This is a genomic window from Neobacillus niacini (assembly GCF_023715415.1).
Lineage (GTDB): Bacteria > Bacillota > Bacilli > Bacillales > Cytobacillaceae > Neobacillus > Neobacillus niacini_C.
This window is the reverse complement of record NZ_JAMBOB010000001.1, coordinates 461,105-518,448: the sequence shown is the minus strand read 5'-3', so window position 1 is coordinate 518,448 and position 57,344 is coordinate 461,105. Positions and strand designations below refer to the sequence as shown.

Below are 57,344 nucleotides of genomic sequence, written 5' to 3'. Positions count from 1 at the left end.
AACAGCGGCGGCAGCCACGGATGCAGAAGTGGGAATATTTTTTACTTTTGAGGGATTAAACCTTATTCATAAAGAAGCACATAAAAATTTGCCTATGCCTGCAGGTACAGAACATTTTCAAGAAGGGTTTAAAAAGGCTAATGTGCCTCCTGTGGAAGAATTAGTGGGTATGGCAAGTGAAATGGGTGTCAAAATGATTGCCTGTCAAATGACTATGGATGTTATGAGCTTAGAAAAAGAACATTTTATCGAAGGAATAGATGTTGGAGGAGCTGTTACATTTTTAACATTTGCTAAAGAAGCAGACGTAACCTTAACCTTTTAACAACTAAAGACTTTTTCAACAAAGGAGGGAAAAGGCTTGGAGACAGCAATAGCTATTAAAACCATAACGGTTAAGGAATTGGCTAGGAAGGTTCTAAATCATGAAGATCTCTTCATCCTTGATGCTCGAAATACGGACGATTTTGACGATTGGAAAATCGAAGGGAAAAATATTCAAATCATTAATACACCATACTTTGATTTATTAGAAGGAGTAGACTCGATTTTAGAAAGGTTGCCAAAGAATAAAGAAATCTATGTAATATGTGCAAAAGGTGGTTCCTCAGAGTTCGTTGCTCAACAAATTGCTGAAGAAGGATTTACAGATGTTTATTCCGTTGAAGGTGGTATGAAGGCTTGGAGTGAACATTTAGAGCCTATAAAGATTGGTGTATTGAAAAATGGGGGAGCTATTTACCAATTTGTCCGTATTGGGAAAGGCTGTCTATCCTACCTCATAGAATCCAATGGCGAAGGTGCCATGATTGATACCAATCGTATGCTCGAACCTTACGAAACACTTATTAAAGAGAAAAATATTAAATTAACGCATGTACTGGATACTCATTTACATGCGGACCACATCTCCGGTGGAAGAGTATTGGCGGAAAAATTGGGGGCATCTTATTTCCTTCCTCCAAGAGATGCTGCTGAAGTAACCTTTAGTTATCAACAAATACATGATGGTGACGAATATAAAGTAGGCAAAACAACCATTAAAGCAGTCTATTCACCTGGGCACACAATCGGAAGTACCTCATTTGTAATTGATGAACAATATTTGTTAACAGGAGATATCCTATTTATTGATTCCATTGGTCGCCCAGACTTGGCAGGAAAGGCAGAAGATTGGGTAGGGGATTTAAGATACACATTATATAACCGTTACAAAGAATTAGCAGATGATTTATTGGTACTGCCAGCTCATTATATGGGGATTAATGAAATGAATGAAGATGGAAGTATTTCTGATAAGCTTGGTGAGCTATATCAAAAAAATCATGGATTAAATATCCAGGATGAAAATGAATTTAGAAGAACGGTTACTGAAAACTTACCACCACAACCAAATTCCTATCAAGAAATACGGGAAACAAATATGGGGAAAATCACTCCTGATGAGGAACAGCAACGGGAAATGGAAATTGGCCCAAATCGCTGCGCTGTCAGATAGATGGATTAAATATGGCTTAACAATTGTGAGAGGTAGCTGTCACAGTTACCTTTCCTTTTGAATAGTAAGCTAATTCTATATATAGAAGGGAAGAATAAAATGTTGTTCGATTATACTGTTATAACTAATAAAACTATTGATGAAGCCATACATAATCTAGAAGAAAGTTTAAAACAAGAAAAGTTTGGAGTTTTATGGATGTTTGATATCAAAGAAAAATTGCAAGAAAAAGGGCTAGAGTTTTCAAAGGAATTTAAAGTGCTTGAAGTTTGTAATCCTGATGAGGCCCAAAGGGTATTGAATCAGAATGAAATGGCAGGATATTTCTTACCCTGTAAAATCGTGGTATATGAACATGAAGGAAAAACGAAAATAGGAATGTCAAAACCAACTGCGCTATTTAGCTTACTAAACGATGAGAAAATGAAATTATTTGCTAAAGATATTGAAGATAGGCTGATTAATGTATTAAACAATAGTATATGAAGGTTAAATACATTGGTATTTATTATGGTTGTTATATTAATGAATCTTTGTATTACTTATTGGCCGCTGGTAACAGCGGTCTTTTATTCGAAAAACTTTTTTATTAACAGTTGACATTATACCTATAGGGGTATAATATAGAACATGTCATTGAAATTTGTTTCTTTGTGGGAGGCTAAAATGATATATTTAATATTAGCATCAATAGTAATACTAGTTATAATATATAACAGATATTTCCCAGTTCTGGGTGTAAAATATTATCAATTAGGAGAACTTGATTTGTCTAAAGTGAAAATTCTTGATATAAGAGACTATAATGATTCTTACAAGAATCCAATAGAAGGTTCTATGAATATTCCTTTAGGTTATCTTAAAAGGAATATCAATGAGATTCCACATATAGATTTACATTTAGTTGTATCAAGTTTACTTGAAAAAAATGTTGGAGCCCGTGTTTTAAGACAGAAGGGATATCGAGTTGTTGGATATTCATTTGTAGGTAATAAATTAGAGGAAAGCCATTTAGAAGTAAAAGTTCACTGTTAGGAGGTAAAAGTTATGGACTATAATGATCAAATAAAAAATAGGGTGAAACGTATCGAAGGGCAGCTTAGAGGAATCCTTCGTTTAATGGAAGAAGATAAGGATTGTAAAGATGTTATTACTCAGTTATCAGCTGCTAGAACAGCAATTGATCGAACAATAGGGGTAATTGTAAGTTCGAATTTAGTTGAGTGTGTTAAAAAAGCAGAGGAAACGCAAGAAAGAAGTGCAGAAGAATTAATTAAAGAAGCAGTAGACCTATTAGTTAAAAGTAGATAAAAAAGGGTTGACACCCTCTTTTATTTTTATTATCATTATACCCATAGGGGTAAAGGTAAAAAAGATTATTTTTTTGTTGAAATAAATACCCATATAGGTAATTATTATATAGGAGGTTATAAAAAATGACTGAAACGAAAAAAACAACGATCGTCTTATTGAGCGGTGATTATGATAAAGCAATGGCAGCTTATATTATTGCAAATGGTGCAGCAGCCTATGATCATGAAGTAACAATCTTTCACACTTTCTGGGGTCTAAATGCGTTACGAAAAGATGAAACTATTGCTGTTGAAAAAGGGTTTTTGGAGAAAATGTTTGCAAAAATGATGCCAAGAGGCGCTGATAACATGGGTCTATCAAGAATGAACTTTGCAGGTTTTGGACCTAAGTTAATAAAGAAGGTAATGAAGAAACACAATGCACTTCCTCTTCCTCAACTAATCGAGATGGCTCAAGAGCAGGATGTAAAATTAATCGCATGTACCATGACGATGGATTTACTAGGTCTTCAAAAAGAAGAGCTTTTAGATAATATTGAATATGCAGGAGTTGCAGCATATTTAGCAGAAGCTGAAGATGGTAATGTTAATCTGTTCATTTAATTAATATTGGGGGAATATTATCCCCCAAACTATAGGAGGGAATAAACTTGGAATATATAAATTACCTATTAATTGCACTCTTTATATTATTTATTGGTTATCGATTCATGCCTACTAAAGGTGTACGAAATATATCAACCGCGGAGTTAAAAAATGAACTCAAGGATAAAAATAAATTATTTATAGATGTAAGAACGCCTGGAGAATATAAAGGAAAACACATTAAAGAATTTAAGAATATTCCACTTAATTTACTTGCACAAAAAGCGGAGAAAGAACTTTCAAAAGACAAAGAAGTAATTGTTATTTGTCAAAGCGGTATGAGAAGCGGTCAGGCAAGTAAGCTATTAAAAAAATTAGGCTATACAAAAATAACCAACGTTAAGGGCGGCATGAACGCTTGGTCTTAATAAAAGCGAAAAGAGGAGGATATTAATATGAAAACAATCACAACTAAGGAAGTTGAACAATTATTAAATGAAGGAAAAAAATTAGATATCATTGATGTTCGTGAAGTAGATGAGGTAGCGGGAGGAAAGATACCTGGTGCTATAAACATTCGGTTAGGATTATTGGAGTTCCGTATGCATGAATTAGATAAATCAAAAGAATATATTATGGTTTGCCGTTCAGGTGGCAGAAGTGCTCAAGCAACGCAATTTCTTGAGTATCAAGGGTTTAATGTAATTAATATGACAGGTGGAATGATGTCCTGGGAAGGTAAAGTAGAATAAATTTTTTTGATAGTTTAAATACCCGTATGGGTATAAAAGAGGAGGATATTAAATGAATAGCATGAAAGCAAACGTAATTTTAGACGCAAAGGGATTAGCATGTCCAATGCCAATTGTCAAAACCAAGAAGGCAATGGTTGGAATTGAGGCTGGTCAAGTATTGGAAGTGCAAGCAACAGATAAAGGGTCTAAAGCTGACTTAAAAGCATGGTCTGACAGTACAGGTCATCAATATTTGGGCACGTTAGAGGAAGGCGATGTATTAAAGCATTATATAAGGAAGTCATCTGGTGATGAATCCATTGAAAGAAAACATCCCAATGTTATGAATAATGACGAACTCGAAAAGAAACTGGAAGCAAGAGAAAATATTGTGGTTCTTGATGTTAGGGAAACAGCAGAATATGCGTTTAATCACATAACTAATTCTATTTCTATTCCTTTAGGAGAACTAGAGCAACGATTAGGCGAATTAGATAAAGAAAAAGAAATTTATGTTGTTTGCCGAACAGGAAACCGTAGTGACCTTGCAGCACAAAAGCTAGCAGAAAAGGGATTTACTAAAGTAATTAACATTCTGCCTGGAATGAGTAAGTGGTCCGGAAAAACTACAAGTCTAAATAATTAGGGGGAATTCTGATGAATAAGAAAGTAGCAATTATCGCAAGTAATGGTGGACTATTTGATGCATATAAAGTGTTTAATATTGCAACTGCAGCTGCTGCAACTGACCAAGAAGTAGCGATATTCTTTACATTTGAAGGTTTAAATTTAATTCATAAAAATGCAAACAAACAACTTCCAATGCCGGAAGGGAAAGAACATTTTGCCGAAGGTTTTGCAAACGCAAATGTTCCAACCATTCCAGAATTAGCTGAAATGGCGCTAGAAATGGGTGTTAAATTCATAGGCTGCCAAATGACAATGGATGTTATGGGACTTGAAAAAGAAGCATTTGTTGATGGAATAGAAGTAGGCGGCGCAGTTACTTTTTTAGATTTTGCTAAAGATGCTGATATTACTTTGACATTTTAGTTAATCAAATTTTTTTAATTGAAAATATACCATAGGGGGTAAATAAATGACTGTAAATGTAATGACTTCAAAAGATGTAACGAAGAAAGTATTTGATAAGGAAGAATTGTTTATTCTGGATGTTCGAAATGAAAGTGATTTTCAGGATTGGAAAATTGAAGGAGAAAACTTCGATTATTTTAACATCCCTTATTTTGAATTGCTAGATGGTGTTGAAGGTATTATGGATAAGATTCCTTCTGATAAGGAAGTTTTGGTGGTATGTGCGAAGGAAGGATCATCTATTATGGTGGCAGAAATGCTTTCTGATGAAGGGCTTACTGTTTCTTACCTTAAGGGTGGTATGAAAGCTTGGAGTGAGCATTTAGAGCCTGTAAAAGTCGGTGATTTGAAAGATGGTGGCGAAATTTATCAATTTGTACGTATTGGTAAAGGATGTTTATCTTACATGGTTGTTTCGAACGGAGATGCAGCTGTTATTGATGCCACTCGTATGACAGACATTTATCTTGAATTTGCTGATAGTATTGGTGCAAAAATTACTCATGTCTTTGACACACACTTACATGCGGACCACATTTCAGGTGGAAGAAACATTGCAGAAAAAACAGGCGCAACTTATTGGCTGCCTCCAAAGGATGCAACAGAAGTAACTTTTTCTTATCAGCCATTAGAGGACGGTAATGACGTAGAAATCGGTAACGTGAAAATCAATATTCATGCCCTATATTCTCCAGGTCATACAATTGGGTCTACTTCATTTATTGTGGATGAAAGGTTTTTACTATCTGGAGATATCTTGTTTATTGATTCAATCGGTAGACCTGATTTAGCCGGCTTGGCCCAGGATTGGGTAGGGGATTTGAGAGAAAGTCTTTATAAACGCTATAGAGAATTATCAGAGGATTTAATCGTCCTTCCTGCTCACTTTATGATCATTGAAGAATTGAATGAAGATGGAAGTGTATCGGAAAAATTAGGAACACTGTATGCTAAGAACCACGGCTTGAACATTGAAGACGAAAATGAGTTTAGAAAATTGGTGACGGAAAATTTACCACCACAACCAAATGCGTATCAAGAAATTCGTGAAACGAATATGGGAAAACTAAATCCTGATGAAGAAAAGCAACGTGAAATGGAAATTGGACCAAATCGCTGTGCAGTTCGATAAAAACAACAATAACTAGGAGGTAAAAGAAATGGAAGCAAATAAGATTTTAGATGCGAAAGGTTTGGCATGTCCGATGCCGATTGTAAAGACAAAAAAGGCAATGAATGAATTAGAAAGTGGTCAAGTGTTAGAAATCCATGCGACGGATAAGGGAGCAAAAAATGACCTTGCAGCATGGGCAAAATCAGGCGGGCACGAGTTAATTAGCCACGAAGTGGAGAATGATGTTTTAAAGTTTTGGATTAAAAAAGGCTAAGAATTAGGGAACCAGATTGGGTTCCCTTTTCTTAAGGGGGAGGCAGTACCATGGATATTGGCTTTATTATTACTATTTTCTTAATAGGTTTTATTGGTTCATATATATCTGGAATGTTAGGAATAGGCGGTTCTATTATTAAATATCCGATGCTTTTATATATTCCACCTTTATTTGGTTTAGCTGCATTTAGTGCCCATGAAGTATCAGGAATAAGCGCTGTTCAGGTGTTTTTTGCGACAATCGGTGGTGTTTGGGCATACCGAAAAGGTGGCTATTTAAATAAAAAGCTTATTGGGTATATGGGAGCAAGTATCTTAATTGGTAGTTTTGTCGGCGGCTATGGTTCAAGGGTAATGACAGAAGGTGGTATTAACTTAGTTTATGGTATTTTGGCACTTATTGCAGCTGTCATGATGTTTGTTCCGAAAAAAGGAATTGACGATATCCCGCTAGATCAAGTGAAGTTTAATAAATGGCTGGCAGCATCGCTAGCATTAATTGTTGGAATTGGTTCTGGAATAGTTGGTGCGGCAGGAGCATTTTTATTAGTTCCTATCATGCTAGTCGTATTAAAAATACCTACACGTATGACGATTGCTTCTTCATTGGCGATTACGTTTTTATCTTCAATCGGTGCCACTGTAGGAAAAATCACCACGGGACAAGTAGAATATTTACCTTCCGCCATTATGATTGTTGCCAGCTTAATTGCCTCACCATTGGGTGCAATGGCTGGAAAGAAGATAAACACCAAGATATTACAAGTGGTATTAGCGCTATTAATTTTAGCAACAGCAATAAAAATTTGGATGGATATTTTATAAGTTTATTTCTTAATATAAAAATAATAGATGGCGGTTTATTTGTTATGGTTATGGAGGTAATACAATGGTTAAAATTACACATGCTGCAATAGTTGCGATAACGGAAGAAATACAAGACCTAATGAATGAGGATAATAAGCCCCTTATTCGTTTATCAATGGGCATTGGTTGAGGAGGCCCTCAGTTACGTCTGGCTCTGGAAGAGTCAGCTTTAGAAAGTGATGAAATCACAGAAGAAAGTGGTATCAAGTTTTTAGTAAATGAAAGAGATAAGGTTTATTTCAATAGTGCAAAGATTGATTATACCAAGTCCTTATTCGGTGGCGGACAATTTGTCGTGCTAAAGGTATAAATTTGAATGATATAAAAGTGCCTATCAACACATCAAAATCGTTATGAATTAGTTTAGAAAGAAAGAACCCATCATTAATTGCTGGGTTCTTTTACTTATCTCTCATATATTTAATTTTCAACTTCATATGACCAGTTATTCATACCGCCGGTCATGTTATTAATATTTGTAAATTTATTATTTATTAATATTTCACTAGCTTGAGTTGAGCGATTTCCGCTGCGGCATACCACTATATAGGTTTCTTCTTTATCTAAATCGTTCAATTTATTTTCTAATTCTTGTAGTGGTAGCAATATTGCATTAGGGATGTGCCCTTCTTGATACTCTTCAGGGGTTCTAACATCTAGCACAACTACTTCCTTGTTGTCGATGAGTTGCTTTGCTTCTTCTGATGATACATTTCTATATCCTTCGGAACTAATACCACATGCAGTAAGGACTACTACTAGTAATATTACTAATAAGTGTGAGACTCGATTCATTTTATAACCACCTTGGAATTAATGCTTTATAATATTGGCTAGTTCTCCCCAAAAGCACCTAATTGTTGGGCCTCAATAATTTCACCTTTACTGAGCATGAGAAGTCGTATCTTCTGCAAAGGGTGGGTTCCTCCTTTCAGTGGCAGATGGTTTCATTATACCTTATAGGGTAAAGGTATTTTTAGCTTAATTTTGAATAAAAAACAAACATTCTATAGTAACAAATATTATTAAACGATAAATTTGTAGTTTGTCTCCTTTGGGGCTGACCCTTTCTACGTCTCTAGCCCTATTCGAAAATCAAGCTCAGGCTCAATTATGTGAAACACTGAAAAAAGGTAAGATGATATCAAGAAAGCAAAGGAGGAAAACAAAATGAAAAAATTTGGTTTATGTTTAGCAGGAGGAATTGCAGCCATCATCTTACTTTCTACAATTGGCCCGATGGTGGGGTTATTAATAAGTCTGGCAGTTTTATATTTCATCTACAAACAATTTTTAAAAGCAGAATCAACCGGATGGAAAATTGCACTTGGTATTTTCGGGGTTATTTTTCTATTGGTTTCTATCGCTAATGCACCTGCCATTATCGGTGTAGTTGCTGCTTACGTTCTTTATCTAGTTTATAAAAACTGGAATTCCAGCAAACACTCTGTAGTTAAAGAAGAAGCAGATCCATTTGTAAATTTTGAAAAACAATGGAATGAATTAAAAAATTATTAAAACGCATGGATTACTTTCTCCATGCGTTTTTTGGATTTAAAGGCTTTGTTTGTTTATCCACTTTATGTAGTTATCCATCACGGTATCAATAAACTGAACAGTTGGCTCATGAACAAGTTTTCCAGTATCGTCGAGCTTTTCATGAACAGCTCCAATAAATACTTCATTTCCTGGTAGTGTTAATGCAGAAATTCCAGGAGAATTTAATATCTGTCGTAAATGCATTTGTGCACGGGCGGTTCCTAATACTCCTGGGGAACTACCGACAATCATAACAGGTTTGTTCACCATTACTTTATCAACACGGGAAAACCAATCAATTGCATTTTTTAAAAAGGCAGGAATAGAGTGGTTGTACTCAGGTGTAACAAATAAAACACCGTCACTTTCAGCTACCTTTTTCTTGATCTCCGTTACGATTTCTGGCGGTGTCAGCTCATCATCTTGGTTATACATCGGGAGCTTTTCAATAGGTAAAATTTCAATCTCTGCGGTCATTTGATAGCGTTTTTGCATGTATTCAGCTAATTTCTTGTTAAAAGATTCTTTTCGATTACTGCCAACAAGGACAACTATTTTCATGAATATCTCTCCTTTCAGTCAGTATTAATCTTATCACGTTGTTAAAAGTAATTCATTTTCAAAGGACTGAAAGAGTATTTTAAATAAAAAGAACCCTAACATGTAATGAATGTTAGGGTTCTTTTGAATAGGTGTTGACTTATTCTACAATCGAAATAACTGGCGGCTTACTCAAGAATGGCATTAGATTTTTAACGTCCCCTTGTACTTCTATCCCTTCCGGTGACGACATCGCTTGGCCCAATGTTTCTTGACTATCAAATTGTAGTTCAGCAAATAAAAATAGTTGATCATTCGTGTTTTGGGACTGTAACACACGATGAACTTCTGCCCCTTTTAGATAAGGCATTTTTTGTACTAATGGGATATGTACATTGTAATAATACTGTTCAAATCCTTCTTGATCCTTCGGCTGGTCATAAATTACGATAACTTTAGCCATTCTTTTTCCCCCTTTTAACTATTATAAAATTCAAGCTTTATAGACTATTTTCTTGTAGTCCTTATAGACTATTATAGGATTAGTAAAAATCAAATATTATAGAAACCCTTCGACAATAAAAGCACTAGGAAAAAATTAGATCCTATTGAATCATTAAGATATGAATAAATATTTTATTTGAATATTCAGTAAACATATACTATAATAATTTCAAGTAAAATAATAGTAGCAGGGAGACGAGCTGAGTATGGAAAAAGTTAGTGTAGAAAGTAGAGGCTATTTTGGTGAGTTTGGAGGTAGTTTTGTTCCTGATGAGCTTCAGCTTGTACTGAACGAGTTGGAAGGACAATTTATAAAATATAAAGATGATCCGGATTTCATCGAGGAATTCAACTATTACCTCAAGGAATATGTTGGCCGTGAAAATCCGCTGACATATGCAGAAAATTTAACAAAACAAATAGGCGGAGCAAAAATCTATCTAAAACGAGAAGATTTAAACCATACTGGTGCTCATAAGATAAATAATGCAATCGGTCAAATATTATTGGCCAAAAGAATGGGTGCAAAACGAATTATTGCTGAAACGGGTGCAGGCCAGCATGGTGTTGCAACAGCAACTGCATGTGCCATGTTCGGAATGGAATGTATTATCTATATGGGGAAACTCGACACCGAGCGTCAAGCCCTAAACGTCTTTAGAATGGAACTATTAGGAGCAAAAGTTATTCCAGTCGAGAAAGGGCAGGGCCGTTTAAAGGATGCCGTGGATGAAGCATTGGCTGACTTAGTGCAAAACTACCAAACTACCTTTTATTTATTGGGTTCAGCTGTTGGGCCACATCCATACCCATCTATGGTTAAACATTTTCAAAGTATTATTAGTGAAGAATCAAAGCGCCAAATCATTGAAAAAGAGGGAAGGCTGCCAACTGCGGTTATTGCCTGTACAGGAGGCGGCAGTAATGCGATTGGTGCCTTCGCCCATTATATTGATGAAAAATATGTACGCTTAATTGGCGTGGAGCCCGAAGAAGCAGCAACCTTAACAAAAGGAACCCCTGCAGTCATTCATGGTTTTAAATGTTTGACGTTATTAGACGAAGATGGTAATCCACAGCCAACCTTTTCTATTGCAGCCGGATTAGATTATCCAGGAGTTGGTCCAGAGCATAGTCAATTGAAAACAAGCGGAAGAGCCGAATATGTTACGGTTACAGGGCAGGAAGCATTAGAGGCATTTCTGCTGCTAAGTAAAACCGAGGGGATTATCCCAGCATTAGAGAGCTCTCACGCTGTTGCGTATGCTATAAAATTAGCAAAGGAATTATCGAAAGATGATGTCTTGATTGTCAATCTGTCAGGTCGTGGTGACAAAGATGTGGAGCAGGTTTTTAATATGTTAAAAAAATAATAGAGGTGACAAGGACGTATCTGATATAGATACGTCTTTTTGTTGATTAATCGAACAATGCGATAATACACTTGTAAATCCTTCGTAAAAGTGAGAATCTTGATTCGAGGAAATATTAATTAAAATACTCCCAACAGGAGTGGATAGAATGATTAAGAAAAAAATCCGCCATATTAACCGTTATCGAGATATCGTTTATGCTTTTACTAAGTATGGCTTTGGATTTGTTATGAAAGAGTTAGGACTGCTTGATTTGTTAGCTGTTCCAAAGAGAGTATTTGTTGAAGGAAACCAATCACGGAATAGCAGGACAACGGGAGAACGAATTCGAATGTTTCTAGAGGAACTTGGACCAACATTTGTGAAAATTGGCCAAATTGCCAGTACTAGACCTGATATTATTCCGGCTGATATTCTTCAAGAACTGGTAAAGCTTCAGGACAATGTTTCTCTTTTTTCTTTTAATGAAGTGAGAAGAATAGTAGAAGAGGAATTGGCAGACTCTCTCGAAAATTCATTTGCAGAATTTAGTGAGATACCATTAGCTGCGGCATCAATTGGGCAAGTCCATCATGCAGTTTTGCTAACAGGAGAGCCTGTTGCTGTTAAAATTCAACGACCCAATATTATGCGTGTAATTGATACAGATTTAGAAATCCTGCAGGATCTAGCCAGGTTAGCGGAAAGTAGGATTGATTGGGTTGAAAGGTATCAAATTCGGACGATTATAGAAGAATTATCAAGGTCGCTTCGAGAAGAATTAGATTATGAAAACGAAGGTAGAAACGCCGAAAAGATTGCTAAACAATTTATGAATGATTCCAAGGTCCGTATACCTAAGGTATTTTGGGAATATAGTACAAAAAAGATACTAACGATGGAATTTATTGATGGGATTAAACTAAATGAGATTGAAAAGCTTCAACAAGAGGGACACGACACAAAAGTATTAGGTGAGAAAATAGTAAATGCTATTTTTCATCAAATCCTAATCGATGGATTTTTTCATGGAGATCCTCATCCAGGAAATATTGTTGCTCTGCCCGGCCAAGTGGTTGCATTCATGGATTTTGGTATGGTGGGTCGAATAACTCCCGAAATGAGAGCTCACATTGCTTCGTTTGTCATTGCATTAATGCGGAAAAACACTTCAGAAGTAGTAAGGGCACTCACGAACATGGGGCTTGTACCAGATGAAGTAAATGTAAAACAGTTACATTCAGATGTAGATAAGCTAAGGGAAAAATATCTAGACGTTCCATTTAGTCAGATGAGTATTGGAAATGCTGTTAACGAACTCTTTGCTGTAGCATACCGCCATAAAATAATGATACCGACAGATTTAACGATATTAGGAAAAACCTTGCTGACATTAGAGGGGACCGTTGAAAAGCTTAACCACGAAATAAGTATTCTAGCAGTAGCCGAACCATTTGGAAAGCAATTACTAATAGATCGCTTTAAGCCGAAAAACATGGCAGAATATGCATGGTCAAATTTCACAGAATATGGGGATATCCTTCAAGAATTCCCAAAAACGATAAAAGATTTTACCGCCGTTATGAAAAAAGGAAAAATGAAGATTGAAATAACCACTCCTGAAATGGAGCCAGTCCTTCATAAACTTAATCGTATAAGTAATAGACTTTCGTTTAGTATTATATTGCTGTCCTTTAGTATTATTTTGGTAGGAGTCATTATTGGTGCTTCCTTATCAGGACAAACATCTATCCTGTTAGACAAACTGCCAGTAATAGAAATAGGTTTTGGTATTGCAACAATGATGTTCCTGCTACTTTTATACTCTATCTTTAGATCAGGAAGGTTTTGACGAATAGCTTTTCATTATTTCTAGTGGAATACCTGACCAATTGGCCGGGTATTTTTCTGATGAAGAGGAATATAATAAACCATACTATGGAGAGATAATTGAAAAAAAAGGGGCGGAATATGTATAAGAGGAGAGAAAATTATTATCTAAGTTATCTAAGATTTGCCTATATATCTATCTATAAAAGGTTATTATATATCTTCTGTGGTGCTTCACTCGTTGCCATTTCATTGCAGCTGTTTTTAATAGAAAATAAAGTAATTGATGGTGGTATCGTAGGTGTAAGTATCATTCTCTCGCACATTTCGAGTATTGAGATTGGCTTGTCTCTTTTACTACTAAATACTCCCTTTTTCTTTTTAGGTTATTCTTACCTCGGAAAAAGATTTTTAATTCTAAGTCTTTTTGCTATTTCTATACTTTCAATAGGTACTCATGTTCTGGAACCATTACCTTCTGTCACAAATAATCCATTTCTAGTAATCGCCATAGGAGGAGTGATTTTAGGATTGGGTGTAGGGATAGTCATTCGTTATGGTGGTTCCTTAGATGGTACGGAGGTTTTGGCAATACTTTTAAGTAAACGAACCCCTTTTTCGATTGGACAAATTGTTATGTTTATTAACTTTTTTATATTTAGCAGCTCCATTTACATATTCGGAATAAAGGAGGCTGTTTTTTCCTTAGCTGCGTTTTTCATTGCCTATAAAATAATTGATTTAGTAATTAAGTAATCTACCAGAATATGGTTTAATAATAAAAGAATGCCCAGTTTTAGTTGGGCATTCTTTATGATTTATTGATTTTTTAAAAACTCAAGCACTCGATTATTTACTAAATCATTCGCTTCAGTTACATAAATATGACCTGCACCATTAATAGTAAGGAATTCGGCATTTGGTATTTTTTCTGCTAGAGTTAATCCATTTTCATATGGGACTAATTTATCTGCATCGCCATGAATCACCAAAACAGGTACTTTTATTTCATCAATTTCACTGTAGGTGTCATGAGCAAGACACGCTTGAAGCTGCAGCATATAGGCAAATGGAAGGACAGGTATCTCGATTCTTTTTTGAATATCCTCAGCGACTAGGTCTCTGTGGTTTTCAATGAAAGATTGACTGTATAGGATTGGTGCAGTTGCCCAAGCCATTTCTTCCGGTGTGGCAGTAGAAGAGGCTCTTGACAGCATCAGCATGGAAACATCAGCACTAGGTTGAATGTGTTTTGCCCCACCTGATGTCGTACAGCCGAGGATGAGGGACTTAATTCGCTCAGGGTATTTCAATGCAAGTCTTTGAGCAATCATGCCCCCCATTGAAATTCCATATACATGAGCAGACTCTACCCCGGCTGCATCAAGAACGGCTCTGGCATCCTCGGCCATTAATTCAATAGAATAAGGAGAATTGGGTTTCCCGCTCAATCCAACGCCGCGATTATCAAATACTATTAATTTATATTGTTCACTTAAAGCTGGGATTGTTCGAAACCACGATTTAGAAGTAAGTGATAACCCCATGATTAATAGCAATGGTTCACCTTCACCATGGACTTCATAATATAAATCAATTCCATTTGCCTTCGTTATAGGCATAATAAACAACTCCTTTTTTACTAGATATTGCCATTTATATGATTATTAATAAAACTAAAGAACTTAAAGATTCATCAAATGGTGTCGGAGCGCATATACGAGAGTATTATTATTTTGATTAAATAGAAAAGTCGAAAAATGACCTAGTAAATAGCTAATACAAATTGCTATAATATTAATAAACAAGGAATAAACAGTTTCTTACATACTAACCGGATAGATAAAGGGGCATTTATGGCATCAAGACATCAGGATTCTGTATCTTTTTACAAAGACCTAGAAAAAGAGTGTAATAAGCGGATTCATGCGTATACCAATTGTCTAACCTTTACACATGCTATAGGAAAAGCAATCGAAAACCACTTAGATCATGTTGTCATTCAACAAGAGGTGATTAACAATTGGTTAGCTTTATTTGATATTCCACTGAAAGATGATTTTGCTAATCTAGCACAGAAAAAAGTAGATTGTGAGGAAAAGATTGATCATCTTGAAGACACTCTTTTTATGTTAATCAGGGGTTTGAAAAAGGACAATTCCGAGTTGAAGAAGCTTAATAAATCCTTATGTGACTTGCTTTGTTTAATTGAAAATGAAGTGAAGGACTTAAAAGCTAACAGAATTAAAACATTAAAGACGGATTTAGAAGATTTGAGAATGCTATTTAATGACTAAACATTTGGAGGAGAAAGAATATGTCTATTAGAAATGAATCAGTGGTGGAAAATCAATCTAGTCAGGATAATCAGCTTTCAAGTTTTGAATTAATGTGGAAAGCTGCCTTTGAAGAAGTGGATGAATGGGCAGGTCGCTTAAACCATCATGATGATTTATTCTTAAATGCTACTAAGCATTATGTTGAGAGTATAAAGAGAAATCAGGAAAATAGTGAAGCAATTACAGCGCAATTTAGGAAAGAGCTTCTTGACTGGGAAAAGTATGCTCGTGAGGAATTACTCATGACTACGACTGCCATTCAACATTTTTTCCCTATTAAATCGTATGAACAGATTAACCAAGTTGTTGATGACATTCAGAATAAAACTACTTCTCTATTATCTACACCAATTCGTGCTTTAACGAATGGCGAAGCGCTTGATAAGTACTTAGACAGTGTCCAACAATATATTTCTTTTAGAAAGAAAGGCAGAGAGAAATATATTGAAGGTGTTAAGAGTACGACCAATGTTTTATATGAAAATCAAAAAGTATTTGTGAATCTTTTTGAAAATCAGGTTAAGTCTGCATTTTTACCCTTTCAGCAATATATGAAGAATACGACGGATTCAAATAAATCATAATTTTATTGAGGTGACCAAGATGTCGACAAAAAAACCGAATGACCCATTTGATTCTTTCAAAAGGTACAGTGAAATTATGGAGAAACAGATAAATGATTTTATTTTTCTTTTGTCAAATAACAATGAATTTGTCAAAATGGCAAATACAGGGACAGAGGCGAACTCCCGTTACCTTGAAATGTTTAAAAAGAATCAAGAGGCACTAGCAGGTGCTCTCAATATTCCAACAAGAAATGACTTGGCTAATATAGCTTCTTTAACCATTCAAACCGAGGGAAAAATTGAAACCCTAGAGGAACAAATTTGGGGCTTACAGGATACATTGAAGACACAAAGCAAGGAAATTGAAACGGTTGTTGAGGTTTCCAAAGAAATCATAAAATTAACCAAACAACTAAAAACAGAGTTAGTGAAAACGAAAAAGGAACTAGCAGATTCCAAGGATTTACAAAGTGAACTACAAGAGATAAAGTTCGAGCTAAATAAATTAAATAATCTAAAAGATGAAGTAGAGATACTTAAAGGTCACGTAGAAAAGGACACTCCAAAAGAACCCGTCTTAACAGGTGCTGATTCAACAAAATAATTAAGAAAGGGGGTTAAAGACGTGACAGTAGATGCACCTTTTACGGATTTATTTCCACCGTTGGATTATGAGAAAGAAATGAAACGGTGGAAGCACCTTTTCCAAGTATTAAATGAGCCGGAACCGAAGATTGGACATACTCCTAAGACAGAGGTTTGGAGAAAAAATAAATCAGTTTTATGGCATTACCCGGCAAAACAAAAAAAGTATGAAATTCCTTTGTTTTTCGTTTATTCTTTGTTTAACAAACCGTATATACTTGATATCGCCCCAAAGGCAAGTGTAATAGAGGGTCTTACAAACCGAGGATATGATGTGTATTTACTGGACTGGGGTACACCAGGTTATGAAGATAAGAATATTGGTCTAGATACATACATTCAAAAGTATTTAAGAACATCAGTTAAGCGTGCTATTCGCCATTCTGGTGCACAGGAGATAACCCTTGTCGGTTATTGCCTAGGTGGGACAATTGCTGCTATATACGCTTCGATTGCTGAAGAACCCATTAAAAACTTGATTGTTGCTACTGTTCCAATTGATTTCAGTACGTTGGCAGGTCCGGATAAATGGGCGGAGGGTCTCAGAAATGGAGATATTAATGTCGACCGTTTAGTGGATGTTTATGGTGTTATTCCATCTTCTTATGTGGAAGCAATGTTCCGGGCAGTATCAGCCCCCATTTATTTCAGTCACTATACCATGTTGTTAAACCGAGCGGATGATCAGCTTTATGTTGATAAATGGCGTAGAATGAATAAATGGACAACAGACCACGTTTCGTTTGCTGGTGAAGCATTCCGGCAATTAACAAATGACCTTTTTAAAGAGAACAAGCTTGTAAAGGGAGAATTAATGATAGGAAATAAGTATGCAGATTTGAATAATATTAAATCAAATTTGTTTGTTATTTCCTCAACAAAGGATAATTTAGTTTTGGAACCACAAAGCTTGCCGATTATGGATTTAGTTTCGAGCAAAGATAAGACTTACAAGTTGGTTGAAGCAGGGCATATTTCCTTAGCTTTAACTGGTTTGTTCGCAGTAGTTGTCGATGAATGGGCTTCAGTTCGTTCGAATCCGCTTTAAATTTGTACTAAAGGTGAGTACAAGATTATATAATGTTTAAGAGAGAAAGGGAAGGGGATGCCTTCCCTTAACTTGCTTTTTTATGTTTGTGTAAAAAGTTCCACAGAACCTCATTAAACGCTTCTTTTGCCTCAAGCTTGGCGATATGACCTGTATTTCTAAAAATAACAAATTCAGAATGTCTAATTTGTTTATGCATTAATAATTGTATCCAAACAGGTGTGATTGTGTCATATTGGCCGCCAATAATTAACGTTGGAACGTTTATTCTTGAAAGCAAGCATAAATTATTTACTTCCAAACAGGCTTTCGCTGAGGGTAGATAAAATTCTTGATTAGGCTGATAAAATTTATGGAAATCCTCGAAATTTTTCTCAGACCATGAGTATAGGCAAACGCGAGCTGCAATATTTTTTTGCTCCTCGATTGTTCGGCATTTCACCTGCAACTTTCTAATTTTTAAAAATAACCCTCCAAGATGTTTAGGTGCAACATGGAATGTACTTACGAGCATGAGGGACCGGCACATTTTTGGTGCCTGACGATAGATTTCTTGTGCGACCATTCCTCCCATGGATAACCCGCAAATGTGGGCGCTTTCAATCCCTAGCCCCCTTAACAAGGAAATAACATCACGTGCAAAGTTTGATATGGAAATTTCCTCATTTGTAATATACTCTCCATGTCCCCGTAAATCTGGGATAATCAGGTCATACTCCTCTGCAAACTCAAACTGGTTAGACCAGCCTTCCTTTATTTCTCCTAGACCATGAATAAGAACTAAAGGTTCACCAGCACCCAAGCGTAAATACGGTATTCCAGAGAATAACTCACCCAAATAAACTACCTCCTATGGTTTAACATAATAATCTTTTTGGCCATAATTCGGATAGTGTAAACAGGGATATTGTAGTAATTAACATATTATATATAATTTCTTTTCTAATTATTACCAATAGGTGTAAATTACATATATGGACTTAAAAAAGGACAATCGACTTGTCGATTGTCCTGTTAATATTTACCCATCAATTCCGCTGTCATCACTGCCCCTGCCCTTGTCATCATCATCATTATCATCGTCGTCATCATATCGATCATCTCTACTGTCATCATCAAACTTTACTCTTGTGATTTTTCCTGATTCAGCGTCTACTCGAATATCAACTTCTCCTCGGTCCGATTGAATCTCAAATTTATATTCAAGTCTGCCATGTTCCATTTCCTTTTCAACCTCGGTTATTTTGCCGTTAACTTCATTGGTAGCAATTTTTGCTGCTTCTTCAATGGATATTGTGGAAGTGTTTGATGATTGGGAAGTTGAAGAATTATTGTCGTCATCATCATCATCATTTTCTACTTTATAAAATGTTTGCCCATGCTCTGTTTCTAGCTCAATTTCCTGACCTGGTTTAATCTCAGGCAGTTTTTGTGTACCAAGATGAATAACTGAATTTTTATCATCTACCTGAACCAAATTATCTTGAGGGTTATCATTTTTAGATGCACCTACCGCAATTGCTCCTCCTAAGACAAGTAAAGATGAAACAACGCCAATTAATACTTTATTTCTCATTTTGTCTTCCTCCTTTTTGTTATTACCTTTCTACACTTTCAGTATATCCAGTAAAAATGAGAGGAAAGGGATAGAAACATTAGAATTTAATGAGAAAGATAGTAGTTCCTCTGTATCAATCATCGTCATCATTATTTTCCTTCTGTTTATTTTCATGGTCATCCCAGGCGACCGAAATTACTTCACCTGTAATAGCATGTATATTAACGGTTGCTTCACGATCATCGTTTGTTTCTATCTTTATAAAGTAATAGGTTTGGTTATTTTCAGTTTCAAGCCAGATATCATCCACCTCTCCCTGAACCTGTGTCTGTGCAATTTCAACAGCCTCTTTATCACTCAATCTCTTAGGAGGTTCCAATGGGATTTCATCTTGTTGAGGAGGTGTTTCGGACGGTGTGGGTAACGTAATTGTAGTACCCTTTTGTGTGAAAGATAAAACTTTACCGCTAGAGGAATCTAACATCATACTATAAAGATGATTTTGTTTTTCTAGTTCTATATGATACTGTTGATTGGCTAATTTTATTGATGAAATATTTCCGTGATAGCGCTCTTTAACAAGCTTCTCGGCTTCCTCTTCTGTTAACATGTCAGCTGAGGGAGTAAGTTTTCCAAATTGCTGATAGCTGACAAAAACAATAACCAGGATTATTGAGCAAATCGCCAACCAAAACCAAGATATCTTTTTCATTTATATTCACCACCTTATTTACATACAATTATTCTCCTATATAAAGATGAGAAAATGATGAGAATTTCTATATTTTTTCACCTTTTTTTATAAGAAGGGTGGCAGTTGTCCCAATACCAGCTGCACTATCTAGTTGTACATCAATTCCAATTGCATCGGCAATTTCCTTGGCAATCGATAATCCAAGACCAGAACCGCCTTGTTTTCTGCTTCTTGCTTTATCCACACGATAGAACCTATCAAAAACCTTTGGCAAATCGCTTTCATGGATGCCTATGCCACGATCCATAATTTTAATATAAATTTCATTATTCTCCTTCCCTAGTTCGACTGAAATGATTTCATCACTATATTTCCTTCCGTTGTCTAAGAAAATAAACAACAGCTGCTTAAGTTTTTTTTCATCACTTTCAATGAATATGGGAACCTCATTCACTGCTTCAAATATAATTTCACGTTTATAGGCGTTCTTGAACGCATTTACAGTTTGGTCTATTAATTGGTTGAGATTCACCGGGTTAAGCTCGATATTCCACTGTTCATCGTGCCTCGCTAACATCAAAAGCTGCTCGGTCATTTCCCGCATACGGAGTGCTTCAGAGTGGATGGCTTCAATCGATTCTGCGAATAGCTCTGGCTCCGTTAGGCCCCTTCTTTTTAAAAGACTCGCATAACTTTCTATAATGGTCAAAGGTGTCTTAAGTTCATGTGAAGCATTTGTAACAAATTGCTCCTGTTTTTCAAAGTTCCTTTCTAAAAGATCAATCATATGGTTAAAAGTTTGACCCATTTGATAGAGCTCATCCTTTGATTTAGCCTCTAGCGTTAGTCGCTTAAAGGATCCGCTTTTCCTTATTTCCATCATTGTATTAATCATAGAGGTGACCGGTTTTGTTATAAAGTTACTCAGTAACCTGCTGGATATTAAGACAGGTATCAGCGCTATCAGTGTAACTAAGATTAAGACAAGTCGAAGAATAGACAAAATTTTGGTTGATGTTTCCATACTTTTGGTTATCTGAAGGTTGGCAACACTGCCGTCTTGCATAATGATGGGCATGGATTCAAAGGTATAGTGACGACCCTCATATTCTGTCGTATTACTAACCTCACTTTTATAAAATACTGATTTCCTTTTACTTAGGTTTTGCTCGTCTGCACTCGTAAACGCAGGGGGCTTGTTCGTGTTATCCTCAGTCACAATTTCAATCATGCCATTTACAGGAACGTAAGATCGAAGTAAGGAATCAACAGGAATTATTCCAAGAGACTCTCCGAAATTATCGGATATTTTTTCCATCTCCTTATGTGCGGTTGCAAGCTCGCTATCAAGTAGTAATTTATTGAAGGTATAATATACGGTAATATTTAAGATTAGCAGCAGGAAGGCAAATAAAAAAGCTGTATAAAGGTTAATTTTATTCCTCAGCTTCATTTGGCATCCTTCATGACATAACCAATGCCGCGAACAGTATGAATTAATGAAGGTAAATGCGGAAGGTCTATTTTTTTTCTAATATATCGGATATAAACATCCACTACATTTGTATCGCCAAAAAAGTCATACCCCCAAACTGCCTCTAAAATTTGATCCCTGCTTAACACCTGACGTTTATGATCCATAAGATAGACTAGTAAATCAAATTCTCTTGGAGTCAATTCGATAGGTTCTCCAGCTCTTAACACTTCTCGCGTTTTTTGATCAATACTAAGATCAGCGAAACGCAATAGGTTTGGGTCTTCATCCTGAGGTTGTTCAACTTGCTTGATTCTTAATGCAGCGCGAATTCTAGCCAACAGTTCTTCAATTTGAAAAGGCTTTGTAATATAATCATTCGCCCCTAGGTCTAAACCGGACACTTTGTCTTCAACTGAGCTTTTTGCTGTTAGGAGAATGACGGGTGTAAGGAGGTCATTCTTTCTGATTCGCCTAAGAAGTTCAATTCCGCTTAGTCCGGGCAGCATAACATCCAATAAGATTAAATCCCAGCTGCCGGTGCGGTATTTTTCTAGTGCTTCAAGACCATCCATTACTTTTGTCACAGAATAGCCCTCATATTCAAGTTCAAGTTCTAACACTCTGGCAATCTTTACTTCATCCTCAACAACTAGGATGGTTCCTTTTTTAGTTGACATCTGTACTCTAATCTCCTTTATTTTTATTTTCATACTATTCGGCTCTCATTAGTTAAAAACCTTTAGAACATATGATTATTGTTTATATCTAGTCTAACAAAAAAAGATTAATTTTTTGTGAACGAATTACCATCCTTAGTCGTTATAAAGAAGGATGAAGGTTATAGGGGGAGAAATTTTGACAAATATAATAGAGGTTAATAAAGTTAGCAAACAATTTAATCATCGTGAAATATTAAAGGAAGTCTCTTTTACAATTAAAGAAGGAACAATAAATGGATTGCTTGGGCCAAATGGGGCTGGAAAGACCACAATTATCCGTTTATTAAATGGAGTCATTGAGGCCGCAAATGGAACGATGAAGGTGATGGATTTTGACCCACAGCTATATGGAGATGAAATCAGAAAAAGAGTTGGCATTGTAACTGAAAGTGCTAGTCTTTATCATGATATGACCGCATGGGATAATCTTGTCTTCTTTTCAAAAATATATGGTAGACATGATAAAAAGCGGATCACACATTTGCTTGAGCAATTTGACATGCTGAGCTTTAAGGACCAATTAGTTGGAAGTTTTTCAACGGGTATGAAAAAAAGAATCTCACTTGCAAAGGCATTATTGCATAATCCTAGAATTCTATTTTTAGATGAACCGACAAATGGTTTAGATCCAGAGGGAATAAATGAGGTGATTCGCTATTTACATAAAGTGAATCAGGAAGAAGGGGTAACCATCTTAATCTGCTCTCATGTACTTCATCAGCTCGAAACAATCTGTGATTCTTATTTGTTTCTAAATGAGGGAAGTATAGTTGAAAAAGGAACAAAGAAGGAATTAGAGGATAAATATTTAAAGAAAGTTGTGTTAGATATAGAAACGGGCCTTAGTCCGCTAAACAACCAAAACTACAAAGGGTATACCTACAGGAGAAAAAAAAGCAATCAATTGGAATTTATTCTTTCCTCAAAGGACGAGATTACTCCTTTATTAGCTCATATTCTTAGTGAATCTTGGATTCATAATTGTGAAATAACCAATAGAAGTCTCGAGGCACTTTATTTTCATATTAGGGGAGGGAAAGAGGTTGAATAAAAATAGCATCCTAACCATTGCAGTGAAAGATATGAAAGCAGTTTTCTCTTCCAAAAAGGTTTGGGTTCCCATGATTATTGTAGCACTCATCATTTGTATTTTAGTACCATCATGTATTGCCTTTTTCGGACTTCAATTTGACTTAATTGGAACCTCTACACAGGAAATAGAAAAACCTATAAATGCATTTATTAAAGAATTTCCAAATGAGGAAATGAGGAATACACTTGCTGCTTTACCGACTCTTAGCTACAAATTTGTTTATTTTTTCTTAACCTTGATGATGATACCTTTTTTCTTAATGGTAGCCATTATTAACTCAATGGTAACTTCATCAAATAGTTTTGTAGGGGAGAAGGAAAGAAATACATTAGAGACATTGTTGTTTGCACCTCTTTCAATTAAGGACTTGTTTCTTGGTAAGGTTTTAGCATCTCTAATTCCAACCTTAGGTATTTCCTTTGCTGCCTTTATTATTAGTTTTATTGTAGTTAATGTAATCACCTATCCGCATTTTAAAGTAATTCTATTTTTTAACACTACCTGGATGATATTAATGTTTTGGGTTATTCCAATATTAGTTCTGTTTAATATCATCTTAAATGTTTTCATTTCGGCCAAAGTCAAAACGTTCCAGGAAGCCCAGCAATTCGGCGGTCTGCTAGTGTTACCAATCGTGGGAATCATCATAAGCCAAGCAAGTGGAATGTTCTTCTTAAGTCCATTAACACTTTTCATAATAGGCGCTGCTTTATTATTAGGGAATTTTTTCCTAATAAAACTGGTCACTAAATTTAGTAATCGGAACACATTATTTCAAAGTCAAATCCACTAACACAAAAAGACAGTGTCCACCTGAGGTGGACACTGTCTTTTTGCGGTGCCTGTCACCAATGTTCACCAAATTAATGAAAACGATAACCCGATCCCCATACGGTTTCTATGTATTCAGGGTTGGAGGGGTCGTGTTCAATTTTTTCCCTTATTTTGCGTATGTGTACCGTGACAGTTGAGACGTCTCCATTGCTGTCGTAACCCCATATTCTTTCGAATAGATGGTCTTTGCTGAATACCTGGTCTGGATTTAACGCTAAAAAGGTAAGAACATCAAATTCTTTTGTGGTTAAGGTGATTTCTTTGTTATTAACAAAGACACGCCTTGAGGATCGATCAATGAATAAACCACGGATGTATACTCCTTGTGATTCAGAAGTTTGTTTCATTGATAATCTCTCATATCGGGATAGATGTGCTTTCACCCTCGCAACCATTTCATTCGGACTGAAGGGCTTGACTAAATAATCATCAGCACCCAGCCCTAGACCTCTAATCTTATCAATTTCCTCTTTTTTTGCTGTCACCATAATGATGGGAATATCTTTTATACTTCTTATTTTCTTGCAAATCTCAAAGCCGTCGATGTTCGGCAGCATAATGTCTAGCAGAACCAAATCGTAATCTTGTGTTAATGCCTTTTGGAGTCCTATATCTCCTGTATGGACCATTTCTGTTTGGAAGCCATTGATTTCTAAATAATCCTGTTCTAATTCAGCAATACTTTTTTCATCTTCAATAATCAGAATTTTTTTCATGATGTGGCCTCCTCGGAACAGGTTTGATGCGGCAAAATAATGGTAATTTTTGTTCCTACTGTTAAAGTACTATCTAATTTTATCAAACCGTTATGTTCTTCGATAATCATCCTTGCAATGGAAAGTCCTAATCCGCTGCCTCCGGTTAGTTTATTTCTTGATTGTTCAGCTCGGTAAAACTGATTAAAGATGAAGGGAATCGACTCTTCAGGAATACCTGGTCCATTATCAGCAATAGAAACTTCTACAGTTTCATTGGTAGAATGCATAGATATTATTAATTCCTTTTTATCCTTCTCCATGTACTTTAAGCTATTGTTAATAATATTTGCGAGAACTCGTTTAAACTTTTCACGATCAGCTAAAACATGATAATGACCTTGAGGGACAAATTGGAAATTTAACTCTACATTCTGTTTTCTAAGGTCAAAGCTTAATTCCTCGAAATAATCACTTAGATAATCTTTTATATCAATTCTTTCAAATTCAAAGGGAACCTTGCCTAAATCCAGCTTTGAGAATAAAAATAATTCATCAATTAAATGGTCCATATCTACTGCTTTTGTATAGATGGTTTGAATATAGCGTGTTCTCTTTTCAGGTGTATCTGCCACTCCATCGCGGATACCTTCAATATATCCTTTAATGGAAGTAATCGGTGTTTTTAAATCATGAGAAATATGAGCAATTAGTTCCTTCCGGTTATCCTCATATTGTTTTTGAATTTCCTGTGACTCCTTTAATTGAATCCGCATTTCTTCAAATGCTTGTGTTAACTGACCAATCTCATCATTCCTAGTCGCTGTAATGGAATGATGAAGGTTGCCGCTTTTTATAAAATGTGCTGCTTTTTTTAATTGATTGATAGGGTTGATAATGCTTTTAGATACAAAATAAGTTAGGAGTCCGTTAGTTGCAATTAATATCAATAAACATAAACCGAATAGGATTGGGAAAAAAGTTCTTACAAACTGATTCCATGGGCTTGCGTCTCTCATTAAAAAGAGTGATACTTCTCTGCCATCCTGCAGATAGAAATCATGCTGCTTCATGGCAAACGTCTGCTCACCTATTTCTTCTAAGCTGCGAAAGCTTCTCTCTGTCCCAAAATCCGGCAGCGCTTCTGTATGAACTTTTTCTAGGTCTTCCGTATGATAAAGTATCTCATCGTTTACACGGATTATTAATCCAGAATCAATTTTACTAAGTTCAGTATTTAGAGATTCCAAGTACTCCTTACTCATCAATTCCATGGGGTTGACGGCTGATTTTCCTTTTAATTCTAAAAACAGCAATGTGTCCTCTTGTTTTGTTTTGTGATAATTGTGGCTTTCTGGTAAGAAATTGGCGATTTCACGAATATCACCGAGAAACACCATCATTAACAGAAAAGAGGTAATCATAAACATAATGATTGGTACCGTAATCATCGCAATATTTGATAATATCAGACGAAGTTTGATAGACATAAGATTTGCACCCTTCGGTTAGGCTTCTTTTCTATTAAACATATAATAGCCTACTGAAAAAAACAATGCGAAAGATGAGCACAAATACGTGACAGTTTGCAAAATCCACTGAAGTGAAGCATCGCTAAGCCACTGCCTATACCAATCTAAATAGGTTGCCGGCAGTAAGTATAAGGAAGAAGGGAGAACATAAGGAATAAACAGCATGATTAAATAAAGGACAATCATACTAGATATAGCAAGGACACTAGACTTTACCAGAAGTGCCAACATAACCGCAAATGCCGTCAGAACGATAATTGGAAACCAAGAAACAAAAAAAGCTCCAAGGCTAGAGGGAATAGTGGTCAAGGTGAAGGCTTTATCAAAAATTGAACTGCTAATCATCACGGCCAGCCATTCTAATAAAAGAAGAATTAAACTAAAAATACTTATTGCGATAACCTTGGAAAGGAAAAGTTCCATTCGACCGATAGGTCTAACTTGAAATAAAGTTTCGCGCTCACCTTCTCCTGTAAATAAATCTGTTGCACAGATAAAAATAAATAAAGGAATAAAAATGGTGACAAATAAATCTAATAAGCTGAAATTTATATTTTCAGTCGGTAAAGCCATCCAATCGGTTAAAAAAAGATTATTTACAAGAAGCTTAGTCAGGACAGGAATCAGCACCGCAGCAAGTAGAAACAGTTTGGTGCTTTTTTTTGTCAGTAGCTTTTGTATTTCATTTATGCTATTTGCTCGGATTGTGTTCATCTACCTGCCACCTCAACCTTCTTGACATAGACATCCTCTAGTGGCTCGCTGCCGGCTTCATAAAATGAGGCAGCCCCCTGAATGAGAAAACAAAAACGACTACATAATTTTTCTAGTTCTGAAATATGGTGACTGGAAATCACAAAGGTTACACCGGAATGGCTTGATACCTCCTGGATTGTCTTTCTTAACAAAAGCAAACCATCAATATCTAAGCCGTTAGTCGGTTCATCTAAAATGATCAATCGCGGCTTAGAGATAAGGGCTGAAGCAATCCCATAACGCTGCTTCATACCCATAGAAAAGGAGGATATTTTCTCGTCTTTATATGGAGTTAAACCCGTCTGTTGCAATACTTTTTCTATATCTGTATCAGTAATATCAGAATACAAGCGAGAAATCATTTTTAGATTTTTATAGGGCGACATGTTTTCATAAGCAACAGCAGGCCCAATTAACGCACCCACAGGTCGTATTGCTTCTTTGTAATTACTTTGAAGCTCAACACCAAATAATTCAACTTTTCCACTATCTGGCGAAGTTAGACCGGTCATGCATTTTAATAAAGTTGTTTTACCTGCACCATTTGGACCAAGAATCCCTACTATTTCCCCTTGGTCAATGGTTAAATTGATATTCTGTATACCTCTGATATTTGAGTATTGCTTCGTCATTCCAGTAATAACCACTGCTTTTTCCAAAATTGTCACCCTCTATTATTACTTATTTCAATTTACTTTTTACCATGATTGAATTCGACTACCTTATCAGCAGGAATTTCAACGGGTGTCACTGTAGTTTGGTTGTAGTCAGAAGCATTTAAATTAATATCTAGAACTACTTCATGGATGGCGCCCTGTTTATCTTTTCCTGTTACGACCACTTTGATTGTTTGCTGTTCAATATAATTTTCCTTGTTCACTCGTGCTGTAAGTTTGACTTGCTTGACCGTAATATCATGATCTAACTCAGGAAACTTTGCCTTAATGTGGAAGTCTAAGCTTTCTGTTTCATTATTGTCCTGAATCATCACTGCATGTTTAATCATCAATGTACTTAAAGCATTCGCTGGAAGAGGGATTTCTTTACCTGTTAAATCCAGCTCAATTACATGATTACCATTTTGCTTATCAGCGACTGTAATTTGTTGTTGAAGATTTTTTGTCATGACATCGATTAGATTTTCTACATCATCTTTTAATTCAGCTGTATTACTGTGATGTGGATTATTAGAGGTGTCTATTTTGTAAATTTTATCCAGTCCATCCTTCATCACAAACCAATTTCCATCCTGTTTATACAAGTTCATATTACTAACTTCAGATTCATTAGCTAAACGTGTAGAGATGGAATTTACCTGATTTATAGAATCAGATTTGAAAATGGACTCAGATGTTAATATGGACTTTTTGTTGTCCTCAATTTTAAAATTAAAATTTAATGTTGCACTCTCAGCCAAATGAGTTTTCTTTAAGGCTTCCTTGTAAAGATCGTAACCAGATGTATTTGCTGAAATTGAATAAACACTGCCTAACATAAGCGTTCCACTTATCCCGATAACCGCTAAAAGCTTCTTATTCATATTCATTTCCTCCATTCAATATTTTGTTACATTTTCAGTGTAATCGGGAGATATAAAAGCAATCTAAACAAACTATTAAATTTTTCTTAAATTAACGCAGTAAAAAGGGGTGGAAAAAATTTCTTTTAATAATAATAAATAAAATGTTTGAATTTTTAGATAATTAACAGTATAATAAAAAAAAGCTCAAGGAGTTGATTTCCATGGAAAAGAGATTATTAAATTCACCACAACAAACAGATGAAAACAACGATTCTGCAATTGCTGAAATGTTTTTAAACCATGCTTTGATTGAATTTAGAAGAGATGTGCTCCGTAAGGAAATCGACCTCTCCTTACAAGAAAGAAATAAGGAAGCTTTCCTCAAGTTATCTGAGGAGTTAAAGAAAATTTCATAGCAAAAGTTACCTAACAGACTTTATTAATATTGGAAGCCCTTTTCATACTCGAAAGGGCTTCTTTTGTTTTTAAAATTCATGTATGATGGATAAAAAGCAAAAAACTAATAAAGAAATGAATGGTCAAAGGGAAATGGGTGAACATCAGTGATTTTCATGGTGGATAATTATGATTCTTTTACCTTTAACCTAGTTCAATACCTAGGGGAGTTAGGAGAAGAATTAGTCATACAGCGAAACGACCAAACAACCTTAAATGAAATAAAAATGCTCAATCCTGAGTTTTTAATGATATCTCCTGGTCCTGGTAATCCCAATGAAGCAGGAATTAGCCTTGAGGCTATAAAGGCATTCTCAGGGGTTATTCCAATCCTGGGTGTCTGCCTTGGGCACCAGGCAATTGCTCAGGCTTATATGGGTGATGTTGTTGCTGCTGAGCAATTAATGCATGGAAAAACCTCTGATATTTTCCATGATGAAAAAACAATATTTAGAGGCTTGCCGAATCCATTTCCGGCAACAAGGTATCACTCCTTAATAGTGCAAAGGGAGACGCTGCCAAGCTGTTTTGAGATATCTGCTTGGACGAAGAAGGGGGAAATTATGGCGATACGTCATAAAGAACTCCCGCTTGAAGGTGTTCAATTTCACCCTGAATCAATATTAACGATTGGGGGAAAACAGCTTCTCAAAAACTTTGTCCAATATTATGGAAAAGTAAAAGCCTAACGTAAAAAACCGGCGCCATGGTTTTATGGCTCCGGAATCTACTTCTGTTTTTCTTCTTTTTTATTGTTCATTAAATAAAAGGTAATCGGCTGGTCTGAACCAGTCATTAGGTTATAAACATAAGAAGAGGTAATTTTATATCCTTCATCAATCTTTTCAGCAAGGTAGTTGGTTCGTTCGAAAAGGATGGAGCGAATATGATTTAATTGACGAAAGATTTTCTCGGTTAATGCTTCTTGCTGGTCCAGCCGATTTAATACCCCCGTTTGAAATTCTTCTTGCTTACTAATTTTTTCGGATAATTGTTTTTGCAGTTCTTCTTGTGTTTTCAATAAATGGATAATTAATTCTTCATATTCTGTGTGTTTTTGATTACTTGATCTAAGTTCATTTAGTTGATTGACGATTTTATCCCAATTATTTGTCTGTACAACCTCTTGGCTCCGAAACTGGTGTTTTATTTCATGGATTTCCCGAAGTAATGAAACATTTGCGTGGTACTGTTCGTCTATTACATCTGAAAGATAATCCCTCCTCACCAACTTTTGGTGTGGTTCATGTATTTTCTTTTTATTTTTATAGACTCTTGGATGTTTACCATTGTTAATATATAATCCCATTTATTGCACCCCTTACATCAGTGAATGTAGTATTATATGCATGAAATGTTAAAAATGGGAAATTTTTATAATAAAACAGGAAAAATGTGTTTCTATGAGGAATTAAATCTAGTAAATAATAATATAAGAGCATAAAGTGGATAAGACTTAAGTCTTAGATAAAAATAATTCTCGGGATTGTGTAAGTCTGTAGACATACACGTTAAAATAAAATAAATGATATTCACTAAGGGATAGAATGAGAGAAATCCCTTCCTATAGAAAGATAAAGGGGGAATATAGGATGAGGAAGGTTTACGTACTTCTTACTGATACTGGGACGGTTTTAACAAAAATGATTAAACTATATACGAAGAAGCCGCATAATCATGCTTCCATCGCATTAGATGACCAATTATGGGATGTCTATAGTTTTGGAAGAAAAAGACCTCGCAATCCTTTCCTAGCTGGTTTTGTCAGAGAAAATATTCGTGGTGGAATATTTCGCAATGCTGATTGTGCGATTTATTGTTGTACAATCTCAGAAAAACAGTATGATGCAATTTGTCAAAAAATTAAGGAAATTGAGAAAAATAAGGGTGAATATCGCTATAATCTTTTAGGTTTATTTGCTGTTATGTTCAATTGGGAATTAGATCGGAAAAATGCATTCTTTTGTTCCCATTTCGTTGCAGCACTTCTTGAGGAATCAGGAGTAAAAATCAATAAACAAAAGCCGCTATCACTTGTTACGCCAGATGACATAAAAGAATCAGCCTCACTAGAATTAGTCTATGAAGGAAAATTGTCAGCCTATTTTGAAGAGGAAAATGAACATGAAATAAACGAAATACCTCATCAAAAATATTATCACGATTTCAGTACCGATAGAGTAGAAGTTATCTAGTAAAAATGAGAGAAGATGTATTTTTTATAAATACAGGTCTTCTCTCATTTGTTTATTCTTATTTTTATACATTTCAATTAAGCTATTAAAGAGGCTCAAAGACCTTTGGAATACTGGACTCTGGATAAATGTATAGAGGAAGGTCGCAATAAATACTGGTCCTCCTAATATAAAGCCAAAAATTAAGACAAAACTCTCAACCAGGATACGTGCTTGACTTACGGATAATTTAGTCTTATTTGAAATTGAAAGCATAAAGCCATCTCTTGGTCCTGCACCAAGACCTGCAGCCACATACATTCCCCCGCCAATACCAGCAATGACAATGGCACAGAATACTATAAGATAATCACCCCAAGAATGAGTTGGTTCAGGTAAAAAATCCAACCATAGAAAAAAGTCCATAATGGGCCCAATTAAAAGGGCATTCAAGAAAGTCCCAATTCTAATATACTTTCTTGCAGTAAAAAAAGAGATGATAACCAGTAATAGTCCGCAGACTACTCCCCAAGTCCCAATAGTAAGTCCAAAATGTTGATATAAAGCCACATTTAAGACCTCCCAGGGATGTAAACCAACATGTTTCACCTTTACGGCTATCGCATTACCCAAGCCAAAAAAGGTCAATCCCAATATAAATATTGAATACCGAATTGCTTTCACTTACACGTTACCTCCGAATTATTAATCAGTCAATTATTCTAAATCTTAAAAGATGTGTATCTGATAATCAACCATTTTCAGAATTTAAAGTAAAAGGAATTTTTACAACATCAATTCATTCTTCTATAAAACCACTATTTATCATATATATATTTAAAAAAGACCTTCAGCATTGAAGGTCTTTTACATTTTAGACGAAAGAGGGATACCAATGCCTAGCGAACTGCAACAAATAGAATTAGCTATCCCCATAAACGTGATTTGGGACTTCATTCGAGATGCAAATAATTGGGCACCACTTGTGCCTGGTTATATACAGCATGAACAAATTAATGACAATATAATAACATGGGAATTCAAAAGTGACCTTGGCATAATGAAAAAAAAGGTTAGTCTGGTTATTGATATTAAAGAGTGGAACGAACCAACTCGAGTAACCTTTGAATTAAGGCGAACGAATGAAAAGTATATTGGTGAGGGGTATTTTGAAGCACAAGCACTAAATAGAAATAAGACATTGTTGACAGGTTTTCTTGAAATTAATGCGAGTGGGGCACTAGGTTCATTGGCAAATTCGCTTCTTAAAAATGCGATTCCCAAATCTACGGATGAAGTGGCATCAGCCATCTCTTTGAAACTTGAAGAGTTTAACAAAAGATGATAAATTGCAGGAACAATCCGAAAAATCCGGGTTGTTTTTTTTTATTATTTAAAAAACTTCTAACATGAGGCGAAAAGATATGTTATATTAATAAATAAAAAATTTAGTCAATTAACTAGTACAGGGAAGGTGAAAGCATGAATACAGAATTGAAGATGAATGACAGCAGTCTTCCACTTCGTCGCGATGTTAAATTACTTGGACAAATACTTGGTGAAATCCTTGTGAATCATGGTGGAACTGAACTATTAGATAAAGTGGAAAAAATTAGAATGACATGTAAAACACTTAGAATCCACTTTGATCAAGACATTTATGCTGAATTAAAACAAGAAATTACAAACTTGAGCAGCCCGATGAGAAAACAGGTTATTCGAGCATTTTCGATGTATTTTCATTTGATAAACATTGCGGAACAAAATCACCGAATTCGTAGAAAAAGACAATATCATCTACAAGACGATACCATTGTTCAACCTGATTCCATTGAGAGTGCAATTCTATCTCTAAAGGAAAACAATATTGATGAAAAGATGATACAGGATGTCCTTAACAAATTGTCACTAGAGTTGGTTATTACAGCGCATCCTACAGAAGCTGCAAAACGTTCCATATTAGAAATTCAACAACGTATCGCTGGTATTTTAATGAAGCTGGATCATCCATTATTAACAACAAGAGAACGTCGAAAGCTTGAGGAAAGTTTGTTTAATGAAGTAACAATTCTCTGGCAGACTGATGAACTTCGCCATACCAAGCCGACAGTATTGGATGAGGTACGAAATGGACTATATTATTTTGATCAGACATTATTTGAAGTTCTTCCAGAAATTCATCGGGAAGTTGAAGATTGCTTAGAGAAAAACTTTTCAACTAAAAATTGGGATGTTCCTAACTTTCTTAAATTTGGTTCATGGATTGGCGGCGACAGGGATGGTAATCCAAACGTTACGCCAGAAATCACATGGGAGACGTTACATAAGCAGCGGAAGCTTGTCTTAAAAAAATATAAAAACGTCCTTGTCGATTTAATGAAACGCTACAGCCATTCCACAACTAGAGTGGAAGTCAGTCAAGAACTAATTCAATCCTTAGAGGAAGAAGAAAACAAATATTTAACCGAAGATAAGAAATGGCCAATTACAACAGAAGTATATCGTCGTAAATTCGCCATAATCATCGAACGTTTAAAACAAGTTGGTAAATCTGAATTAGGCTATCTTTCTTCGGAAGAATTATTAGAAGATTTGTTTTTAGTTAAAAGAAGCTTAAATAAACATCATCCCGCAGCACATGAGTTAAAAACAATCCAAAAATTAATACGTCAGGTACAGCTATTCGGGTTCCATCTCGCTACACTTGATATTCGCAATCATAGCGGTGAGCATGAGGCAGCCATTACAGAGATATTGCGTAAAGTACGAATTTCTGATAATTATGCGGAACTATCTGAAGACGAAAAGATAAGAACGTTAGAAAATACGTTAATGGATCCTCGACCACTTCTGCTGCTAAATGAAGATTATACACCTGAAACACAACAAATGATTCAGGTATTCCAAATGATAAAAGATGCTCAGAAGGAATTTGGCGTACGTGCGATATCCGTTTATCTTGTCAGTATGACTAAATCGCCTAGTGACCTACTTGAAGTACTTGTTTTGGCAAAAGAAGCTGGGATCTATAGATTACATGCTGATGGGACGATTGAAAGTCAATTAAATGTCGCACCATTACTTGAAACGATTGATGATTTATCTGCCGGACCTAAAATTATGGAAACCTTGTTCAAAATGTCTCTATATCGTAATCATTTGAAGGTAATGAATGACCAACAGGAAATTATGCTGGGTTATTCAGATGGCAGTAAGGACGGCGGTACATTAACCGCAAATTGGAAGCTATATAAAGCCCAGCTCGAGATTCATGAAATGGCAAAAAAGTACCATATTGGATTGAAGTTTTTCCATGGCCGAGGGGGTTCACTAGGACGTGGAGGCGGCCCATTAAATAAAAGTCTACTTTCACAGCCGGCAGAAACAATTGGTGATGGAGTGAAAATTACCGAGCAGGGTGAAGTGCTATCATCTCGTTATTTGCTTGAAGATATCGCTTATAGGAGCTTAGAACAGGCTACTTCTACTTTAATGCTGGCAGCAGCGCATGTTTCAAAAGAAGCAGAACATGGAAATTTGAGGGATGAATCGTGGGAGTTAGCTATTGAAGAGATTTCCAGCATATCACTAAAGAAGTATCAATCGCTTGTTTTTGGTGATTCAGACTTTTTAACCTATTTTAATGAAGCAACACCATTAAGAGAGCTTGGTGACTTAAATATAGGCTCAAGACCAATGAGTAGAAAGAATCGCGGTCGATTTGAGGATTTGAGAGCTATTCCTTGGGTTTTTGCTTGGACACAAAGCAGGCAGCTGCTCCCAGCCTGGTATGCAGCAGGATCTGGTTTAGAAAGCTTTGCATCACAAAGTGACCAAAATTTACAACAGTTACAGCAAATGTACGAAAAATGGCCATTTTTCCGCTCAACGATTGATAATCTCCAAATGGCTCTGATGAAAGCAGATATCACAACGGCTAAGGAATATTTATCACTAGTAGAGGATCAGAAAATTGCTGAGCGAATTTTTTCAAATATCCTTGAAGAATATGAAAGAACAAAAGCTATTCTTCTCAAAATAACTCAAGATAAAGAATTGCTTGATCATACACCTAACATTAAGGACTCAATCTATCGAAGAAATCCTTATGTCGATCCGTTAAACTTTTTGCAGGTCGAATTAATTAAACAATTAAGGAAACAGGACGAGCCTTCCGAAGAATTAATCACTGAAGTACTTCTTACCATAAGTGGAATATCAGCTGGATTACGTAATACTGGTTGATTTAATTTCAAGCCGCATCCCAGACTAAGGGATGCGGTTTTATTTATATAAGAGAAGGTGAAGATAATTAGTGAACAATTTGTGAATTTTTCAAAAATGAATGGGCATTCATTCATTTTTGAACGTAATTCGACAAATTTTGCGTTGTTTACCATGATATATTTTAGCCAGAATAGGTTAATGGGAGTAAAAAAATTCCCACTTAAAAAGATTGATTTGGAGGGATAGGCAATGGCAGTTGAAGAAAAAGTAGTTCAGGAAAAGCAAAATGTTGCAGCGGGGATAGATTTCTTAGCAAGAAATGGTGTAAAGGCATTAGCTGAATTTCGATGCTACAATCAGGAGATGGTCGACGAGATTGTCAAGCAAATGGCTTATACTGCACTTGACCATCACAAAGACCTGGCAAAGCTTGCAGTTGAGGAAACAAGAAGAGGTGTATATGAGGATAAGGTTTTCAAAAATATGTTTGCGACTGAATATATCTACAACAACATAAGAGATATGAAAACAGTGGGAGTCATAAGTGAAAATGAGCATGAAGGCATGGTAGAGATGGCTGAGCCAGTGGGTGTCATTGCAGGCGTTATACCTATTACGAATCCAACATCCACCGTCATTTTTAAATCATTGATTTCGCTTAAAACCAGAAATCCCATTATATTTGCATTTCCGAAATATGCACAAAAATGCTGTGTTGAAACTGCAAAACTTCTTCGGGCTGCTGCATTAAAGGCAGGTGCACCAGAGAATTGCATCCAATGGATTGATATTCCCTCTCATGAAGCTTTTCAGACTTTGATGAAACATCCAAAAATATCTCTCATCTTGGCTACTGGGGGACCTAATTTGGTGAAAGCCGCATATAGTTCTGGAAAACCAGCACTTGGTGTAGGGGCAGGAAATGTTCCTTGTTATATTGAAAAAACAGCCAATATTAAACGAGCAGTAAACGACATTATTCTATCCAAAACCTTCGACAACGGAATGATTTGTGCCTCTGAACAAGCACTTATTATCGACAATGAGATTTATAATGAAGTAAAACTGGAAATGATCGATAACAATTGTTATTTCTTAAATAATGAAGAAAAACAAATGATTGAAAAGGCAGTGATAGATGAAAGGAATGCCTCTTTAAATCCGATGATTGTAGGATTACCAGCTTTTATGATTGCAAAAATGGCAGGAGTGGATGTACCTGTAAATACCAAAATATTAATTGCAGAATTAAAAGGGGTAGGAGCTAAATTCCCGCTTTCTTGTGAAAAATTAAGTCCTATTCTTGCCTGTTATAAAGTAAATAGTCTAGCTGAAGGGCTGCTAATCGCAGAAGAAACACTGGAATACGGTGGCCTTGGCCACTCTGCAGCTATTCATACAGCTGACCAAAATGTCATCGATACCTTTGCCATACGAATGAAGGCAGGAAGAATTATGGTTAATACACCTTCTACTCATGGGGCCATTGGTGATATTTATAACACATCTTTACCGTCCTTAACAATTGGGTGCGGAACATATGGAGGGAACTCGGTGTCTCAGAATGTCGGAGCAGAAAATCTAATGAACATTAAAAAAGTTGCAAAAAGGAGAAACATGACACAATGGTTTAAAGTTCCATCACAAATATTTTTTGAAAGAAACTCCATTCAAGTGCTCTCTTCTATTCCCGGGACTTCAAAGGTATTTATTGTAACGAGTTCAAGTCAAATGAAAAATGGATCAATTGATAAAGTACTTTACCAGTTGGAAAAGAATCCTTCCAATATCCAATACGAAGTTTTGTATGATATTGAAGCTGAACCAGATATTGAGGTGGTTCACAGAGGTGCAGAAAGGATGAGAAAATTCCAGCCAGACTGTTTAATCGCTCTTGGAGGCGGCTCTGTCATGGACGCTGTAAAAGCTATGTGGCTATTCTATGAGCATCCAGAAGCAGATTTTAATAGTTTAAAACAAAAATTCTTTGACCCTAGTAAAAGAGTGGTAAAATTCCCTTCACTTCGTGGGAAGGCTATTCTTGTTGCCATACCGACCACATCTGGAACAGGCTCTGAGGTAACCTCCTTCTCGGTTATATCGGATAAGAAGGCAAATATCAAATATCCGCTAGCAGATTTTCAACTAACACCAGATTTGGCTATTGTCGATCCTCAGTTTGTAATGACTGTTCCTAAGCATGTTACGGCAGATACGGGAATAGATGTTTTAACACATGCTATTGAGGCATATGTTTCTGTGCTTGCCAATGATTTTACAGATGGATTGGCTTTAAAAGCAATTCAATTAGTTTTTGATTATTTACCAAAGGCTTACCGTGATGGAAAAGATGAGCTTGCCCGAGAAAAGATGCACAACGCATCAACAATTGCTGGTATGGCATTTGCAAATTCATTCTTAGGAATTAACCATAGCCTAGCACATGCACTTGGTGCTGAATTTAACATCGCTCATGGTCGTGCTAACGCAATTTTGCTGCCACATGTAATTCGTTATAATGCACAAAAGCCGAATAAATTCATGACTTATCCAAAATATGAACACTTTATAGCAGATCAGCGCTATGCTGAAATTGCTAAAATGCTTGGTCTGCCTGCAAAGACAACGGAAGAAGGGGTAGAGAGTCTAGTACAAGCAACCATGAAGCTTATTGTTGACTTGGAATTACCAATAAGCATAGAAGAGGTAGGTATAAGCAAAAGTGTATTTGAAGAAAAAATTAATAGTTTAGCAGAACATGCCTTTGATGATCAAGATACGATTGCAAACCCAAAACAACCCCTTGTAACAGAGCTGGCAACTATCTATCGACAGGCATATAAAGGCTTCTAAAAATTTGTAGTAATTCCGAAAGTTGTGTGAACAAGGGTTAATCTTTCGACAAAAAACACCAATCTTCTTTGTGTACTGTTGTTTAAACCGTTATAGGCAATTTGTAAATACCATCCATTACTTGTAAAGTGTGGAAAAATGTCGATTTGGGTATATTTACAAATACCTTCTTTAAAACAATAATTTAAGTGGATAATAACTTGATTGAATTAGGAGAGGATTGTATGGTTTATTCGCAAAAGCCGTGGTTAAAGTTTTATGATCCAAGAATTAATAATGAGGTATCAGTAGACTATGATTCGTTATTTGATCTTTTGCAGCAAGCTGCAACTATTCACGGGGAAAAACCTGCTCTTACTTTCTATGAAAGGTCATGGAGTTACAAAGAAACAAGAGCAATTTCAGAATGGCTGGCTGCTTCCTTGTATCGCATTGGTTTCAAAAAGGGTGATAGAGTAGGTATCATGCTGCCTAACTGCCCTCATTATATTTTTAGCTTATTTGCAGCATTCCGCTTGGGTGGAATTGCGGTTCAAGTTAATCCTATGTATGTCGAAAGAGAAATTGAATATGCCCTAAACGATTCTGAGGCAAGCTATATGGTGGTATTTGAAGCATTCTATCAAAAGGTAAAGGAAGTTCAGCCAAAAACTTCTTTGAAGAAAATAATAGTAGTTGGTTTTGGCGGAAGCAGGGTAAGCCTTGCTGAAGGTGATATTTACTTTGATGACTTTCTTACACATGATAATGTGATTCCTGATATTCCAATAAACATAGAAGAAGATGTGGCTATTCTACAATATACTGGCGGAACAACTGGAGTTTCCAAAGGGGTAATGCTGACCCATCAGAATCTTCTTGCTAATATTATTCAAGTTTGTGATTTTACCTATAATGCTGTTGATGAGAAACCAGAAAATTTTAAAATCATCAGTGTTCTCCCAATGTTTCACGTCTATGGATTATCATGCAATGCACTTTCAGCGATACGGATTGGTTGTAACCAATTAATTCTTCCCCGTTTCGAAGTGAATGAATTAATCGAAATAATTAATAGAGAGAAACCATTCCAGGTGACTGCAGTCCCAACGATGATATTTGCATTAAACAGTCACCCACAATTGGAAGAAAGTGCAATTAAGGACATTTTCTATTTTAATAGTGGTGGTGCACCACTCCCTGTAGAACAAGTGAAATCTTTTGAAAAACGTGCAGGAATAAGACTTGCAGATGGCTATGGACTTTCAGAAACAGCTCCTTCAGCTATTTCTACACCGCCATTTCTTCCTCGTAAACTAGGAAGTGTAGGAATTCCTATCCCAGGGACAGAAGCACGGATTGTTAAAGAGACTGAAGATGGATATGTAAATGTACCTGTCGGTGAAGCAGGTGAGTTAATTCTACGCGGTCCACAAGTAATGAAGGGTTACTGGAAACGTCCTAGTGACACTCAATTAGTAATTAGAGACGGCTGGCTCTTTACAGGTGATATTGCCAAAATGGATGAAGATGGATATTTCTATATATTAGATCGCAAAAAGGACATGATTATTGCAAGCGGATACAATGTATACCCTCGTGAAATTGAGGAAATTATTTATCAGCATGCTGCAGTTGAAGAAGCAATTGTAGTTGGAAAACCTGACTCCTATCGAGGAGAAACAGTTAAGGCATATGTGAAAGTGAAAGGTGGTGCAAATGTTACACCAGAGCAATTGATAGAATATCTAAAGCAAAATCTAGCTCCTTATAAAGTACCAAAAGAGATAGAATTTCTTGCGGAGCTGCCTAAGTCTTCTGTAGGTAAACTATTAAGGAGAATGCTTCGTCAAGAAGAAAATAAAAAGATTTATTCATAAGAAACTTTAAGCATCACAATCCATCCTATTACACAAATCTTCGTAGAACACATCAAGAAACCTTCCATGACACAACACGTTTATTTACCTTAATAATGAATAAGGGGGAGAAATAAATGCCTGATAAAAAAGAATCCAATCCAAAGATTTCCGAAACACCAAAAACGACTAAAAGGAGACGAAACTCTGTGGATAATCCTAAAGTTGAAAATGAAGTTATAGAAAATGAGGGAACAGAACCCATTCTAGAATCAAAGGAACAGGAGCCAATCCTTGTGGAGGAAGATCAATATTCATCCCTGGACCTTCTCTGGAACCATGCATTTCGGGAGTTAGACCAATGGGCGAAAAAAGCCGATTTTCGTGATGATGTGTTTTTGAAAGAAGCAATGTATTTTGCTGAAAGTATAAAACGAAATCAGGAGAATATTAAATCTGTAAGAGAACAGTTCAACAAAGAATTTGGAAATTGGGAGAGAACTGCAAGAGAGGAATTTTTAATGTCAACTACAGTTCTTCAGCATATTTTCCCGAAAATATCCTATGAAGATATTAATCAGCAAATTGACCAAATTCAAAGTAGAACAGCTTCAATTTTGAACGCACCACTTCAAAAGGTGGTAAATAATCAAATGATGGATCAATATCTACAAATGGCTGAGCAATATATTTCTCTTAGGAAGAATGCAAGAATGCAATATATAAAAACTTTAAAACAAGCTGCCTCTCTTATATATGAAAGTCAAAAAGGCTTCGTTAACCTTTTGACCGGTCAATTAAAAACGGTGATATTTCCTCTAAATAAATATATGGAACCAGCAGAAGAAGTCACAAAATCATAAGAATAAGGATGATGAAGAATGGCAAACAAAAAGATGTATAATCCGTACGAAGGTTTTAAACAGATTAGTGAGATGTGGGAAAAACAAATAAACGGTCTATTCTTTATGGCTGCAGATAATAATGAATTTGTTCGTTTAGCCAATACCGGCTTAGGTGTTCACTCGCGTAACATGGAACTTTTAAGGAAAAATCAAGAGCTTATGGCTGGTATTATGAATATCCCTACCAAAAAGGATGTTGCTAATGTTGCCAATCTTTCAATACAAGCGGAAGGAAAAATGGATATCTTAGAAGAACGGATTTGGAAATTACAGGAGGGTCTTAGTGAAATAAATAAAGAAAATCTAGCATTGTTTCAAGAAATGGTAAGTATGGTTAAACAAATGCAAGTAGAATTCCAAAGAACCATTCAAGAAGTATCTGAATTGAAAACAATGAAGGATGACTTTCAAGAAATACGCAAGGATTTAGTAGACATAAAAATTATTCAAGTTAACCTTCGTAATGTTAGAGAGGAACTTGAGGAAATAAAAGAAACACAGAAGGAAATCTTGAAAATGGAAAGTCGTGATGAGAGTAAAACCATTCACACTGATTTAGAGGAAGTAAAAGTTGGATTAGGTCAATTAACAGAAATCAAAAACGAATTAGCTTTATTAAAGGGGCTTGTGGGTAAAGAAAATCAAAAAGGCAAGACGAAAGAAAAAGAATTAGTTACAACTGTTTAATTAAAAGGCTGTGTTTATGGATACTGTTGATTTAAGAACCTGTTGATTGGAGAGGAGGGCGCTCGACTCCTGCGGGACGAACGAGCTGAGTGAGACCCCGCAGGAGCGAAGCTGCGAGGAGGCTCACGGGCGAGCCCGCGGAAAGCGTAGCGCCTGGAGCGCAAATCAACAGCCAAGTTTAACACAGCCAATTAAAAAACGTGTTAATAGAGGGAAGGACCCCCATCCTTCCCTCTCAATAAATCAAGCAGCAGCCTTATGCCGGTTTAAGAACTTTCTTAGCAGAAGATTAAACCGGTTTGTTGCTTCTAACTTTGCTAAATGCCCCGAATTTCGCATAATGATAAATTCTGAATGAGGAATCAGCTTGTGCATGCAATATTGAATCCAAACAGGTAAAACCGAGTCATATTGACAGCCAATGATAAGTGTTGGAACTTTTATCGAAGGTAATAAAGAAATATTGTTTACTTGAAAACAAGCTTTTAGAGATTTTAAAAAGATGTTACGTTTCGGCTGAAAATATTGTTTAAAGTGATTCATATTCTCCTCTGACCAAGAATAGAGGCTCATATGTGCTGCTGTTTCTTTTAGTTCATTATCCGTCGCAGCGGCACCTAATCTTATTTTCTTAAAATTTAATAACGGTTTTCTGAGTTTATTTGGGAAAAAGTGGAATGTACTGATCAACATGAGAGAGCGTACTAGGTGGGGGGCTTGACGATAAATTTCTTGAGCAACTGCACCGCCCATTGACAAGCCTAAAATGTTAGCGTTTTCAATTTTTAATTCGTTTAATAAAGCAATAACATCTGAAGCGAAATTTGGAATAGATATCCCTTCGGTTTTGGTACATTCACCATGACCGCGCAAATCAGGAATTATTAACTCATACTGATCAGCTAATTCAAATTGTGAATGCCACCCTTCCTTCACTTCACCTAATCCATGAATTAGAACTACTGGTTCACCCTTGCCAAAATGTAAATATGGCATCCCCAACATACTTACCTTAGATTGGTTCAATTTGACACCACCTTCAATTTTTTATTAAACTTTATTACCAACATACGAAAATTGTAAACGTGATGTTACCCCATATAATAACATTTATTTGTCGAGTTGACAAAATATTACTCATAGGTGTAAAATACATATAGGTGAGGTGATATAAAAATGGTAAATCAAGAGAATCAATCTGTCAATCCTTCAAAAAACTTTGTTCTGCCATTTATTCTATTGCTTCTTAGCAGAATGTCTCTTCACGGATATGAGCTAAGCCAGAAATTACAAACATTTGGGTTTAAAACGATTGATCAGGGAAATCTCTACAGACTGTTAAGACAGCTAGAAAAGGAAGAACTAGTATCATCTGAGTGGGATACAAATGGCAGTGGCCCTGCCAAAAGAAGATATTCCATAACAAAAGCTGGTATTACATACTTAAAAGGCTATGCCAATCAACTAGAATCGTACCAATCGATGCTAGACCAATTCTTCACAATGTATTCAAGTTTCCTTGAGCTCTATATTCCTTCATTTCAAAAGAAGGATTCGATAGAGAAAGTAAACAGTAAAAAGAGGAGGAAAGACGATGGCACAGAAAAAGAGTGAAAGTGTTCTTGCAGTTGAAGAAAAAATGATACCAGCTGCAGAAGAAACTAAGAATGAAGGTTTATTTGTAGATACACTATGGAATCAGTATGAGCAATCACTTGAACGGGCAAGACAATTGCGTGAAAACCGTGAAGATGCATATGTGAACGCTCTAAAGGAAGTCATTAAGTTCAACAAGCAATATAGAAAGTCACTTGGTGACCTCTATAATCAAACTAAAATAACAAACAAAGAAGTTGTATCTGGATTGATGGAGCAAGTGAATACTCGCAGGGAACAGCTCAACAAAGACGAAGAAAAAGTTGAAGCAGAAATGATGAATGAAAGGGTAGAGCTTAAAGAGCAACTTAAAGAGGTATCGAATCAATTAGAGAACCTGGCTCTCACTCCAATCAAATCTGTATTCCAAATTATTGACCAGTTAGAAGATAATTTCGAAAAGAGTACTGAAGCTAACATTGACTATGCACGTGAACGTAGAAATGCTTGGCAGCAAGTTACCAATGAGTATGTTAAAATGGCTAGAAGTACTCATAATGAGATTGTAAATCGTGGTAAAAATAGTGTTAAAGAGCTTTTTAAAACAAATTAAAGATGTTACCCATTAATTAGCAGATCAAACAAATTGGTCTGCTTCTTTATGTTTATCATTGAACATTTGTTTAAGTCATTCTGATACATAAATTTAATATTACTATTATTAGTTTGACAAGATTTCATGCTATACTTCTAGATGAAACTGAATAGGATAAAAATGGGTATATAGGATTATTTATGGTAATTTAACAAACTAATAAATATATAGTTTTACATAACCGGAAAAATTTACTATGTTGCGATTTGTGATGAAGGAAAGCAGGGGAAAAGAATTGAAAAAGAAGATTATAGCTTTTTGTTCAATAATTACGTTTGGAAGTCCAACTGTATTACTTCAAGTAGAAGCCGAAGAAAATGATAACCAGCAAGTAGTAATAGAGGAAAATAAAAATCATGAGGTTATAGACGAACAGCGTTCCAGGATTCAATTAGAAATTCTTAAAGGGAATGTAGAGCTTAATCAAGTAAAAGAAGAAATTAAACAAATTAATGAGCAAATCAACCGGGTAGAGCAAGCTATCATTGATAATAATAATATTATTCTCGAAACGGAGAACAAAATAAAAGTTTTTCAAATGGAAATACAGGACCTAGATTCAGAGATTGAATACTTAAACGAAAAAGTAAAAAAGCGTAATGAAATCTTAAAAAAGCGTGCTCTCACTCTTCAGGAAAATGGTGGAAAGGTAAATTATCTTGATGTTTTACTTGGTGCCTCAAGTTTTAAGGATTTTGTGGGACGCATGGGTGCTGTCGCCTCTTTTGTTGAAGCAGACCAATCAATTATAGAGCAGTATGAATTGGATAAACAGGATATTCAGAAGAAGCAAGATTTGGTACAAGATAAATTAACAGAGCTTCAGAGTATGAAAGTGGAATTAGAAGGAATGCAGGCACAAATTCTAGAACAAAAACAACAAAATGAATGGTTAAGATTAGAATTAAAGAAAAAAGAGCAAATTACACTTGCAGAACAGGCAGAGTTAATGCAACAGGATTCTGCACTTACCACGATGTATAATCTTTCCGATATTGATCCAAACCAAATACTAAATGATTCGATGTTGTTAACAAATGAAACTATTAAAAGTCTAATTTCAGAAGGAATTAAGTATATAGGGAATTCGGTTTATGTATTTGGCGGTGGTCGAAATGAACATGATATTGCAAATGGAAGATTTGATTGTTCCGCTTTTGTCAGTTGGGCGTACTCCCAGGTGGAAATTAAAATTGGTGCTAGTACGGAAGTCTTGAAAAATACTGGAACACCTATCGTAGTAGAGGAAATGCTTCCAGGAGACCTTGTATTTTTTGATACCTATAAAAAAGATGGTCATGTCGGAATTTATCTAGGTGCAGGAAAGTTCTTGGGATCACAAAGTTCGACAGGCGTCGCAATTGCAGATATGACAACTGGTTACTGGCTAGAGAAATTTAACGGGCGAGTTAATCGCATTATTTTACAATAAAAAAGCGAGGCTAGCATAGCCTCGCTTCTGTTTGTGTTAAATAATATTTGCTAAAGACAATGGATATTGAGTACAATTAAAAGGTTATTCCATGTCCTTAAATATATTAACAGTAGATAAAGTTAGGAGTAGTTATGTAAATGGAGTTATTATTGATTATTAAAGCAATTATCTTAGGTTTTGTAGAAGGTTTAACAGAATTTGCCCCTGTATCTTCAACCGGGCATATGATTATCGTTGATGATATGTGGCTGAAGTCCGAAGCGTTTTTAGGAAAGTATGGAGCGAATACTTTCAAAGTAGTCATCCAGCTAGGTTCCATTTTAGCAGTTGTGGTGACATTTAAAGATAGGATCATTGACCTGTTAGGGATGGGTCGAATAAAAAGTAAGCTATCTGAACAAAGTGGCAATCGTTTAAAACTATCTCAAGTAATTGTTGGATTAATTCCAGCTGGAATCTTTGGGGTACTGCTTGAAGACTATATAGATGAGTATTTATTTTCGACTGAAACTGTTCTAATAGGTTTAGTAATTGGTGCCATCTTCATGATAATTGCAGATCGCTTTGGTCCAAAAACACCAAAAGTTCAAACTGTTGACCAGATTACGTATAAACAAGCACTAACAATTGGTCTCATTCAATGCTTATCATTGTGGCCAGGTTTTTCTCGTTCCGGTTCGACTATTTCAGGTGGTGTTCTATTAGGTTTAAGCCATCGGGCGGCAGCTGATTTTACATTTATAATGGCAGTACCTATTATGGCAGGTGCCAGTTTTCTTTCCTTATTAAAAAACTGGCAGTATATGACGATGGATGCACTCCCATTTTTTATTGCGGGATTTATTAGTGCTTTTGTTTTTGCATTAATATCAATTCGATTCTTCTTAAAGTTAATCGATAAAATTAAGCTCGTACCCTTTGCGATTTATCGGATTCTGTTAGCTTTAATAATTTTTCTAGTGTATTTTTAAGTAAAGTGAACCAACAACAAAAAGTTGTTGGTTCTTTTGTTGGATAAAAACAGATGTTTTTTGGAAACATAAGGTAAAGACGGTGATGGGGTTTTCCTATATATGGTAACATTTGCTTTTATTTTACTCGTAATTTTATTAACTATACTTATTGCCCTTTTTGATATGAGTCTATTTGAATTCTCCTTTTTTGAAGCAATGAAAAATATTTTATATTCAGAAATTGCTATTGGCAGATATATAGCCTTGTTTGGGGCTGTTTTGGGTTTGATTTCAAGTGTAATCATCGATTTTCGTATCCATCGTTCAAAAAAAGAGAGCAATGCAGATGAGAGGACACAAGGATGAAAATAGAAAAGGAGAATATATCCTTAAGTCAGCTGTTAACACTGTTAATAAATTTTTTACTTGGCAGTGCGATTGTCGTTGGAGTGGGTGGAGATGCGAAAAATGATGCCTGGTTAGCTATATTACTTGGTGGATTAATAGGAATAGGTATCATTACATTTTTTCATTTCTTCATATATCGCTTTCCAGACAAAAATATGTTTCAAGTTTTTGAATTTTGCATTGGCAGAAAGATTACCATTGTTTGTACACTTATTTACATTGTTTATTATCTTTATATATCCAGCAGAGTCATTAGAGACTTTGGAGAGTTAATGGCTACTGCCATTTTACCGAATTCTCCGATTGAAATGATGTCCTTAACCTTTTGTCTTTTAATGGGCTATATTTTGTATTTGGGAATTGAAGTCCTAGCCCGGACATCTGAAATTTTTACACCTTATCTTTTCGGTTTTTTTTTATTGTTGGCAATCTTCTTATTTGCCAGTGGCAGCCTAGAGTTTAAGCAGTTGCAGCCTATCCTAGGCGAGGGAGTAATGCCTGTTATTAAAACTGCTTTTACTGAATTAGCGTTTTTTCCATATGGAGAAATGATTGCCTTTAGTGTCATTTATGCTAGTTTAACCAATAAAAAATATAGTCTTCGGGTTTCGATAGTGGGTGTGGGTACGGCAACCCTTATACTTAGCGTTTCGGCCATCCTTATGATTGTTTCCCTTGGTGCTGATTCCGTTGCACGCTCTAACTTTCCCCTGTTAAGTACGGCAAGATTAGTCTCAATTGGGAATTTTATTGAGAGACTTGATGCATTGGTTGTATTTATAATCATGTTAGGTGTCTTTATCAAAGGTTCCTTGTTTTTTTATGCTGGTTTAAAAGGTTTGGAGTATATTTTTAAGCTGCCTTATCGGTATTTTGCCATCCCAATCTCAATGATTATTTCTTTATTTTCAATTTTAGTGTCCGTTGATTTTGCTGACCACATCCAAGAAGGCATTAAAATGGTTCCTTATTACCTGCACTTTCCATTCCAAGTTGTACTTCCTTTGATACTATTTCTATTGGTGATGTGGAAACAACGGAAAATAAAATCGAAAAGGAAAGGAGAACAGGATGGCACCGAGCAGACCAAATCGTCGTTTATTAAAGAAACCAATAAAAATTGAAGATAAATTAAGGAACACTGAAAAAAAAGTGGAAGAGAAAAAGGAAAGTTTTGATTTAACCGTTGAAACGCTGCCATCAGAAGTGATTAATGCTTTTGGAAATTCAGCAGATATTAAGATGATTGAAGGTATAATATCAGAAAGGAACGTCAAAATCCTTTTTTTGGAAAGTATGGTTGATTCAACAAGTCTTAAGGAGACTACATCAAAATTTTTATCTTCAATCTCCCCAATCGGTGAATATTTAAAAAATATTGATGAATTATCAGCTTATTGTAAAGGAATTTTTGGTGGAGCAAGCTATAAAATTGTCAGTTCAAAAGATGAATCGATACATGAAATTATTAATGGGAGCGTTGTTATTGTTGTAGAACATATAGACAAAGCACTAGCTGTTAACATAATGAATGGAGAAAAAAGGTCAGTTGCAGAACCGACTTCACAAACAGTAATTAGAGGACCGAAGGATGCGTTTATTGAATCCATTTCGACAAATGTCAGCCTCATTAGAAGGAGGATACGCAACAAAAATCTTCGTTTTGAACAATATACGATTGGAGAAGATACTCAAACCACTGTTTATTTAGGATTTTTTAAAGGGATTGCGAACGAGGCAATTATACAGGAAGTTCGAAATAGATTAAAGAAAATAAAGGTTAGTGCCATTTTTGAGAGTGGCAATATTGAGGAGTTAATAGCTGATAAAACATTCACATTGTTTCCGTTGGCACTTAATACAGAACGTCCAGACACCGTTGCAGCCAATTTAATGGAAGGGAAAATGGTCATTCTCATAGATGGCACGCCATTTGCCTTAATTGTGCCTGCCGTTTTTGTAAACTTCTTTGAAAGTCCAGAGGATTATTATCAGTCTTTTTTCTTAGGAAGCTTTTTGAGGATGATTCGATATCTTTCGTTCATGATTGCGCTGCTAACACCATCTATTTATGTAGGTGTTTTAACTTATCATCATGAATTATTGCCAACTACTTTACTATTAAGCGTTATTGCACAGCGTGAGGGGATTCCATTCCCGGCCGTCGTTGAAGTATTGGTGATGGAAATCACATTTGAGATATTAAGAGAAGCCGGGGTCAGGATGCCGCGAGTTGTCGGCCAAATGGTTTCGATTGTGGGTGCATTGGTAATTGGCCAGGCAGCAGCAGAAGCTGGGATTATATCAAATATAATGATTATTATTGTTTCAATCACGGCAATTGCTAATTTTGTATCCCCGATTTACAGTTTTGCAACAGCCTCCAGATTATTGCGCTTTTTATTAATCTTTTTTGCGGCAATTTTAGGCTTATATGGGGTATTACTTGTTCTGGTGGCTATGGTTGCCCATTTAGCAGCATTACGTTCGTTTGGAGTGCCTTATTTAGCACCCATAGCACCTTTTATTATTGAGGACCAAAAGGATGTGTTTGTCAGGTTTCCATTCTGGAACATGAAAAAAAGACCGAAATATATAAGAAGCGAATCTGAACAAAAGGTATTTTCGGCTTCTCCTCCTTCCCCCTCTTCAATGAAGGGTGGGAACACTAGTTGAGACTTAAAAGCGTTGTAATAGTAATCGCAATAGTTACGCTATTGACTGGGTGCTGGGATCATCGTGAAATATCAGAAATAACTGTTGTGGTTGGCATGGCAGTTGATAAGGGTGATGATGATAAATTCACATTAACTATAGAAGGGATAAACGCCAAGGAATTGAGTGATAAAACGGCTTCTGGATTTGCTCCATCTGTTGTTTTTTCACTAAAAGGGGATACTTTGGCTGAATTATCCCAGAAAATGAATATTGGCATTTCAAAGAATTTAATATTCTCACATATGAAGGTGCTTGTCATTGGGGAGAGTGTTCTAAGGGAAGGCATATTAGATTTTATTGATTTCTTGGAAAGAAATCGTGAAATTAGGGATGACTTTAACATTGTTACAGCAAGACATGTAAAAGCAGCAGATATCCTAAAGGTAACTTTTTTAGTGCAAAAGTCATCTTCTCTAAAACTTCATACACAATTAAATTCTTTCGTAGAAAGTTGGGGAGGAGACCCAGATATCCGGTTAAACGATTTCATTCAAGCCTATACCTCTGCTGGAAAAAGGGGAGTGTTGGCCGCACTAACTATTAATGGTGACCCCAAAAAAGGGGGCAGTGTTGATAATATGAAAAAGGGTGCACCAGATGCGATGGTGGTGGTTGATTCAATGGCCATATTAAAAAAAGATAAGCTTCTAGATTTCCTGCCACTTAAGGATACTAGAAATTACTTGTGGTTAATAAATAAATTAGAAAAAACAGTAGTTACCGTGGAATGTAGTAAAAATAAATTCCTTGGTGTTCGTATATTCAATACTGTAACAAAATCAAAAGGAAGTCTAGTTAAGGGCAGAGCAATAATAAATCTTAAGATAAGGGCTGAAGCTTATTTAGATAGCACCCAGTGTAAAGATGATGATCTAACACAAATTAAAACTTTTAAGAAATTTGGAAAGTTAACGGATAAACAAATTAAAAAGGATCTTGAAACTACTATAAAAAAGCTTCAACAAAATTATGAGGCCGATATTTTTGGCTTCGGAGAAATACTTTTCCGCCAAGATTATAATAATTTCAAACGAATCGAAAAGCAGTGGGATGAATATTTCAAAGAAGCCATCGTCAATGTTGATGTAAATGTCAAAATAAGAAGATCCGGTATCCGGACAAAGAGCCCTTTTAGTGAGAAAAAGTAAGTTTTGTAAACCATATTTTTAAGGATTACTACCTTAAGAATATGGTTTATTTTCTTTCTCAACACTTGTCCATACTTTTTTTTACAGGCAACTGTCACACATTAAATTTATTGGTCAAATAACTGTTTGTACATAATGAACTAGCCTACACCAACTATCTTAAAAAAGAATATTTTATTGTAACAGATAAACTATCACAAAAAAGATGCTGAAAATCTTTGGTGGGTGCAATAAATGAAATCAATTGTTTTTTTAGGGACGAACAAAACAGGATCGAGTTATGAAGGAATAAAAGCAGCAAAAGGACTAGGTTACGAGACAATCCTTTTAACGAATCGCACTATTTTTATTGAGGAAAGGGAGGATTATAAAGAAATAGATGATATACGGCTCATTGATATGTCGGACAATGATGAAATATTCTTAGCAATAACTGACCTTATAAATGATGGAAAAAGTGTCGACTGTTTTATTAGCTTTTTAGATGAGTATGTTTATTTGGCTGCATTGCTCACTAATATAATTTGTCATACGCCACTCACGTTTGAACCACTGGAAATTATGGCCGATAAAATATTAACGAGAAGATTTTTAGATGGAAAGAGTTATACTCCTTTTTTTAAGGTGCTAAGTTCGCCGGAAGCTATCGATAATGAGGTAAGTGAGTTAAAAGACCAATTTCCACTAATTATTAAATCACCACAATCAAATGGTTCAAAGGATGTATTATTGGTCGAAAATATTTGGGAATGTAAGAGGGGTGTGAAACAACTTCAAAGAAAAAATCCTGAATTACCTATATTAATTGAGGAATATCTTGTGGGGCCGCAATATTTGATTGAAGTAATTGTTTTTCATTCAACCATCACAATTGTGGCAATTGTTGAACAGGAAATAACAAAGGGCGACCGATTTATTATTACAGGTTATTCTATATGTCCTGAGTTGTCGTTGGAACAACTTCCGGGATTAAAAGAAACTGTCTATTCAATAGTAGAGGATTTTCAATTTCGAAATGGTACTTGCCATTTAGAAATGAAATTAACAAATAAAGGCTGGAAGCTAATTGAAATTAATCCGAGAATGGCAGGGGGAGCTATGAATCGGATGATTGAGGAAGCGTTTGGCGTTAATCTTGCAGAACAGACGGTAAAGTTGTTTGCAGGAAAAGAGCCAGATTTAATAAAAAGGCGAGAAAAAGCTATTTATGCACATTATTTAATCGTTAGCTCTATTGGGAAATTACTTAAAATATCGGGGTGTGAATCTGCTGAAGAACAAGCAGGTGTCATAGAGGTTTACACAAAAGCAGCAACTGGTCAAATTGTTACACCACCTCGATCAATGGGGCAACGTTATGGATATGTATTAGCAGCAGCTGATTCAAAAAGTCGAGCAAAGGAGTGCGCCATAAAGGGTGCAGAGCAAATTCAATTTTACCTACAGCCGATATAAATAATTGAAAGGAGGTTTGATTATGGGGGAACATCAGAAAAAAACATGTGTTTGTCATGATTTGCAACAACTATTAGAAGAACAAAAAAAATTATCATTTGACGATTTTCGATTTGTAAACGGTGATTTTGGATATGACACGATTCCGTTTATACTTTCAACGGGGAAATGTCAATTTGAGGCTTGGGGTTGGACAAATAATGGAGATTTTTTTACAACAACTTTTTTTAGATTAGAGGCAATAGATGAAAGGAAATGCTGTGCAACTTTATCTCTCCTAGAACCGGTAGACCTAGATGGCAATCCAGTAGAAATGTGCGACAATATCTTTTCGTTAAGATCTACAAGGAATTGTATTATTGTTGACCTCTCCTGCTTTACTTCATTACAGCCATTATCACCTAGATTAGTAAATCGTTTACTGCCAATTATTGATCCAAAGTGTTAAAAGCCCATATAGAATGGGCTTATTCTTTTTTTTGAAATGCGGGTTATTTATATATGTGTCTATCGCACATTTTTAGAGATATGAATAGGATATATGGAATTAAAAAAGGAGGTAATGTAAATGTCTGGTTCACATGGCGGGCTTGGCGCAGGCTTTGCTCTTATCGTTGTATTGTTCATTTTGTTAATTATTATCGGGGCTTCCTGGTGCTGAGATTACTATTAATTTAAAGAGGGGGTTATAAATATGCCTTATGGATATGGTTATGGCGGCGGATGTGGTGTTGGCGGTTATGGTTACGGCGGATGCGGATTTGGCGGCGGTTTTGCGCTAATCGTAGTTTTATTCATCCTATTGATTATCGTTGGAGCAGCTTGCTTTAGATAATTAGATGTAAAAGAAAGCCCTCTTATCAATCAAGAGGGCTTTTTGTTGTTGTTCTTTTCCAAATTTTAAATGCTTCAATTTCAACTGATAATTTTTTTAACGTAAAGCTAATCACTGCGGCGTCATCAAGGATACCTAAGCCAACCAGAAAATCGGGGACCACATCTAAAGGAGAAACGAAATACAGAATTGCCCCAATAATCGTTAAGATTGTAGCGGGGGAAACGTTACGATATTCCCCTTTTGAATATGCCTGAACTAAATCAAAAAAAAGTTGTAGTTTCCCCCAAGCCTCTCCTAAAGTACCTTTGTTATTTCTCGCCTTAAGGATTGCCTTCTTAAGTAAGCCCTCTGTCCTTTTGGGGTTATCAAGGTATCCCAGTGCACCTTCTTGGTGTTTTTTTGCTTCAAATTCAAGTTTTGCATCAACCATTTACATACACTTCCTTAAGTGAAATACATAAAGTTAGTGTACCTCAGGAACATTCATTTCATTTATGCGAAAAACATCATCATTTTTTTCTGAAGTTTTCCCATGGACAATTTCTTCAACCTCGAAGCCTTCAAGTGTTTCTTTCTTTAATAAGCTATCAACTAAATGCTGATACTGGGGATAATGACTCTTAATAAAATTTTCTGCTTTCTCTATTCCTTTTTCAAACAGTTCTTGCATTTTTGCTTCCTTATCCTGTTTGTTAAATGTAAGGGTGAAACCTCCTTGAAGCATACCAGTATCAACCATTTGTTCGATAATCTGCTTAGCTTGCTGAACGTCTCCACTTACACCTATACTATGTTCGCCAAGAAGCATTCTTTCGGCGACGCCGCCAGCTAGCACCATTGCGACTCTGTCTAATAGGTCGCTTGTTGTTGATAAATGAAGTTCTTTTGGTATTGGTGCCACATAACCGAGTGCCTCACCACGTGGAATAATGGTTGCTTTTCTAACTGAGCCTGGCTTTGTTAACGATGCAACAATAGCATGACCCGCTTCATGGATGGCTACACGACGCTTTGTGTCAAAATCCTGTAAAGAACGGGAAGTACTTCCTAATATGGTTCGGTCAAGAGCATAATCAAGATCGCCTTTTGTTAATACTTCCTGCCCGTTTCGTACTGCCCGTCTTGAGGCAGTTTCAAATAATGACTGCAGCTCCGCTCCTGAAAAGCCGGAGGTGCTTTCCGCTAGTCCATCTAAAGTGGCAACTACTTCATCGCTAAGTGCTTTACCTTTTGTATGAATACCAATAATTTCCCTTCTGCCTTTTGTATCAGGGAGTGGGACTTGGAAGGTGAAATCAATCCTTCCTGGTCGTAAAAATGCTTCATCAAGCATATCTTTTCTATTTGTGGCGGCAATAAACAATATACCATCATTTGAATGCCCGCCATCAAGCTGAACAAGCAGTTCTGTTAATGTTTTTTCAGCTTCTTCACCGCCATGGGCTTTTCGTCTCCCAGCTAGGGCATCTACTTCATCAATGAAGATGACAGCTGGACCTTGTTTTCTTGCAGTCTGGAACAAAGAGCGGACTCTGCTCGCGCCAACACCAACGAATAATTCATTAAAAGCAGAACCGCTGGCAGAGAAGAAAGCTGCATTTAGTTCATGGGCAATTGCTTGAGCTAATAATGTTTTTCCTGTACCTGGAGGTCCATATAAAAGAATCCCTTTTGGTGGTTTAATCCCCATTTGAATGGCCCTTTCAGGTTCTTTAAGTGTTGAAAGTGTTTGAAGGATTTCTTCCTTCATTTCTTCACCAATCCCACCAACGTCTTCTAAACTAATGGCAGGAAGTGGGCGTGCTTGTGAAACACTGCTTTTCATCGAGTTTGAAAGCCCGAAACCACCTTTTGTTTTTTGAAGTATTAGGGCTGTTGCAACAAGGACAAGCAATATACCACCCATAATCCACTTTCCAAATGCGCTGCTATTTGAAAAAGAGTAGTTTATATTATATTTTTCAACCAGCTTTTCAACCATTTGGCTATTTGGAGGGACATGTGATACGTATTTATGGTCACCCGCTTCAAGATGAAGGCTGCCATCTGAATATTGTTTTAGTGTAACTGATTTGCCATTTTGATTTTGAATTGTGTTTTCTACTGAAGAAAAAGGAATTTCTACTTTTTGATTTGTGGTTTGGATAATCCAAGTAATCCCAACTATTAATAGTATTAACGCTGTGATAAGCGGAATAATCTTTGAAACTAGCTTTTTACTTTGATTCAATTATTGTCATCTCCTTGTACAGAGTCTCATTCTATTATAAAAGGAAAATATCAAAAGGGGATGTGGGAATGGGTGGAAATGAATTTCCAGTTGGATTTTATTAAAGGATTGCAAATTTTAACGCCAGACTATAAGATTAAGGGTACGAGAAAAATTTTTTGATTGTTAAAAGAGAGGAATTTGAAATGGGTAACAAACTTAAAGAAGAAGTACTATCACGCAGAACCTTTGCGATTATATCTCACCCGGATGCTGGGAAAACTACACTTACAGAAAAGTTATTATTGTTTGGCGGAGCTATACGAGATGCTGGAACAGTAAAAGCAAAAAAAACTGGTAAATTTGCGACAAGTGACTGGATGGAAATTGAAAAACAACGTGGAATCTCTGTAACATCCAGTGTTATGCAATTTGACTATAATGATTTCCGTGTCAACATTTTGGATACACCAGGTCACCAAGATTTTAGTGAAGATACCTATCGTACGCTAATGGCTGTAGATAGTGCGGTAATGATTATCGACTCTGCAAAAGGGATTGAGGAGCAAACCTTAAAGTTATTTAAAGTGTGCCGGATGCGTGGAATTCCTATCTTCACATTTATTAATAAGCTTGACCGTCAAGGGAAAGCTCCTTTAGAGTTGCTTGCTGAATTAGAAGAGGTTCTTGGAATTGAAACATATCCCATGAACTGGCCAATTGGGATGGGTAAAGAATTTCTTGGTATATACGACCGATATTACAAACGAATTGAACAATTTAGAGTAAATGAAGAAAATCGTTTCATAGCTTTGAATGATGATGGGGAAATAGAAGGTGACCATCCTTTAAAGGTTTCAGGATTGTATGACCAAACGCTTGAAGAGATTATGCTGTTAAACGAAGCTGGCAATGATTTCTCACCTGAAAAAGTAGCTGAAGGAAAGATTATTCCCGTTTTCTTTGGCAGTGCCTTAACCACTTTTGGCGTCCAAACCTTTTTAGAGACATACCTGCAATTTGCTCCAGCTCCAATGGCTCGAAATTCATCCATTGGTGAAATTAATCCACTTGCAGAGCAATTTTCGGGCTTCGTCTTTAAAATTCAAGCAAATATGAATCCTGCCCATCGTGACCGGATTGCTTTTGTTCGAATTTGTTCGGGTAAATTTGAACGAGGAATGACCGTAAATATTCCGCGATTAGGTAAACAAATAAAGCTTTCTCAGTCCACTTCCTTTATGGCTGAAGAAAGAAGCACGGTTGATGAAGCTGTCAGCGGGGACATAATCGGCCTATATGATACTGGTACTTATCAAATTGGTGATACGATTACCTCCGGTAAAGAGAATTTCCAATTTGAAAGACTTCCGCAATTTACTCCGGAACTCTTTGTTAGGGTTTCTGCTAAGAATGTAATGAAACAAAAATCTTTTTATAAAGGAATCCAGCAGTTAGTACAGGAAGGAGCTATTCAGCTTTATAAAACTGTGAAAACTGATGATTACTTGTTAGGTGCAGTTGGACAATTACAATTCGAGGTCTTTGAACATCGGATGAGAAATGAATACAATGCTGAAGTTTTGATGGAGCGTATGGGATCTAAAATAGGAAGATGGGTTGAAGGAGATAGTGTAGATGAAAATCTTTCAAGCTCAAGAAGTCTCCTTGTCAAGGATCGCTTTGATCATTATGTCTTTTTATTTGAAAATGATTTTGCGCTTCGTTGGTTCCAAGAAAAAAATCCAGATGTGAAGCTCTATAACCCAATGGATCAGGACTAAGAGTGACGGGATATTCCCGTCATTTCTTTCGGATAAAATATACTGAAAATTCAGATTACAACTTGACTCTATTATTGGAATCGACTTACAATTAGTACAAATGCCATTATCATATTTTGGGGGGATAAGGATGGAATATGGATACTTTTTTACAGGTTTTCCGGGTTTTATTTGCAACCAATTGATTCGGGAAGTACTAAAAAGGAATGATTTAAAGGGTGTCATATACGTACTAGTACTTCAAGGGATGATGGATAAAGCAAGAAAGGAACGTCAAGCT

Annotated in this window: 65 protein-coding genes (2 of these 65 running past the window's edge); 46 read left to right on the top strand and 19 right to left on the bottom strand. The window is 35.9% G+C overall.

The features are described from left to right. The 13 genes from M3189_RS02495 to M3189_RS02435 form a co-directional block, all read left to right on the top strand. On the top strand, positions 1-325 hold the 3' portion of the coding sequence (locus tag M3189_RS02495; RefSeq protein WP_251631581.1) for a DsrE/DsrF/DrsH-like family protein. 65 nt of this gene lie to the left of the window's left edge; 325 of the gene's 390 nt are visible here — the last part of the coding sequence; its start codon lies beyond the left edge, outside the window; it ends in the stop codon at positions 323-325. Positions 326-373: 48 nt separating this feature from the next. Continuing rightward, complete coding sequence (locus M3189_RS02490) at positions 374-1,498, top strand: MBL fold metallo-hydrolase (protein WP_435368052.1); 1,125 nt, start codon at positions 374-376, stop codon at positions 1,496-1,498. Positions 1,499-1,600: 102 nt separating this feature from the next. Next, positions 1,601-1,984: a DUF302 domain-containing protein gene (locus tag M3189_RS02485; RefSeq protein WP_251632076.1), complete on the top strand. Its 384-nt coding sequence runs from the start codon at positions 1,601-1,603 to the stop codon at positions 1,982-1,984. A gap of 180 nt (positions 1,985-2,164) precedes the next feature. Further along, positions 2,165-2,533, top strand: coding sequence for a hypothetical protein (locus tag M3189_RS02480; RefSeq protein ID WP_251631577.1), 369 nt, complete (start codon positions 2,165-2,167; stop codon positions 2,531-2,533). A 12-nt stretch (positions 2,534-2,545) separates the two neighbouring features. After that, the gene (locus M3189_RS02475) at positions 2,546-2,809 is read left to right on the top strand and encodes a metal-sensitive transcriptional regulator (protein ID WP_251631574.1); all 264 of its coding nucleotides are present in this window, start codon (positions 2,546-2,548) and stop codon (positions 2,807-2,809) included. A gap of 125 nt (positions 2,810-2,934) precedes the next feature. After that, positions 2,935-3,414 (top strand): DsrE/DsrF/DrsH-like family protein, encoded by a 480-nt coding sequence (locus M3189_RS02470; protein WP_251631571.1) that lies wholly within the window; start codon positions 2,935-2,937, stop codon positions 3,412-3,414. Positions 3,415-3,461: 47 nt separating this feature from the next. Further along, positions 3,462-3,824: a rhodanese-like domain-containing protein gene (locus M3189_RS02465; protein WP_251631570.1), complete on the top strand. Its 363-nt coding sequence runs from the start codon at positions 3,462-3,464 to the stop codon at positions 3,822-3,824. Between the two features lie 27 nt (positions 3,825-3,851). Next, on the top strand, positions 3,852-4,148 hold the full coding sequence (locus M3189_RS02460; protein ID WP_251631568.1) for a rhodanese-like domain-containing protein: 297 nt from the start codon (positions 3,852-3,854) through the stop codon (positions 4,146-4,148). A 52-nt stretch (positions 4,149-4,200) separates the two neighbouring features. Continuing rightward, complete coding sequence (locus M3189_RS02455) at positions 4,201-4,776, top strand: sulfurtransferase TusA family protein (RefSeq protein WP_251631566.1); 576 nt, start codon at positions 4,201-4,203, stop codon at positions 4,774-4,776. A gap of 11 nt (positions 4,777-4,787) precedes the next feature. Next, positions 4,788-5,183, top strand: a complete 396-nt coding sequence (locus M3189_RS02450; protein WP_251631564.1) for a DsrE/DsrF/DrsH-like family protein — start codon at positions 4,788-4,790, stop codon at positions 5,181-5,183. 46 nt (positions 5,184-5,229) lie between these two features. Next, entirely contained in the window at positions 5,230-6,357 is a 1,128-nt protein-coding gene (locus tag M3189_RS02445; RefSeq protein ID WP_251631562.1) for an MBL fold metallo-hydrolase, read from the top strand. A gap of 28 nt (positions 6,358-6,385) precedes the next feature. After that, positions 6,386-6,613 (top strand): sulfurtransferase TusA family protein, encoded by a 228-nt coding sequence (locus M3189_RS02440; protein WP_251631560.1) that lies wholly within the window; start codon positions 6,386-6,388, stop codon positions 6,611-6,613. Between the two features lie 50 nt (positions 6,614-6,663). Next, positions 6,664-7,440 (top strand): sulfite exporter TauE/SafE family protein, encoded by a 777-nt coding sequence (locus tag M3189_RS02435; RefSeq protein WP_251631558.1) that lies wholly within the window; start codon positions 6,664-6,666, stop codon positions 7,438-7,440. A gap of 462 nt (positions 7,441-7,902) precedes the next feature. Here the strand turns inward: M3189_RS02435 and M3189_RS02430 are convergent, their stop codons facing one another. Then, a complete protein-coding gene (locus tag M3189_RS02430) occupies positions 7,903-8,277 on the bottom strand; it encodes a rhodanese-like domain-containing protein (RefSeq protein WP_251631556.1) in 375 nt (124 codons plus the stop codon). A 375-nt stretch (positions 8,278-8,652) separates the two neighbouring features. On the opposite strand from M3189_RS02430, the gene M3189_RS02425 reads away from it, so the two are divergent. Beyond that, positions 8,653-9,000, top strand: a complete 348-nt coding sequence (locus M3189_RS02425) for a flagellar basal body rod protein (RefSeq protein WP_251631554.1) — start codon at positions 8,653-8,655, stop codon at positions 8,998-9,000. Positions 9,001-9,036: 36 nt separating this feature from the next. On the opposite strand, the gene M3189_RS02420 is transcribed toward M3189_RS02425, so the two are convergent. Next, positions 9,037-9,582 (bottom strand): NADPH-dependent FMN reductase, encoded by a 546-nt coding sequence (locus M3189_RS02420; RefSeq protein ID WP_251631545.1) that lies wholly within the window; start codon positions 9,580-9,582, stop codon positions 9,037-9,039. A gap of 139 nt (positions 9,583-9,721) precedes the next feature. After that, positions 9,722-10,024, bottom strand: coding sequence for an EthD family reductase (locus tag M3189_RS02415; protein WP_251631543.1), 303 nt, complete (start codon positions 10,022-10,024; stop codon positions 9,722-9,724). 247 nt (positions 10,025-10,271) lie between these two features. Between M3189_RS02415 and trpB the strand changes: the two genes are divergently transcribed. The 3 genes from trpB (at position 10,272) to M3189_RS02400 (ending at position 14,003) form a co-directional block, all read left to right on the top strand. Beyond that, positions 10,272-11,438: a tryptophan synthase subunit beta gene (gene trpB, locus M3189_RS02410; RefSeq protein WP_251631541.1), complete on the top strand. Its 1,167-nt coding sequence runs from the start codon at positions 10,272-10,274 to the stop codon at positions 11,436-11,438. Between the two features lie 148 nt (positions 11,439-11,586). Then, positions 11,587-13,269 (top strand): ABC1 kinase family protein, encoded by a 1,683-nt coding sequence (locus M3189_RS02405; RefSeq protein WP_251631539.1) that lies wholly within the window; start codon positions 11,587-11,589, stop codon positions 13,267-13,269. A 119-nt stretch (positions 13,270-13,388) separates the two neighbouring features. Next, positions 13,389-14,003 carry a YitT family protein gene (locus tag M3189_RS02400; protein WP_251631537.1) on the top strand — a complete coding sequence of 205 codons (615 nt, stop codon included), beginning with the start codon at positions 13,389-13,391 and terminating at the stop codon, positions 14,001-14,003. 62 nt (positions 14,004-14,065) lie between these two features. Here M3189_RS02400 and M3189_RS02395 read toward each other — a convergent pair whose 3' ends face one another. Beyond that, positions 14,066-14,869: an alpha/beta fold hydrolase gene (locus M3189_RS02395; protein ID WP_251631534.1), complete on the bottom strand. Its 804-nt coding sequence runs from the start codon at positions 14,867-14,869 to the stop codon at positions 14,066-14,068. A gap of 234 nt (positions 14,870-15,103) precedes the next feature. Between M3189_RS02395 and M3189_RS02390 the strand changes: the two genes are divergently transcribed. From M3189_RS02390 to M3189_RS02375, 4 genes are read left to right on the top strand one after another with little or no spacing between them, the layout of a single operon-like run. Then, positions 15,104-15,544 (top strand): hypothetical protein, encoded by a 441-nt coding sequence (locus tag M3189_RS02390; protein ID WP_251631532.1) that lies wholly within the window; start codon positions 15,104-15,106, stop codon positions 15,542-15,544. A 20-nt stretch (positions 15,545-15,564) separates the two neighbouring features. Continuing rightward, positions 15,565-16,170, top strand: a complete 606-nt coding sequence (locus M3189_RS02385; protein ID WP_251631530.1) for a hypothetical protein — start codon at positions 15,565-15,567, stop codon at positions 16,168-16,170. 19 nt (positions 16,171-16,189) lie between these two features. Beyond that, a complete protein-coding gene (locus M3189_RS02380; RefSeq protein ID WP_251631529.1) occupies positions 16,190-16,756 on the top strand; it encodes a polyhydroxyalkanoate biosynthesis repressor PhaR in 567 nt (188 codons plus the stop codon). A gap of 21 nt (positions 16,757-16,777) precedes the next feature. After that, the gene (locus M3189_RS02375) at positions 16,778-17,845 is read left to right on the top strand and encodes an alpha/beta fold hydrolase (protein WP_251631528.1); all 1,068 of its coding nucleotides are present in this window, start codon (positions 16,778-16,780) and stop codon (positions 17,843-17,845) included. A gap of 67 nt (positions 17,846-17,912) precedes the next feature. On the opposite strand, the gene M3189_RS02370 is transcribed toward M3189_RS02375, so the two are convergent. The 5 genes from M3189_RS02370 to M3189_RS02350 all read right to left on the bottom strand — a co-directional run bounded on the left by M3189_RS02370 (position 17,913) and on the right by M3189_RS02350 (position 22,251). After that, positions 17,913-18,683 (bottom strand): alpha/beta fold hydrolase, encoded by a 771-nt coding sequence (locus tag M3189_RS02370; RefSeq protein WP_251631526.1) that lies wholly within the window; start codon positions 18,681-18,683, stop codon positions 17,913-17,915. Between the two features lie 183 nt (positions 18,684-18,866). Continuing rightward, complete coding sequence (locus M3189_RS02365) at positions 18,867-19,421, bottom strand: PepSY domain-containing protein (RefSeq protein ID WP_251631518.1); 555 nt, start codon at positions 19,419-19,421, stop codon at positions 18,867-18,869. 115 nt (positions 19,422-19,536) lie between these two features. Then, positions 19,537-20,115: a PepSY domain-containing protein gene (locus tag M3189_RS02360; protein ID WP_251631516.1), complete on the bottom strand. Its 579-nt coding sequence runs from the start codon at positions 20,113-20,115 to the stop codon at positions 19,537-19,539. Positions 20,116-20,182: 67 nt separating this feature from the next. After that, positions 20,183-21,550, bottom strand: coding sequence for a sensor histidine kinase (locus M3189_RS02355; protein ID WP_251631514.1), 1,368 nt, complete (start codon positions 21,548-21,550; stop codon positions 20,183-20,185). Next, a complete protein-coding gene (locus tag M3189_RS02350) occupies positions 21,547-22,251 on the bottom strand; it encodes a response regulator transcription factor (RefSeq protein ID WP_251631512.1) in 705 nt (234 codons plus the stop codon). The genes M3189_RS02355 and M3189_RS02350 overlap by 4 nt, the downstream gene beginning before the upstream one ends. Positions 22,252-22,429: 178 nt before the next feature. Here M3189_RS02350 and M3189_RS02345 point away from each other — a divergent pair, with 178 nt between their 5' ends. Continuing rightward, complete coding sequence (locus M3189_RS02345; RefSeq protein WP_251631510.1) at positions 22,430-23,344, top strand: ABC transporter ATP-binding protein; 915 nt, start codon at positions 22,430-22,432, stop codon at positions 23,342-23,344. Continuing rightward, positions 23,337-24,179: an ABC transporter permease subunit gene (locus tag M3189_RS02340; RefSeq protein WP_251631508.1), complete on the top strand. Its 843-nt coding sequence runs from the start codon at positions 23,337-23,339 to the stop codon at positions 24,177-24,179. Before M3189_RS02345 ends, M3189_RS02340 begins: the two co-directional genes overlap by 8 nt. 70 nt (positions 24,180-24,249) lie before the next feature. Here the strand turns inward: M3189_RS02340 and M3189_RS02335 are convergent, their stop codons facing one another. The 5 genes from M3189_RS02335 to M3189_RS02315 are packed head-to-tail and all read right to left on the bottom strand — an operon-like array spanning position 24,250 to position 28,743. Then, positions 24,250-24,936, bottom strand: a complete 687-nt coding sequence (locus M3189_RS02335; RefSeq protein ID WP_251631506.1) for a response regulator transcription factor — start codon at positions 24,934-24,936, stop codon at positions 24,250-24,252. Next, the gene (locus M3189_RS02330; protein ID WP_251631504.1) at positions 24,933-26,405 is read right to left on the bottom strand and encodes a sensor histidine kinase; all 1,473 of its coding nucleotides are present in this window, start codon (positions 26,403-26,405) and stop codon (positions 24,933-24,935) included. Before M3189_RS02330 ends, M3189_RS02335 begins: the two co-directional genes overlap by 4 nt. A gap of 18 nt (positions 26,406-26,423) precedes the next feature. Beyond that, the gene (locus tag M3189_RS02325; RefSeq protein WP_251631502.1) at positions 26,424-27,161 is read right to left on the bottom strand and encodes an ABC transporter permease subunit; all 738 of its coding nucleotides are present in this window, start codon (positions 27,159-27,161) and stop codon (positions 26,424-26,426) included. Continuing rightward, positions 27,158-27,862: an ABC transporter ATP-binding protein gene (locus M3189_RS02320; protein WP_251631500.1), complete on the bottom strand. Its 705-nt coding sequence runs from the start codon at positions 27,860-27,862 to the stop codon at positions 27,158-27,160. The genes M3189_RS02325 and M3189_RS02320 overlap by 4 nt, the downstream gene beginning before the upstream one ends. A 32-nt stretch (positions 27,863-27,894) precedes the next feature. Then, positions 27,895-28,743, bottom strand: a complete 849-nt coding sequence (locus M3189_RS02315; protein WP_251631499.1) for a hypothetical protein — start codon at positions 28,741-28,743, stop codon at positions 27,895-27,897. 203 nt (positions 28,744-28,946) lie between these two features. Here M3189_RS02315 and M3189_RS02310 point away from each other — a divergent pair, with 203 nt between their 5' ends. Both M3189_RS02310 and pabA read left to right on the top strand, forming a co-directional pair. Next, positions 28,947-29,141 carry an IDEAL domain-containing protein gene (locus tag M3189_RS02310; RefSeq protein ID WP_251631497.1) on the top strand — a complete coding sequence of 65 codons (195 nt, stop codon included), beginning with the start codon at positions 28,947-28,949 and terminating at the stop codon, positions 29,139-29,141. A 147-nt stretch (positions 29,142-29,288) separates the two neighbouring features. Then, positions 29,289-29,870 carry an aminodeoxychorismate/anthranilate synthase component II gene (gene pabA / locus M3189_RS02305; protein ID WP_251631495.1) on the top strand — a complete coding sequence of 194 codons (582 nt, stop codon included), beginning with the start codon at positions 29,289-29,291 and terminating at the stop codon, positions 29,868-29,870. Between the two features lie 38 nt (positions 29,871-29,908). Here the strand turns inward: pabA and M3189_RS02300 are convergent, their stop codons facing one another. Beyond that, positions 29,909-30,490, bottom strand: a complete 582-nt coding sequence (locus tag M3189_RS02300; RefSeq protein WP_251631493.1) for a hypothetical protein — start codon at positions 30,488-30,490, stop codon at positions 29,909-29,911. A 283-nt stretch (positions 30,491-30,773) separates the two neighbouring features. On the opposite strand from M3189_RS02300, the gene M3189_RS02295 reads away from it, so the two are divergent. Beyond that, positions 30,774-31,376 (top strand): hypothetical protein, encoded by a 603-nt coding sequence (locus M3189_RS02295; RefSeq protein ID WP_251631491.1) that lies wholly within the window; start codon positions 30,774-30,776, stop codon positions 31,374-31,376. Between the two features lie 24 nt (positions 31,377-31,400). Here M3189_RS02295 and M3189_RS02290 read toward each other — a convergent pair whose 3' ends face one another. Next, the gene (locus M3189_RS02290) at positions 31,401-32,039 is read right to left on the bottom strand and encodes a YczE/YyaS/YitT family protein (RefSeq protein WP_251631489.1); all 639 of its coding nucleotides are present in this window, start codon (positions 32,037-32,039) and stop codon (positions 31,401-31,403) included. A gap of 211 nt (positions 32,040-32,250) precedes the next feature. Between M3189_RS02290 and M3189_RS02285 the strand changes: the two genes are divergently transcribed. The 6 genes from M3189_RS02285 (at position 32,251) to M3189_RS02260 (ending at position 41,865) form a co-directional block, all read left to right on the top strand. Next, positions 32,251-32,700 (top strand): CoxG family protein, encoded by a 450-nt coding sequence (locus tag M3189_RS02285; protein ID WP_251631487.1) that lies wholly within the window; start codon positions 32,251-32,253, stop codon positions 32,698-32,700. Positions 32,701-32,837: 137 nt separating this feature from the next. Beyond that, a complete protein-coding gene (ppc, locus tag M3189_RS02280) occupies positions 32,838-35,600 on the top strand; it encodes a phosphoenolpyruvate carboxylase (protein ID WP_251631485.1) in 2,763 nt (920 codons plus the stop codon). 231 nt (positions 35,601-35,831) lie between these two features. Further along, positions 35,832-38,435 carry a bifunctional acetaldehyde-CoA/alcohol dehydrogenase gene (gene adhE, locus M3189_RS02275; RefSeq protein ID WP_251631483.1) on the top strand — a complete coding sequence of 868 codons (2,604 nt, stop codon included), beginning with the start codon at positions 35,832-35,834 and terminating at the stop codon, positions 38,433-38,435. A 224-nt stretch (positions 38,436-38,659) separates the two neighbouring features. Next, positions 38,660-40,294, top strand: a complete 1,635-nt coding sequence (locus tag M3189_RS02270; protein ID WP_251631481.1) for a long-chain-fatty-acid--CoA ligase — start codon at positions 38,660-38,662, stop codon at positions 40,292-40,294. A 116-nt stretch (positions 40,295-40,410) separates the two neighbouring features. Continuing rightward, positions 40,411-41,136: a hypothetical protein gene (locus tag M3189_RS02265; RefSeq protein WP_251631479.1), complete on the top strand. Its 726-nt coding sequence runs from the start codon at positions 40,411-40,413 to the stop codon at positions 41,134-41,136. A gap of 18 nt (positions 41,137-41,154) precedes the next feature. Then, a complete protein-coding gene (locus tag M3189_RS02260; RefSeq protein ID WP_251631478.1) occupies positions 41,155-41,865 on the top strand; it encodes a hypothetical protein in 711 nt (236 codons plus the stop codon). Between the two features lie 243 nt (positions 41,866-42,108). On the opposite strand, the gene M3189_RS02255 is transcribed toward M3189_RS02260, so the two are convergent. Beyond that, positions 42,109-42,891, bottom strand: coding sequence for an alpha/beta fold hydrolase (locus M3189_RS02255; RefSeq protein WP_251631476.1), 783 nt, complete (start codon positions 42,889-42,891; stop codon positions 42,109-42,111). 150 nt (positions 42,892-43,041) lie between these two features. On the opposite strand from M3189_RS02255, the gene phaQ reads away from it, so the two are divergent. From phaQ to M3189_RS02195, 12 genes are all read left to right on the top strand, one after another. Then, positions 43,042-43,479 (top strand): poly-beta-hydroxybutyrate-responsive repressor, encoded by a 438-nt coding sequence (gene phaQ / locus M3189_RS02250; protein WP_095249710.1) that lies wholly within the window; start codon positions 43,042-43,044, stop codon positions 43,477-43,479. Then, entirely contained in the window at positions 43,460-44,074 is a 615-nt protein-coding gene (locus M3189_RS02245; protein ID WP_251631474.1) for a hypothetical protein, read from the top strand. Before phaQ ends, M3189_RS02245 begins: the two co-directional genes overlap by 20 nt. Positions 44,075-44,327: 253 nt before the next feature. Next, entirely contained in the window at positions 44,328-45,548 is a 1,221-nt protein-coding gene (locus M3189_RS02240; RefSeq protein ID WP_251631472.1) for a PcsB-like coiled-coil domain-containing protein, read from the top strand. 140 nt (positions 45,549-45,688) lie between these two features. Then, positions 45,689-46,522 (top strand): undecaprenyl-diphosphate phosphatase, encoded by an 834-nt coding sequence (locus M3189_RS02235; protein WP_251631470.1) that lies wholly within the window; start codon positions 45,689-45,691, stop codon positions 46,520-46,522. A gap of 102 nt (positions 46,523-46,624) precedes the next feature. Then, a complete protein-coding gene (locus tag M3189_RS02230) occupies positions 46,625-46,870 on the top strand; it encodes a hypothetical protein (protein WP_251631468.1) in 246 nt (81 codons plus the stop codon). Then, on the top strand, positions 46,867-48,036 hold the full coding sequence (locus M3189_RS02225; RefSeq protein ID WP_251631466.1) for a GerAB/ArcD/ProY family transporter: 1,170 nt from the start codon (positions 46,867-46,869) through the stop codon (positions 48,034-48,036). Before M3189_RS02230 ends, M3189_RS02225 begins: the two co-directional genes overlap by 4 nt. Continuing rightward, positions 47,984-49,588, top strand: a complete 1,605-nt coding sequence (locus M3189_RS02220; RefSeq protein ID WP_251631464.1) for a spore germination protein — start codon at positions 47,984-47,986, stop codon at positions 49,586-49,588. The genes M3189_RS02225 and M3189_RS02220 overlap by 53 nt, the downstream gene beginning before the upstream one ends. Further along, positions 49,585-50,778, top strand: a complete 1,194-nt coding sequence (locus M3189_RS02215; protein WP_251631462.1) for a Ger(x)C family spore germination protein — start codon at positions 49,585-49,587, stop codon at positions 50,776-50,778. The genes M3189_RS02220 and M3189_RS02215 overlap by 4 nt, the downstream gene beginning before the upstream one ends. A gap of 234 nt (positions 50,779-51,012) precedes the next feature. Next, positions 51,013-52,233: an ATP-grasp domain-containing protein gene (locus tag M3189_RS02210; protein ID WP_251631460.1), complete on the top strand. Its 1,221-nt coding sequence runs from the start codon at positions 51,013-51,015 to the stop codon at positions 52,231-52,233. Positions 52,234-52,255: 22 nt separating this feature from the next. After that, entirely contained in the window at positions 52,256-52,681 is a 426-nt protein-coding gene (locus M3189_RS02205; protein WP_251631457.1) for a CotY/CotZ family spore coat protein, read from the top strand. A 120-nt stretch (positions 52,682-52,801) separates the two neighbouring features. Beyond that, a complete protein-coding gene (locus M3189_RS02200) occupies positions 52,802-52,894 on the top strand; it encodes a YjcZ family sporulation protein (protein ID WP_095252056.1) in 93 nt (30 codons plus the stop codon). Between the two features lie 33 nt (positions 52,895-52,927). Next, complete coding sequence (locus M3189_RS02195) at positions 52,928-53,068, top strand: YjcZ family sporulation protein (RefSeq protein WP_251631455.1); 141 nt, start codon at positions 52,928-52,930, stop codon at positions 53,066-53,068. 25 nt (positions 53,069-53,093) lie between these two features. Here M3189_RS02195 and M3189_RS02190 read toward each other — a convergent pair whose 3' ends face one another. Then, entirely contained in the window at positions 53,094-53,501 is a 408-nt protein-coding gene (locus tag M3189_RS02190) for a YkvA family protein (protein WP_251631453.1), read from the bottom strand. Positions 53,502-53,534: 33 nt separating this feature from the next. Then, positions 53,535-55,301 carry an AAA family ATPase gene (locus M3189_RS02185; protein WP_251631451.1) on the bottom strand — a complete coding sequence of 589 codons (1,767 nt, stop codon included), beginning with the start codon at positions 55,299-55,301 and terminating at the stop codon, positions 53,535-53,537. A 185-nt stretch (positions 55,302-55,486) separates the two neighbouring features. Here M3189_RS02185 and M3189_RS02180 point away from each other — a divergent pair, with 185 nt between their 5' ends. Continuing rightward, positions 55,487-57,064 carry a peptide chain release factor 3 gene (locus M3189_RS02180; RefSeq protein WP_251631435.1) on the top strand — a complete coding sequence of 526 codons (1,578 nt, stop codon included), beginning with the start codon at positions 55,487-55,489 and terminating at the stop codon, positions 57,062-57,064. A gap of 130 nt (positions 57,065-57,194) precedes the next feature. Further along, positions 57,195-57,344, top strand: the start of a protein-coding gene (locus M3189_RS02175; protein WP_251631433.1) for an SDR family oxidoreductase. Its footprint extends 948 nt past the window's final position; the window shows 150 of its 1,098 coding nt (coding positions 1-150); the start codon lies at positions 57,195-57,197; the stop codon falls past the right edge of the window.

What these genes read in the sequence shown, in the direction of transcription:
- M3189_RS02480 (WP_251631577.1), top strand. Translation starts at nt 2,165, where the DNA reads ATGATATATTTAATATTAGCATCAATAGTAATACTAGTTATAATATAT.
- M3189_RS02475 (WP_251631574.1), top strand. Translation starts at nt 2,546, where the DNA reads ATGGACTATAATGATCAAATAAAAAATAGGGTGAAACGTATCGAAGGG.
- M3189_RS02470 (WP_251631571.1), top strand. Translation starts at nt 2,935, where the DNA reads ATGACTGAAACGAAAAAAACAACGATCGTCTTATTGAGCGGTGATTAT.
- M3189_RS02460 (WP_251631568.1), top strand. Translation starts at nt 3,852, where the DNA reads ATGAAAACAATCACAACTAAGGAAGTTGAACAATTATTAAATGAAGGA.
- M3189_RS02455 (WP_251631566.1), top strand. Translation starts at nt 4,201, where the DNA reads ATGAATAGCATGAAAGCAAACGTAATTTTAGACGCAAAGGGATTAGCA.
- M3189_RS02450 (WP_251631564.1), top strand. Translation starts at nt 4,788, where the DNA reads ATGAATAAGAAAGTAGCAATTATCGCAAGTAATGGTGGACTATTTGAT.
- M3189_RS02445 (WP_251631562.1), top strand. Translation starts at nt 5,230, where the DNA reads ATGACTGTAAATGTAATGACTTCAAAAGATGTAACGAAGAAAGTATTT.
- M3189_RS02440 (WP_251631560.1), top strand. Translation starts at nt 6,386, where the DNA reads ATGGAAGCAAATAAGATTTTAGATGCGAAAGGTTTGGCATGTCCGATG.
- M3189_RS02435 (WP_251631558.1), top strand. Translation starts at nt 6,664, where the DNA reads ATGGATATTGGCTTTATTATTACTATTTTCTTAATAGGTTTTATTGGT.
- M3189_RS02430 (WP_251631556.1), bottom strand. Translation starts at nt 8,277, where the DNA reads ATGAATCGAGTCTCACACTTATTAGTAATATTACTAGTAGTAGTCCTT.
- M3189_RS02425 (WP_251631554.1), top strand. Translation starts at nt 8,653, where the DNA reads ATGAAAAAATTTGGTTTATGTTTAGCAGGAGGAATTGCAGCCATCATC.
- M3189_RS02420 (WP_251631545.1), bottom strand. Translation starts at nt 9,582, where the DNA reads ATGAAAATAGTTGTCCTTGTTGGCAGTAATCGAAAAGAATCTTTTAAC.
- M3189_RS02415 (WP_251631543.1), bottom strand. Translation starts at nt 10,024, where the DNA reads ATGGCTAAAGTTATCGTAATTTATGACCAGCCGAAGGATCAAGAAGGA.
- trpB (WP_251631541.1), top strand. Translation starts at nt 10,272, where the DNA reads ATGGAAAAAGTTAGTGTAGAAAGTAGAGGCTATTTTGGTGAGTTTGGA.
- M3189_RS02405 (WP_251631539.1), top strand. Translation starts at nt 11,587, where the DNA reads ATGATTAAGAAAAAAATCCGCCATATTAACCGTTATCGAGATATCGTT.
- M3189_RS02400 (WP_251631537.1), top strand. Translation starts at nt 13,389, where the DNA reads ATGTATAAGAGGAGAGAAAATTATTATCTAAGTTATCTAAGATTTGCC.
- M3189_RS02395 (WP_251631534.1), bottom strand. Translation starts at nt 14,869, where the DNA reads ATGCCTATAACGAAGGCAAATGGAATTGATTTATATTATGAAGTCCAT.
- M3189_RS02390 (WP_251631532.1), top strand. Translation starts at nt 15,104, where the DNA reads ATGGCATCAAGACATCAGGATTCTGTATCTTTTTACAAAGACCTAGAA.
- M3189_RS02385 (WP_251631530.1), top strand. Translation starts at nt 15,565, where the DNA reads ATGTCTATTAGAAATGAATCAGTGGTGGAAAATCAATCTAGTCAGGAT.
- M3189_RS02380 (WP_251631529.1), top strand. Translation starts at nt 16,190, where the DNA reads ATGTCGACAAAAAAACCGAATGACCCATTTGATTCTTTCAAAAGGTAC.
- M3189_RS02365 (WP_251631518.1), bottom strand. Translation starts at nt 19,421, where the DNA reads ATGAGAAATAAAGTATTAATTGGCGTTGTTTCATCTTTACTTGTCTTA.
- M3189_RS02360 (WP_251631516.1), bottom strand. Translation starts at nt 20,115, where the DNA reads ATGAAAAAGATATCTTGGTTTTGGTTGGCGATTTGCTCAATAATCCTG.
- M3189_RS02355 (WP_251631514.1), bottom strand. Translation starts at nt 21,550, where the DNA reads ATGAAGCTGAGGAATAAAATTAACCTTTATACAGCTTTTTTATTTGCC.
- M3189_RS02350 (WP_251631512.1), bottom strand. Translation starts at nt 22,251, where the DNA reads ATGTCAACTAAAAAAGGAACCATCCTAGTTGTTGAGGATGAAGTAAAG.
- M3189_RS02335 (WP_251631506.1), bottom strand. Translation starts at nt 24,936, where the DNA reads ATGAAAAAAATTCTGATTATTGAAGATGAAAAAAGTATTGCTGAATTA.
- M3189_RS02330 (WP_251631504.1), bottom strand. Translation starts at nt 26,405, where the DNA reads ATGTCTATCAAACTTCGTCTGATATTATCAAATATTGCGATGATTACG.
- M3189_RS02325 (WP_251631502.1), bottom strand. Translation starts at nt 27,161, where the DNA reads ATGAACACAATCCGAGCAAATAGCATAAATGAAATACAAAAGCTACTG.
- M3189_RS02315 (WP_251631499.1), bottom strand. Translation starts at nt 28,743, where the DNA reads ATGAATAAGAAGCTTTTAGCGGTTATCGGGATAAGTGGAACGCTTATG.
- M3189_RS02310 (WP_251631497.1), top strand. Translation starts at nt 28,947, where the DNA reads ATGGAAAAGAGATTATTAAATTCACCACAACAAACAGATGAAAACAAC.
- M3189_RS02300 (WP_251631493.1), bottom strand. Translation starts at nt 30,490, where the DNA reads ATGGGATTATATATTAACAATGGTAAACATCCAAGAGTCTATAAAAAT.
- M3189_RS02295 (WP_251631491.1), top strand. Translation starts at nt 30,774, where the DNA reads ATGAGGAAGGTTTACGTACTTCTTACTGATACTGGGACGGTTTTAACA.
- M3189_RS02285 (WP_251631487.1), top strand. Translation starts at nt 32,251, where the DNA reads ATGCCTAGCGAACTGCAACAAATAGAATTAGCTATCCCCATAAACGTG.
- ppc (WP_251631485.1), top strand. Translation starts at nt 32,838, where the DNA reads ATGAATACAGAATTGAAGATGAATGACAGCAGTCTTCCACTTCGTCGC.
- adhE (WP_251631483.1), top strand. Translation starts at nt 35,832, where the DNA reads ATGGCAGTTGAAGAAAAAGTAGTTCAGGAAAAGCAAAATGTTGCAGCG.
- M3189_RS02270 (WP_251631481.1), top strand. Translation starts at nt 38,660, where the DNA reads ATGGTTTATTCGCAAAAGCCGTGGTTAAAGTTTTATGATCCAAGAATT.
- M3189_RS02265 (WP_251631479.1), top strand. Translation starts at nt 40,411, where the DNA reads ATGCCTGATAAAAAAGAATCCAATCCAAAGATTTCCGAAACACCAAAA.
- M3189_RS02260 (WP_251631478.1), top strand. Translation starts at nt 41,155, where the DNA reads ATGGCAAACAAAAAGATGTATAATCCGTACGAAGGTTTTAAACAGATT.
- phaQ (WP_095249710.1), top strand. Translation starts at nt 43,042, where the DNA reads ATGGTAAATCAAGAGAATCAATCTGTCAATCCTTCAAAAAACTTTGTT.
- M3189_RS02245 (WP_251631474.1), top strand. Translation starts at nt 43,460, where the DNA reads ATGGCACAGAAAAAGAGTGAAAGTGTTCTTGCAGTTGAAGAAAAAATG.
- M3189_RS02240 (WP_251631472.1), top strand. Translation starts at nt 44,328, where the DNA reads ATGAAGGAAAGCAGGGGAAAAGAATTGAAAAAGAAGATTATAGCTTTT.
- M3189_RS02235 (WP_251631470.1), top strand. Translation starts at nt 45,689, where the DNA reads ATGGAGTTATTATTGATTATTAAAGCAATTATCTTAGGTTTTGTAGAA.
- M3189_RS02230 (WP_251631468.1), top strand. Translation starts at nt 46,625, where the DNA reads ATGGTAACATTTGCTTTTATTTTACTCGTAATTTTATTAACTATACTT.
- M3189_RS02225 (WP_251631466.1), top strand. Translation starts at nt 46,867, where the DNA reads ATGAAAATAGAAAAGGAGAATATATCCTTAAGTCAGCTGTTAACACTG.
- M3189_RS02220 (WP_251631464.1), top strand. Translation starts at nt 47,984, where the DNA reads ATGGCACCGAGCAGACCAAATCGTCGTTTATTAAAGAAACCAATAAAA.
- M3189_RS02210 (WP_251631460.1), top strand. Translation starts at nt 51,013, where the DNA reads ATGAAATCAATTGTTTTTTTAGGGACGAACAAAACAGGATCGAGTTAT.
- M3189_RS02205 (WP_251631457.1), top strand. Translation starts at nt 52,256, where the DNA reads ATGGGGGAACATCAGAAAAAAACATGTGTTTGTCATGATTTGCAACAA.
- M3189_RS02200 (WP_095252056.1), top strand. Translation starts at nt 52,802, where the DNA reads ATGTCTGGTTCACATGGCGGGCTTGGCGCAGGCTTTGCTCTTATCGTT.
- M3189_RS02195 (WP_251631455.1), top strand. Translation starts at nt 52,928, where the DNA reads ATGCCTTATGGATATGGTTATGGCGGCGGATGTGGTGTTGGCGGTTAT.
- M3189_RS02190 (WP_251631453.1), bottom strand. Translation starts at nt 53,501, where the DNA reads ATGGTTGATGCAAAACTTGAATTTGAAGCAAAAAAACACCAAGAAGGT.
- M3189_RS02180 (WP_251631435.1), top strand. Translation starts at nt 55,487, where the DNA reads ATGGGTAACAAACTTAAAGAAGAAGTACTATCACGCAGAACCTTTGCG.